The sequence below is a fragment of the Ruegeria sp. CE6 genome (genome assembly GCF_056537485.1).
The window spans coordinates 1,695,029-1,751,608 of the sequence record NZ_JBQFRR010000001.1 but is presented as its reverse complement, the minus strand read 5'-3'; the positions used below and the strand labels follow the sequence as shown (position 1 = coordinate 1,751,608).

Annotated in this window: 55 protein-coding genes (2 of these 55 only partly in view); 35 read left to right on the top strand and 20 right to left on the bottom strand. The window is 58.2% G+C overall.

Annotated elements, in window-relative coordinates; genetic code table 11:
• The 3 genes in view from ACR0DK_RS08410 to ACR0DK_RS08400 are tightly spaced (at most 19 nt apart) and all read left to right on the top strand, a layout consistent with a single transcriptional unit that may run on beyond the window.
• On the top strand, positions 1–1,088 hold the 3' portion of the coding sequence (locus ACR0DK_RS08410) for a Gfo/Idh/MocA family protein (RefSeq protein WP_170395018.1). Its footprint begins 16 nt before the window's first position; the window shows 1,088 of its 1,104 coding nt (coding positions 17–1,104); the start codon falls outside the window, past its left edge; its stop codon occupies positions 1,086–1,088.
• 19 nt (positions 1,089–1,107) lie between these two features.
• The gene (locus ACR0DK_RS08405) at positions 1,108–2,001 is read left to right on the top strand and encodes a sugar phosphate isomerase/epimerase family protein (RefSeq protein WP_170425992.1); all 894 of its coding nucleotides are present in this window, start codon (positions 1,108–1,110) and stop codon (positions 1,999–2,001) included.
• Positions 2,002–2,014: 13 nt separating this feature from the next.
• On the top strand, positions 2,015–3,148 hold the full coding sequence (locus ACR0DK_RS08400; protein WP_480735653.1) for a Gfo/Idh/MocA family protein: 1,134 nt from the start codon (positions 2,015–2,017) through the stop codon (positions 3,146–3,148).
• On the opposite strand, the gene ACR0DK_RS08395 is transcribed toward ACR0DK_RS08400, so the two are convergent.
• Positions 3,145–4,149: a LacI family DNA-binding transcriptional regulator gene (locus tag ACR0DK_RS08395; protein ID WP_170395012.1), complete on the bottom strand. Its 1,005-nt coding sequence runs from the start codon at positions 4,147–4,149 to the stop codon at positions 3,145–3,147. The genes ACR0DK_RS08400 and ACR0DK_RS08395 overlap by 4 nt on opposite strands.
• 187 nt (positions 4,150–4,336) lie before the next feature.
• Between ACR0DK_RS08395 and ACR0DK_RS08390 the strand changes: the two genes are divergently transcribed.
• From ACR0DK_RS08390 to ACR0DK_RS08380, 3 genes are all read left to right on the top strand, one after another.
• Positions 4,337–5,287 (top strand): sugar ABC transporter substrate-binding protein, encoded by a 951-nt coding sequence (locus ACR0DK_RS08390; protein ID WP_170395010.1) that lies wholly within the window; start codon positions 4,337–4,339, stop codon positions 5,285–5,287.
• An 87-nt stretch (positions 5,288–5,374) separates the two neighbouring features.
• Complete coding sequence (locus ACR0DK_RS08385) at positions 5,375–6,499, top strand: ABC transporter permease (protein WP_170395008.1); 1,125 nt, start codon at positions 5,375–5,377, stop codon at positions 6,497–6,499.
• Position 6,500: 1 nt separating this feature from the next.
• Positions 6,501–7,289, top strand: coding sequence for an ATP-binding cassette domain-containing protein (locus ACR0DK_RS08380; RefSeq protein ID WP_170395006.1), 789 nt, complete (start codon positions 6,501–6,503; stop codon positions 7,287–7,289).
• 36 nt (positions 7,290–7,325) lie between these two features.
• Here the strand turns inward: ACR0DK_RS08380 and ACR0DK_RS08375 are convergent, their stop codons facing one another.
• Genes ACR0DK_RS08375 through ACR0DK_RS08355 form a run of 5 tightly spaced genes read right to left on the bottom strand, consistent with a single transcriptional unit; the run spans position 7,326 to position 11,526 of the window.
• Positions 7,326–7,868, bottom strand: coding sequence for a DUF3833 domain-containing protein (locus ACR0DK_RS08375; protein ID WP_170514209.1), 543 nt, complete (start codon positions 7,866–7,868; stop codon positions 7,326–7,328).
• Positions 7,865–8,482, bottom strand: coding sequence for a DUF3833 domain-containing protein (locus tag ACR0DK_RS08370; RefSeq protein WP_170408586.1), 618 nt, complete (start codon positions 8,480–8,482; stop codon positions 7,865–7,867). Before ACR0DK_RS08370 ends, ACR0DK_RS08375 begins: the two co-directional genes overlap by 4 nt.
• Positions 8,479–9,702: an MFS transporter gene (locus ACR0DK_RS08365; protein WP_223117245.1), complete on the bottom strand. Its 1,224-nt coding sequence runs from the start codon at positions 9,700–9,702 to the stop codon at positions 8,479–8,481. Before ACR0DK_RS08365 ends, ACR0DK_RS08370 begins: the two co-directional genes overlap by 4 nt.
• Positions 9,702–10,241 carry a hypothetical protein gene (locus tag ACR0DK_RS08360; protein WP_170819159.1) on the bottom strand — a complete coding sequence of 180 codons (540 nt, stop codon included), beginning with the start codon at positions 10,239–10,241 and terminating at the stop codon, positions 9,702–9,704. Before ACR0DK_RS08360 ends, ACR0DK_RS08365 begins: the two co-directional genes overlap by 1 nt.
• A complete protein-coding gene (locus ACR0DK_RS08355) occupies positions 10,198–11,526 on the bottom strand; it encodes an NAD(P)/FAD-dependent oxidoreductase (protein ID WP_223117243.1) in 1,329 nt (442 codons plus the stop codon). Before ACR0DK_RS08355 ends, ACR0DK_RS08360 begins: the two co-directional genes overlap by 44 nt.
• A 185-nt stretch (positions 11,527–11,711) precedes the next feature.
• Between ACR0DK_RS08355 and ACR0DK_RS08350 the strand changes: the two genes are divergently transcribed.
• A complete protein-coding gene (locus ACR0DK_RS08350) occupies positions 11,712–12,437 on the top strand; it encodes an SDR family NAD(P)-dependent oxidoreductase (RefSeq protein WP_170515234.1) in 726 nt (241 codons plus the stop codon).
• 2 nt (positions 12,438–12,439) lie between these two features.
• On the opposite strand, the gene ACR0DK_RS08345 is transcribed toward ACR0DK_RS08350, so the two are convergent.
• Positions 12,440–12,727, bottom strand: coding sequence for an I78 family peptidase inhibitor (locus tag ACR0DK_RS08345; protein ID WP_170394986.1), 288 nt, complete (start codon positions 12,725–12,727; stop codon positions 12,440–12,442).
• Positions 12,728–12,856: 129 nt separating this feature from the next.
• Here ACR0DK_RS08345 and ACR0DK_RS08340 point away from each other — a divergent pair, with 129 nt between their 5' ends.
• Positions 12,857–13,969, top strand: a complete 1,113-nt coding sequence (locus tag ACR0DK_RS08340; RefSeq protein ID WP_170394983.1) for an S-(hydroxymethyl)glutathione dehydrogenase/class III alcohol dehydrogenase — start codon at positions 12,857–12,859, stop codon at positions 13,967–13,969.
• 54 nt (positions 13,970–14,023) lie between these two features.
• Here ACR0DK_RS08340 and ACR0DK_RS08335 read toward each other — a convergent pair whose 3' ends face one another.
• Positions 14,024–14,962 carry a DMT family transporter gene (locus tag ACR0DK_RS08335; protein ID WP_480735647.1) on the bottom strand — a complete coding sequence of 313 codons (939 nt, stop codon included), beginning with the start codon at positions 14,960–14,962 and terminating at the stop codon, positions 14,024–14,026.
• A 196-nt stretch (positions 14,963–15,158) separates the two neighbouring features.
• Between ACR0DK_RS08335 and ACR0DK_RS08330 the strand changes: the two genes are divergently transcribed.
• Positions 15,159–15,626 (top strand): DUF1203 domain-containing protein, encoded by a 468-nt coding sequence (locus tag ACR0DK_RS08330; protein WP_170394977.1) that lies wholly within the window; start codon positions 15,159–15,161, stop codon positions 15,624–15,626.
• Here the strand turns inward: ACR0DK_RS08330 and ACR0DK_RS08325 are convergent.
• Positions 15,623–16,615: an ABC transporter ATP-binding protein gene (locus tag ACR0DK_RS08325; protein WP_170395098.1), complete on the bottom strand. Its 993-nt coding sequence runs from the start codon at positions 16,613–16,615 to the stop codon at positions 15,623–15,625. The two genes, ACR0DK_RS08330 and ACR0DK_RS08325, sit on opposite strands and share 4 nt — an antisense overlap.
• A gap of 87 nt (positions 16,616–16,702) precedes the next feature.
• Here ACR0DK_RS08325 and ACR0DK_RS08320 point away from each other — a divergent pair, with 87 nt between their 5' ends.
• From ACR0DK_RS08320 to polA, 3 genes are all read left to right on the top strand, one after another.
• The gene (locus tag ACR0DK_RS08320) at positions 16,703–16,888 is read left to right on the top strand and encodes a zinc-finger domain-containing protein (protein ID WP_170394974.1); all 186 of its coding nucleotides are present in this window, start codon (positions 16,703–16,705) and stop codon (positions 16,886–16,888) included.
• A 44-nt stretch (positions 16,889–16,932) separates the two neighbouring features.
• A complete protein-coding gene (locus ACR0DK_RS08315; protein ID WP_170408578.1) occupies positions 16,933–17,595 on the top strand; it encodes a YrbL family protein in 663 nt (220 codons plus the stop codon).
• Between the two features lie 104 nt (positions 17,596–17,699).
• Positions 17,700–20,501 (top strand): DNA polymerase I, encoded by a 2,802-nt coding sequence (gene polA, locus ACR0DK_RS08310; protein WP_480735644.1) that lies wholly within the window; start codon positions 17,700–17,702, stop codon positions 20,499–20,501.
• Between the two features lie 45 nt (positions 20,502–20,546).
• Here polA and ACR0DK_RS08305 read toward each other — a convergent pair whose 3' ends face one another.
• On the bottom strand, positions 20,547–20,777 hold the full coding sequence (locus tag ACR0DK_RS08305; RefSeq protein WP_170408576.1) for a DUF2798 domain-containing protein: 231 nt from the start codon (positions 20,775–20,777) through the stop codon (positions 20,547–20,549).
• A 73-nt stretch (positions 20,778–20,850) separates the two neighbouring features.
• Entirely contained in the window at positions 20,851–21,606 is a 756-nt protein-coding gene (locus tag ACR0DK_RS08300; protein ID WP_480735641.1) for a hydroxypyruvate isomerase family protein, read from the bottom strand.
• Positions 21,607–21,785: 179 nt separating this feature from the next.
• Here ACR0DK_RS08300 and ACR0DK_RS08295 point away from each other — a divergent pair, with 179 nt between their 5' ends.
• Positions 21,786–22,793, top strand: a complete 1,008-nt coding sequence (locus ACR0DK_RS08295) for a DMT family transporter (protein ID WP_255611966.1) — start codon at positions 21,786–21,788, stop codon at positions 22,791–22,793.
• Here ACR0DK_RS08295 and ACR0DK_RS08290 read toward each other — a convergent pair.
• The gene (locus tag ACR0DK_RS08290; protein WP_255611964.1) at positions 22,718–23,296 is read right to left on the bottom strand and encodes a DUF1285 domain-containing protein; all 579 of its coding nucleotides are present in this window, start codon (positions 23,294–23,296) and stop codon (positions 22,718–22,720) included. The two genes, ACR0DK_RS08295 and ACR0DK_RS08290, sit on opposite strands and share 76 nt — an antisense overlap.
• Positions 23,297–23,360: 64 nt before the next feature.
• Between ACR0DK_RS08290 and ACR0DK_RS08285 the strand changes: the two genes are divergently transcribed.
• The 6 genes from ACR0DK_RS08285 to ACR0DK_RS08260 all read left to right on the top strand — a co-directional run bounded on the left by ACR0DK_RS08285 (position 23,361) and on the right by ACR0DK_RS08260 (position 32,790).
• Positions 23,361–24,368, top strand: a complete 1,008-nt coding sequence (locus ACR0DK_RS08285) for an AAA family ATPase (protein ID WP_170394959.1) — start codon at positions 23,361–23,363, stop codon at positions 24,366–24,368.
• The gene (locus ACR0DK_RS08280; protein WP_480735638.1) at positions 24,365–25,240 is read left to right on the top strand and encodes a DUF58 domain-containing protein; all 876 of its coding nucleotides are present in this window, start codon (positions 24,365–24,367) and stop codon (positions 25,238–25,240) included. Before ACR0DK_RS08285 ends, ACR0DK_RS08280 begins: the two co-directional genes overlap by 4 nt.
• Positions 25,237–27,999 (top strand): DUF4159 domain-containing protein, encoded by a 2,763-nt coding sequence (locus ACR0DK_RS08275; RefSeq protein WP_223117238.1) that lies wholly within the window; start codon positions 25,237–25,239, stop codon positions 27,997–27,999. The genes ACR0DK_RS08280 and ACR0DK_RS08275 overlap by 4 nt, the downstream gene beginning before the upstream one ends.
• A complete protein-coding gene (locus ACR0DK_RS08270; RefSeq protein ID WP_480735635.1) occupies positions 27,996–30,038 on the top strand; it encodes a hypothetical protein in 2,043 nt (680 codons plus the stop codon). The genes ACR0DK_RS08275 and ACR0DK_RS08270 overlap by 4 nt, the downstream gene beginning before the upstream one ends.
• Positions 30,039–30,105: 67 nt before the next feature.
• Entirely contained in the window at positions 30,106–32,319 is a 2,214-nt protein-coding gene (locus tag ACR0DK_RS08265; RefSeq protein ID WP_480735633.1) for a response regulator, read from the top strand.
• Positions 32,320–32,328: 9 nt separating this feature from the next.
• Positions 32,329–32,790: a VOC family protein gene (locus ACR0DK_RS08260; RefSeq protein WP_170394950.1), complete on the top strand. Its 462-nt coding sequence runs from the start codon at positions 32,329–32,331 to the stop codon at positions 32,788–32,790.
• Here the strand turns inward: ACR0DK_RS08260 and yaaA are convergent.
• From yaaA to ACR0DK_RS08245, 3 genes are all read right to left on the bottom strand, one after another.
• Positions 32,781–33,551 (bottom strand): peroxide stress protein YaaA, encoded by a 771-nt coding sequence (gene yaaA / locus ACR0DK_RS08255; protein WP_170426033.1) that lies wholly within the window; start codon positions 33,549–33,551, stop codon positions 32,781–32,783. The two genes, ACR0DK_RS08260 and yaaA, sit on opposite strands and share 10 nt — an antisense overlap.
• Before the next feature lie 33 nt (positions 33,552–33,584).
• On the bottom strand, positions 33,585–35,624 hold the full coding sequence (recQ, locus tag ACR0DK_RS08250; protein WP_480735630.1) for a DNA helicase RecQ: 2,040 nt from the start codon (positions 35,622–35,624) through the stop codon (positions 33,585–33,587).
• Between the two features lie 78 nt (positions 35,625–35,702).
• Positions 35,703–35,990 (bottom strand): YggT family protein, encoded by a 288-nt coding sequence (locus tag ACR0DK_RS08245; protein ID WP_170394943.1) that lies wholly within the window; start codon positions 35,988–35,990, stop codon positions 35,703–35,705.
• A 133-nt stretch (positions 35,991–36,123) separates the two neighbouring features.
• On the opposite strand from ACR0DK_RS08245, the gene ACR0DK_RS08240 reads away from it, so the two are divergent.
• From ACR0DK_RS08240 to smpB, 10 genes are all read left to right on the top strand, one after another.
• Positions 36,124–37,491 carry an MFS transporter gene (locus tag ACR0DK_RS08240; RefSeq protein ID WP_480735628.1) on the top strand — a complete coding sequence of 456 codons (1,368 nt, stop codon included), beginning with the start codon at positions 36,124–36,126 and terminating at the stop codon, positions 37,489–37,491.
• Entirely contained in the window at positions 37,488–38,351 is an 864-nt protein-coding gene (mepA, locus tag ACR0DK_RS08235; protein ID WP_170394937.1) for a penicillin-insensitive murein endopeptidase, read from the top strand. Before ACR0DK_RS08240 ends, mepA begins: the two co-directional genes overlap by 4 nt.
• Positions 38,324–39,208 carry an esterase-like activity of phytase family protein gene (locus tag ACR0DK_RS08230; protein ID WP_480735625.1) on the top strand — a complete coding sequence of 295 codons (885 nt, stop codon included), beginning with the start codon at positions 38,324–38,326 and terminating at the stop codon, positions 39,206–39,208. The genes mepA and ACR0DK_RS08230 overlap by 28 nt, the downstream gene beginning before the upstream one ends.
• A gap of 91 nt (positions 39,209–39,299) precedes the next feature.
• Positions 39,300–39,947 carry a queuosine precursor transporter gene (locus tag ACR0DK_RS08225; RefSeq protein WP_170394930.1) on the top strand — a complete coding sequence of 216 codons (648 nt, stop codon included), beginning with the start codon at positions 39,300–39,302 and terminating at the stop codon, positions 39,945–39,947.
• A 263-nt stretch (positions 39,948–40,210) separates the two neighbouring features.
• Positions 40,211–40,630: an alternative ribosome rescue aminoacyl-tRNA hydrolase ArfB gene (gene arfB, locus ACR0DK_RS08220; protein WP_170394928.1), complete on the top strand. Its 420-nt coding sequence runs from the start codon at positions 40,211–40,213 to the stop codon at positions 40,628–40,630.
• 60 nt (positions 40,631–40,690) lie between these two features.
• Complete coding sequence (locus tag ACR0DK_RS08215) at positions 40,691–41,437, top strand: SDR family oxidoreductase (protein WP_170613402.1); 747 nt, start codon at positions 40,691–40,693, stop codon at positions 41,435–41,437.
• A gap of 82 nt (positions 41,438–41,519) precedes the next feature.
• Positions 41,520–42,533, top strand: coding sequence for a P1 family peptidase (locus ACR0DK_RS08210; protein ID WP_480735707.1), 1,014 nt, complete (start codon positions 41,520–41,522; stop codon positions 42,531–42,533).
• 112 nt (positions 42,534–42,645) lie between these two features.
• Positions 42,646–43,059 carry a c-type cytochrome gene (locus ACR0DK_RS08205; protein ID WP_170394920.1) on the top strand — a complete coding sequence of 138 codons (414 nt, stop codon included), beginning with the start codon at positions 42,646–42,648 and terminating at the stop codon, positions 43,057–43,059.
• A gap of 144 nt (positions 43,060–43,203) precedes the next feature.
• Positions 43,204–43,746 (top strand): isopentenyl-diphosphate Delta-isomerase, encoded by a 543-nt coding sequence (idi, locus tag ACR0DK_RS08200; protein WP_170394917.1) that lies wholly within the window; start codon positions 43,204–43,206, stop codon positions 43,744–43,746.
• A gap of 44 nt (positions 43,747–43,790) precedes the next feature.
• A complete protein-coding gene (gene smpB, locus ACR0DK_RS08195; RefSeq protein ID WP_170394914.1) occupies positions 43,791–44,273 on the top strand; it encodes an SsrA-binding protein SmpB in 483 nt (160 codons plus the stop codon).
• On the opposite strand, the gene glpK is transcribed toward smpB, so the two are convergent.
• From glpK to panB, 3 genes are all read right to left on the bottom strand, one after another.
• Positions 44,270–45,748 carry a glycerol kinase GlpK gene (gene glpK / locus ACR0DK_RS08190; RefSeq protein ID WP_480735622.1) on the bottom strand — a complete coding sequence of 493 codons (1,479 nt, stop codon included), beginning with the start codon at positions 45,746–45,748 and terminating at the stop codon, positions 44,270–44,272. The genes smpB and glpK overlap by 4 nt on opposite strands.
• Positions 45,749–45,818: 70 nt before the next feature.
• Positions 45,819–46,670 (bottom strand): pantoate--beta-alanine ligase, encoded by an 852-nt coding sequence (gene panC / locus ACR0DK_RS08185; RefSeq protein ID WP_480735620.1) that lies wholly within the window; start codon positions 46,668–46,670, stop codon positions 45,819–45,821.
• Entirely contained in the window at positions 46,667–47,506 is an 840-nt protein-coding gene (gene panB / locus ACR0DK_RS08180; RefSeq protein ID WP_480735618.1) for a 3-methyl-2-oxobutanoate hydroxymethyltransferase, read from the bottom strand. The genes panC and panB overlap by 4 nt, the downstream gene beginning before the upstream one ends.
• Positions 47,507–47,677: 171 nt before the next feature.
• On the opposite strand from panB, the gene ACR0DK_RS08175 reads away from it, so the two are divergent.
• The 5 genes from ACR0DK_RS08175 (at position 47,678) to ACR0DK_RS08155 (ending at position 54,163) form a co-directional block, all read left to right on the top strand.
• A complete protein-coding gene (locus ACR0DK_RS08175; protein WP_480735616.1) occupies positions 47,678–49,165 on the top strand; it encodes an ABC transporter substrate-binding protein in 1,488 nt (495 codons plus the stop codon).
• Between the two features lie 155 nt (positions 49,166–49,320).
• A complete protein-coding gene (locus ACR0DK_RS08170) occupies positions 49,321–50,268 on the top strand; it encodes an ABC transporter permease (protein ID WP_480735614.1) in 948 nt (315 codons plus the stop codon).
• Complete coding sequence (locus ACR0DK_RS08165; RefSeq protein WP_480735612.1) at positions 50,265–51,080, top strand: ABC transporter permease; 816 nt, start codon at positions 50,265–50,267, stop codon at positions 51,078–51,080. The genes ACR0DK_RS08170 and ACR0DK_RS08165 overlap by 4 nt, the downstream gene beginning before the upstream one ends.
• A complete protein-coding gene (locus ACR0DK_RS08160) occupies positions 51,077–52,663 on the top strand; it encodes an ABC transporter ATP-binding protein (RefSeq protein ID WP_480735610.1) in 1,587 nt (528 codons plus the stop codon). Before ACR0DK_RS08165 ends, ACR0DK_RS08160 begins: the two co-directional genes overlap by 4 nt.
• 48 nt (positions 52,664–52,711) lie before the next feature.
• A complete protein-coding gene (locus ACR0DK_RS08155) occupies positions 52,712–54,163 on the top strand; it encodes an aldehyde dehydrogenase family protein (RefSeq protein ID WP_480735608.1) in 1,452 nt (483 codons plus the stop codon).
• Here the strand turns inward: ACR0DK_RS08155 and pncB are convergent.
• A complete protein-coding gene (gene pncB, locus ACR0DK_RS08150; RefSeq protein ID WP_480735606.1) occupies positions 54,160–55,452 on the bottom strand; it encodes a nicotinate phosphoribosyltransferase in 1,293 nt (430 codons plus the stop codon). The two genes, ACR0DK_RS08155 and pncB, sit on opposite strands and share 4 nt — an antisense overlap.
• A 164-nt stretch (positions 55,453–55,616) precedes the next feature.
• Between pncB and ACR0DK_RS08145 the strand changes: the two genes are divergently transcribed.
• Positions 55,617–56,147 carry a hypothetical protein gene (locus tag ACR0DK_RS08145; RefSeq protein ID WP_170514119.1) on the top strand — a complete coding sequence of 177 codons (531 nt, stop codon included), beginning with the start codon at positions 55,617–55,619 and terminating at the stop codon, positions 56,145–56,147.
• A gap of 3 nt (positions 56,148–56,150) precedes the next feature.
• On the opposite strand, the gene pncA is transcribed toward ACR0DK_RS08145, so the two are convergent.
• On the bottom strand, positions 56,151–56,580 hold the 3' portion of the coding sequence (gene pncA, locus ACR0DK_RS08140; RefSeq protein ID WP_170408552.1) for a bifunctional nicotinamidase/pyrazinamidase. The gene runs 164 nt beyond the window's last position; only the last 430 of its 594 coding nucleotides appear in the window; the start codon falls outside the window, past its right edge — the gene reads right to left on this strand; its stop codon occupies positions 56,151–56,153.

The following is a 56,580-nucleotide window of genomic DNA, read 5'->3' as shown; positions in this document are numbered from 1 at the left end:
TTGGCATTCTAGGCGGCGGATATATGGGCAAGGCTCATGCGGTCGCCATGTCCTCGGTTGGGGCAGTGTTCAACACGGCCTTGCGACCACGGTTAGAGATGGTGTGCGCCTCGTCACCGGAAAGCGCTGAGCGGTATCGTCAGGCCTATGGATTCGCGCGCTCGACGGATGACTGGCGTGTGTTGGTGAACGACCCGAAGGTCGAGGCCGTTGTGATCGCCACGCCTCCGGAAACACATCGCGAGATCGCTCAGGCAGCGTTTGCGCTGGGCAAACCTGTGCTGTGTGAAAAGCCTTTGGGCGCGTCGCTGGAGGATGGTGCGGCGATGTCAGCAGCGGCCGAGGCCTCGGGCTTGGCCAACATGGTTGGTTTCAACTATATCCGCACCCCGGCCAGCCAATACGCTCGCGCTCTGATAGCCGAAGGAGAGATCGGCGACATCACATGGTTTCGGGGTGAGCATACCGAAGATTTCTACGCGCACCCTCAAGCCCCGGCAACCTGGCGTACAACAGGAATGTCGAACGGAACGATGGGTGATCTTGCGCCTCATATGATCAATGCCGCACTGGCTTTGATCGGCCCGATTTCACGCGTGATGGCCGAGGTCGAAACCGTGCACAATAGCCGCCCGGGTGGCGAAGTTGACAATGACGACCACGCTCAGATGATGGTGCGGTTCGCGAACGGAGCAATGGGATCGATCTATATCAGTCGAATCGCGACGGGGCGCAAGATGGGCTATGCCTATGAGATCAGTGGCACCAAGGGTGCGATCCGCTTTGATCAGGAAGACCAGAACGTTTTGTGGCTCTACCGTATGGAGGGTCCCGAAGCTGAGCGTGGCTTTCGTAAGATCCTGACCGGCCCTGCGCACCCGGACTATGAGCCGTTCTGTCAAGGGCCGGGCCATGGCACGGGCTATCAGGATCAGATCATCATCGAGGCGCGAGATTTCCTGCGCGCGATCGAGACAGGTAAACCGGTCTGGCCGACCTTCCACGACGGGCATGAGGTCAACCGGGTCGTCGCTGCGGCATTGGCATCGTCAGCGGATGAAAGCTGGAAAAATATCGAAGATTTCTGAGCATCGGAGACAAGACAAGATGAGCATCAGAATTGGCAATGCGCCCTGTTCCTGGGGCGTGGAATTTGCGCAGGACCCGCGCAATCCGCATTGGAAAACCGTTCTCAGCGAATGCGCTGCGGCCGGGTATAAGGGTATCGAACTGGGCCCGGTGGGTTTCATGCCCGAAGACCCTGCGGTGCTGGCCGATGCGCTGGCCGAGCATGATCTTGAACTGATCGGCGGCGTTGTGTTCCGCAACTATCACGACCCCGACGCGTGGGAAGACGTGCTGGACGCCACCCACCGCACCGCTCGAGCATTGAAGGCGCATGGGGCGAAGCACATGGTGCTGATCGATGCGATCTCACCCCGCCGTGCGCCAACCGCTGGTCGCGCCGATGAGGCTGAGCAGATGGACAAGGCCGAGTGGACGGCGTTCCGGGATCGGATTTCGGAGAGCGCGCGGATCGGGTCCGAGGAATACGGGCTGACCGTTGGGATGCACGCTCATGCTGCGGGCTTTATGGACTTTGAACCTGAACTTATCCGTTTGCTGGACGAGGTCGATGAAAGCCTTCTTAAAATTTGCTTCGATACGGGGCATCACTCTTATGCCGGGTTCGATCCGGTCGGCTTCATGAAGCGCTACGTTGATCGGATCTCGTACATGCACTTCAAGGATATCTCTCCGACAGTGAAAGCGGATGTAATTGCCAATCGGACGGGCTTCTATGATGCTTGCGGGCAGGGGATTTTCTGCAATCTGGGTGAAGGCGACGTAGACTTTCCAACCGTTCGCCAGGTGCTGCTGGACGCAGGTTTCACAGGATGGTGCACGGTCGAGCAGGATTGCGACCCAACGCTCGACCCTGATCCTGTAGGGGACGCGCGGAAGAATCGTGAATACCTTGAATCAATTGGTTTCAGTTAAGGAGGTCCAGACCATGACCAAGCTGAAATGGGGCATGATCGGAGGCGGCGAAGGTAGCCAGATCGGACCGGCGCACCGGTTGGGGGCGCTGGCGGACGGGCATTTCCAATTCACCGCCGGAGCGCTGGATCACAGGCCTGACATTGGTCGCGAATACGCCCAACGATTGGGTATCGCGGCAGACCGAGCCTACGGCGACTGGACCGAGATGCTGGAAGGTGAGCGCGAGCGCGAGGATCGGATTGATCTGGTCACTGTAGCCACTCCAAATGCTACGCATTTCGAGATCACCAAAGCGTATCTTGAGGCCGGGTTCAACGTGCTGTGCGAAAAGCCCATGACCATGACGGTGGAAGAGGGCGAAGAGATTGTCAAAGTCGCCGAGAAATCAGGAAAGATTTGCGCGGTAAACTACTGTTACTCGGCTTATCCGATGGTGCGTCAGGCTCGCGCGATGGTGCGCGCAGGTGAGATCGGCAAAGTCCGTCTGGTCGTTACCAATTTCAGTCACGGCCATCACGGAGACGCCACCGATGCTGACAATCCACGCGTGCGCTGGCGCTATGATCCTGCGATGGCGGGTGTTTCCGGGCAGTTCGCTGATTGCGGTATCCACGCGATGCACATGGCCGGATTCATTGCGGATGATGAGGTTGAGACCCTGTCTGCAGATTTTGCTTCAACCATTGGCAGCCGTGAACTTGAAGATGATGCCATGGTCAACTTCCGCACGACAAAAGGCGCTGTTGGCCGGTTGTGGACCTCTTCGGTCGCCATCGGTCGGCAGCACGGGTTCGACATTCAGGTGTTCGGAGAAACCGGCGGTCTTCGATGGGCGTCGGAGCAGCCGAACCAGCTTATCTACACGCCTGTTGGTGGTCGCCTGCAGATCATAGAAAAAGGCGAAGGCGGGCTGCATGAAGACGCGCAACGACTCAGCCGGGTGGCGATTGCGCATCCCGAAGGGTTCCCGTTGGCGGTTGCGAATATCTATTGCGATCTCGCAGATGCTATTGCCGGGGAAACCCGCGACGGCTTGCCCAATGCGGCAGACGGCGTGCGGTCGATGGCGGCTGTGCATACAGCGGTCGAGTCGGCGAAACAGGGCAGCGCGTGGATGGATGCCCGGCCACCGATGTTTCGTTAACTCTCAGATACGGGGCGCAATGTGCCCCGTTCCACCACCGAACATGGGAATATCCGCGCCTCCGGATATCGGTCGGGTTCGTTCAGGGTTGCCACCATTAGCTCGATCGAGGAACTCACGATTTGCCGGATCGGCTGATGGATGGTGGTGAGATCAATATTCTCCCACCGTGCCATTTCCATGTCGTTCAGGCCGATGATGCCGATGTCTTCGGGCACCTTTAGGCCACTATCCAGAATTGCGGATAACACCCCGATGGACAACACGTCATCGCCGCAGAAATATGCATCAGCCCGCTCAGATTGCAGCAAGCGTAGCATTTCCTGACGACCTGCATCGAATGAGTAAGCCTCAGCAAACGAGCAGGTCACATCAATGCTAGGATGCCGGGCCATTTCTGACATGAATCCCGCATGGCGATCCTGAGTCGAGGTCGCCGCCTCGGGCCCGCCGAGAAAGGCTACTTTCGTATAACCACGCGCGACCAGCTCGCGGGCCGCCATGCGTCCGCATTCCACATTGTCGATCCCGACCACATGAACCTGCGGTGAAGAGGATGACCGGCCAAAGCTGTGCACCACTGGTACGCCAGCATCCCGAAACGCTTTTGCGAACCCGGGCGGCAAGGTCGACGACGCTACGACAACGCCATCGACCGAATATTGGCGCAGCATTCGTACCGAATTTTCGGGTTCAACCTCGTCGGTCAGATTCACCAGCAACGGGCGCAGGCCTCGGTCCTGCAGCCCCCGGGTAAAGAGGTCGAAAACTTCAAGAAATATCGGGTTGTGGAAGTTGTTCGAGACCAGCCCGATCAGCTTAGTTCGGCCTGTGGTCAGAGATGAAGCCAGTGCATTTGGGCTATATCCCAGCTCACGCGCGGCCTTCTCGACTTTTCGGCGCATCTTGTCGGAAACCGAGGCCCCATCGGTGAAAGTGCGCGACACCGCCGAGCGTGAAACGCCGGCGCGTTCTGCAACCTCTTTCAATGTGACAGCCATGATCCGTCTGACCTTCCTGCGTTTAGTGGCAGTCCTTTTACCTGTATTCTTTGGCAGATACAGTATGAAACACATCTGACACCGTTTGCAACCGGTTGCAAAATTTTGACAGATATGCTCTAACTCGAGTCGGAGAGGTGCGAAGGACTGCCTCAATCCGCGATAACATGAGTTTTGGGAGGACATCATGACTTCACTGACGAAGAAGTTGGCGCTGGCGGCGGCGGTAGCTGCGACGCCTCTGATCGCAGCCACGGGCGCTGCGGCGGAAGGTGAGAAATACATTCTGGTCAGCCACGCGCCAGACAGCGATAGCTGGTGGAACACGATCAAGAACGGCATCGCGCTGGCAGGCGACCAGATGGGTGTCGAAGTCGAATACCGCAATCCGCCCACTGGCGACCTTGCCGATATGGCGCGGATTATCGATCAGGCGGCTGCTTCGGGTCCGAACGGGATCATTACCACGTTGGCGGATTATGATGTGCTGAGCGGACCGATCAAATCAGCGGTCGATGCGGGCGTTGATGTCATCATCATGAACACTGGTACGCCGGATCAGGCCCGGGAAGTTGGTGCCCTGATGTATGTGGGGCAGCCCGAATATGATGCCGGATTTGCTGCAGGCCAGCGCGCCAAGGGTGACGGCATCGGCTCGTTCCTTTGTGTGAACCACTATATCGTTCAGCCCTCAAGCCAGGAACGTTGTCAGGGCTTTGCAGACGGCTTGGGCATTGAACTGGGGGATCAGATGATCGACGCCGGCCAGGACCCAGCCGAGATCAAGAACCGCGTGCTGGCCTATCTGTCGGCGAACCCGGATACTGATGCGGTTCTGACACTGGGCCCAACCTCGGCTGATCCGACAATTCTGGCGCTGGAAGAAAATGGTATGGCCGGTGACATCTATTTCGGCACCTTCGATCTGGGTGGTGAGATTGTCAAAGGCATCAAGTCTGGCGTGATCCAGTGGGGAATTGATCAGCAGCCCTTCCTGCAGGCTTACCTGCCGGTTGTTGTGATGACCAACTACCACCGCTATGGCGTTTTGCCGGGCAACAACATCAATTCGGGTCCCGGCTTCGTAACTGCTGATGGTCTGACCAAGATCGAAGAATTTGCTGGCGAGTACCGCTGATTCTTACAGCGCGGGCGCCCCGCCAAAGCGGCGCCCGCCAACAACTATCTGACGCAAAATCACTGCTTAACTCGGAGGGGCGTTCTAATGAGCGAGTCTGCTCAAAACACGGCTGTAACCGACGAACGGATTAAAGAAATATCGCCGCTGCGCAAGGCCTTGATCCGGCCTGAACTTGGCGGGATGGTCGGCACCGTTGCCGTCTTCACCTTCTTCCTTTTGTTCGCTTTTGACAGCGGCATGTTCAATGCACAGGGCATGATGAACTGGTCGGTTGTCTCGGCGCAGTTCATGATCATCGCCGTGGGTGCCTGCCTTCTGATGATCGCGGGTGAGTTTGACCTGTCAGTCGGATCGATGATCGGCTTTTCGGGCATGATGATCGCAATTTTTTCGGTCACGCTGGCGTGGCCGGTCTGGATGGCCATTATCGTCACGTTTGCGATGGCGGTGGCAATCGGCGCGCTGAACGGTTGGATCGTGATCCGGACTGGGCTGCCTAGCTTTATCGTAACGCTGGCCTTCCTGTTTATCTTGCGCGGCTTCACCATCTTCCTGCCGCAGGTGATCGAGCGTAAAACTATCATTGGCGGCGTAAAGGACGCGGCCGAAGGCGATTGGCTGGCGCCGATCTTTGGTGGTAAAATTTTGCAGGGATTGTTCCAATGGCTCGGGGATGCCGGGATCATCGCCGTATTCGAGCGTGGCACTCGCGCCGGTCAGCCAGTTGTGGATGGTATTCCAATGCTGATCGTTTGGGCGATCGCACTGATCATCTTTGGTCACGTGCTGCTCACCAAAACGCGGTTCGGCAACTGGATCTTCGCCTCGGGCGGGGATGCTGAGGCGGCGCGCAACTCGGGTGTGCCTGTGAACCGGGTCAAGATTCTGATGTTTATGTTCACGGCCTTCTGCGCCACTGTCTTCGCTGTCTGCCAGGTGATGGAGTTCGGATCGGCTGGTGCTGACCGGGGTCTGCTAAAAGAGTTCGAGGCGATCATCGCCGTGGTCATCGGCGGCGCGCTTCTGACCGGAGGATACGGCTCGGTACTGGGCGCGGCGCTGGGCGCGTTGATCTTTGGCGTGGTGCAACAGGGGTTGTTCTTTGCCGGTGTCGAAAGCTCGCTGTTCCGGGTCTTCCTTGGGGTGATCCTGCTGGGGGCTGTGATCCTCAACACCTATATTCGCCGCATCATCACGGGAGAGCGTTGATATGAATCCCGAACATGAACCCATCATCCAGATGAAAAACATCGAAAAGCACTTCGGCAGCGTGATCGCGCTGGCGGGTGTCTCGGTGGACGTGTTTCCCGGTGAATGTCACTGCCTTCTCGGCGACAACGGTGCGGGCAAGTCGACCTTCATCAAAACCATGTCGGGCGTGCACCAGCCCACCCACGGAGAAATCCTGTTCGAAGGCCACCCCATGCATTTCGCCGACCCGCGTGATGCCATCGAGGCCGGGATCGCAACCGTGCACCAGCATCTGGCCATGATCCCGTTGATGTCGGTCTCGCGCAACTTCTTCATGGGCAATGAGCCGGTAAAGAAGGTCGGACCTCTTCACTTCTTTGATCATGACTATGCCAACAAGGTCACGATGGAAGAGATGAAGAAAATGGGGATCAACCTGCGCGGCCCTGATCAGGCGGTGGGCACGCTGTCAGGTGGTGAACGCCAGACCGTCGCCATCGCGCGGGCGGTGCATTTCGGGGCGAAGGTTCTGATCTTGGATGAACCGACCTCGGCCCTTGGGGTGCGCCAAACAGCCAACGTTCTGGCGACCATCGACAAGGTGCGCAAGCAGGGGATCGCGGTGGTCTTTATTACTCATAACGTCCGCCATGCGTTGGCAGTGGGGGACCGGTTCACGGTACTCAACCGCGGTCAAACGCTGGGTACGGCGCAGCGTGGCCAGATCACCCCTGAAGAGCTGCAGGACCTGATGGCCGGTGGTCAGGAGATGGTCGAGCTTGAAGGCAGTCTGGGCGGAACCGTCTGATACTTTTTTGCCCCGCTGGCTGTGCTGGCGGGGTGACTACTTCTTCTCGAAGTACAATATGACTTCACCCAGCCTTACGCCAAAACGCGAAACATAGGCTCGGTTCAATAACCGGTCATCCGACAACAACCACATCCAGTCATCAAAATTGACACGCATGGTGCCGTCTTTGACGGGCAGGTCGATTTTGTACTTCCAGTTAAACGTATCGCCCCTTTCGACCCCACTGGCTGTGCCCAGCACACCGGGAGCGGTGCCGGTCCAGGTGTCATCGCCGGTCTTGGTCAGGGTCCAGATCCGTTGTTCGGTCGCACCATCGTCATAGACGAAATCTTCGACAAGCGTCAGAGTCTCTCCGTCCCATGTGCCGTCAATATCGACCTGGAAGCGACGCGGGACATTACCTAGTACATCCTGAAACTGACCATAAGCGACAGTCTTACCTTCGAAGAACTCTTCAAGGTTCAGCTGACGATCTGACAGAAACGATTTTGGTATACGCGGTTTGGCCGAGCATGCGGCGAGGATGGCCAACCCCGCGATCGCGATACCTGCAATAAGGGTACGGCGGGCGATCATTGCAAAACCCTCAGCTCAGAGTCTGTATCGTGGCCGTTTGCGCCATGCAGATGGGCGGATTTCACTTCAGGCGCAGGGCGCATCGTGGCGACCAGCTCGGCCACCTTGATCCCGAATTTTCGCATCTCGGACCGGTTCATGATTACACCGTTCTCCGTCAGATACATCCAGTCGGTCACATCCAGTGTATGCCCGCCCGCGTCCTCGGGCAGGATGATGCGATAGGTCAGCTTGACGGTTGAGCCCGAAATCACGCCTTTTCCCTCGCCGACAATATCGTCCGCTGTTGCGGTGAAAGTGTTGCCCGTGCCCAACGTCAGATGCCATTTGCGGGTCATCTGTTTGCCGTTGGAATAGGTGAAATACTCGGACAGCGTACCGGTGTTGCCGTCCCATTCGCCCACCATACGCGCGACAAAGCTGTTCGACATCTTGCCATTCGGGCCATAGATCAATCCTTCGGACAGGATTTCGCCATTCAGGTTCTTTTTGAGTGAAAACTCAGGTCCGGTTCCGCTGTAGTCGGAGGGTGATTGCGAGCGGAAACTGAGGAACCGGTTCTTCACAGCAAACAGCGCAAAAATCGCAAGCAGACAGATCAGGAGCGTTTTCATTTGGCAGAGACCTCTGTCGGGAGGGTCAGGACCATGCCAAACGCTCCGAGTTTCAAGATGCAGGGCAGCACCGCATAGGCGAGGGTGAGTGTATTCAAAGCCTCGGCAGAATTGGCCTGTCCAGGTGTAAAGCCGCTGCGTTCCAGTAGCGGCAGTGTGAAAAAGGCGGCCAGAGCTAGACCCAGCTTACCTGCGAAAGACCAGATGCCGAACGCAGCAGATGCGTTCAGCCCGGCCCGGGTCAGAACGACCGAGAACATTGCAGGCAGGACAACCATGTCCGCCCCAAGCGCCGCGCCGGATGCGAGGCATATGATGGCGAAACCAATGAGATTCCCAGGGGCTAGAAGAGCGGCCCCGACAAAGCCGAGAATGGCCAGCGGCATGGCGATCATCAGAGTCTGTTTCGGGCCAATCCGATTGCTGAGCCTGGCCCAGAACGGAACGCTGAGCCCGGCGCTGAGGAAGAACAGGATCAGCAATGGCCCCGCTTTGCCTGGCAGTTGCAGCCGATCTTCAACAAAGAACAGAAACAGGGTCGAGGTGATGGCGACGGGCAGGCTGTTGACCAACGCAAGGGCAAGCAGACGTAAAGCCCCAGCCTGTCCTAGGCCTGCAAAGGACAGCCCTTGACCGGTGATCGGCGTGCGTCGCCACATTGGCAGCGTAACAGCCAGAGTCACAACGCTCAGAAGCCCGAGAAACATTCCAAAGGCCGGATACCCTTGCGCGGCTGCGCCAAGCGCCACGAACACAGCGGGTGCTGCGGCTGCTATGATAACTCCGGTCAGTTGTCCACCTTCGCGGAAGGCGGCCAGTGTCATCAGTTCCTTCGCGCTAGCATGTTTCGCCAGCGTGGCGCTGCGGCCGTAAAGCAAGATGGTCCCAAGGCTGTAGGCCGAGAATAACAGGATCAGAATAGACACTAATGCGGCGATACTTACCGCTTCTGGCAAACCAAACAGCAATGGAAATCCAATTGCTAGACCCAGCGCAGCGGCGGCGGCAAATAACATCTGCCCACCGGGCCAGCGATCAATGGCCCAGCCAATCAGTGGATCTTGCACCAGGTCGACCAGCCGGATGACCAGCAGAATGGTGCCAATCACCCCCAGCCCGATACCGAGATTCACGGCGGCAAAGCGGGGCAGGTGGATGTAAAGCGGGATACCTGCTGCAGCAAGCATCAGCGCATAGAGGCTGACACGCGGGTACAGCATCACTGCCCCTTCAACTGCTGTGTGAACGAGGCGGATCGTGTATTGTTACCCAGAAAAATTGACATGAAGCTGCGTGTAATACCCGGATTTGTCAGGGTGCAGGTTTTGCTTCCGTTGCGCCAGAAGCTGACGCTGTTGGGGCCTTGCGCGATGGCCAGATAGCTATCGCCTTTGCTGACCGCCTGAAAACAGCCCTGCAATTGGGCTTCCGTCGGCGCAGAATTGCCTTGTCGGGCCATCTCTTCCAGTGTCGACTCGACCAGCGCTTTTTGTTTCAGGTTTTTTCGATAGGTCAATTGTAGGCCGAAATTCTCGTTCCAGCTGAATGCGGCACCGCCGGGCGTGTAAAGCTTGGCGTCATAGAGCGGCAGCCCCAGAAAACGGAATGTCCCGGTGCCGCGCAGCTTAGGGTCTTTGATTGCATCCGACAAAGGCGAAGCCGCCAATCCGCCGGGGACCATCAGCGCCAGTGACAGCAACGCAGCGCAACAGGTTCTATACGCTGGCCGAAACAGCGAGGTCCGTTTCAGGGATACCATTGTCAGCTCCGATGCTCTGCGGGATGGCGGTGAGGCGCTCGACAACATGCATTGCGCTAGCAATCCCGTCTTCGTGGAAACCATGCCGGTTATACGCCCCGGCAAACCAGGTTCGGTTCTGTCCCTGCATCTCGCGGATTTGCCCTTGCGCGCGCAGGGCGGCTTTGTCGAACACCGGATGGGCGAACTCGACCTCGTCATAGATTTTGTCCGCGGGAATCTCTGAGGCGGCGTTCAGGGTCACAAACAGCGGGTCACTGTCGGGGATATTCTGAAGCCGATTCATCCAATATGTGACCCCAACATTGCCCTTTTGCGATCGATAGGTCCAACTGGACCAGCAAGCACGCCGCCTGGGCATTTGGCGGGGATCACAGTGCAGGATAGCTTTGTTCGGTTGATATCTAATCGCGCCGAGCGCCGCTTTTTCCGCTTCGGTCGCTGCATCACCCAGAATGGCGAGGGACTGATCGGAGTGGGTGGCCAGGATGATCTCATCAAACAGATCAGCGTCGCCGCCGGCATGCACCGTGACACCCAGATCGTGCCGTTCGATCCGCTGAACGAGCGAGGCCACACGAATGTCGGCCCCCCGCGTACGCAGAGCGGCCTCGATCCGGCGGACATATTCGATGCTGCCGCCTTTCACGGTGTACCACTGGTGCTGATTGGCTCGGCCCGAGGCCAGTAACGCGTGATTGCGGAAGAACTGCACCAGCGAGCGGGCTGGGAACTGATCGACGAACTCGACCGGAGTTGACCAGATCGCGCCGCACATCGGCATCAGATAATTGTGCCGGAACCAGTGGCCGAGACGCAGTTGATCCACAAGCTCACCGATCGTGGTGTCGTCGTCCTGCGCGGCTTCGGGGGCCTCTTTGCCAAACCGCAGGATATCGGCGATCATCTTGTAATAGGCTGGACGCGCGAGGTTGCGTTTCTGCGCGGTCAAAGTGCGCAGATTGTTCAACCCATATTCGATGCGGCCATTGTCGATAGTTGCACCAAAGCTCATCTCACTTTTGGTGACCGGCACGTTCAGCTCATCAAACAGCCGGGTCAAATAGGGGTATGTGACATAGTTGAAGACGATGAAACCGGTATCTACCGGCTGATCTCCGTTCTTTCCGGCCATCACCGTGCGGGCGTGGCCGCCCAGTCGGGGCTCAGCCTCGAACAAGGTTATATCGTTGTCTTCGGAAAGGTAATAAGCTGCGGAGAGACCTGAAATGCCTGCGCCTATGACTGCGATTTTCTTGCGTACGCCCCGGGTTTCGTCGAACATTCCATCCTCGTTATTCGGTATTTACAACAAGATACGCAGGGAATGAGCCTTTGGATCAACCGCGTTAGAAGTTTTTTTCCGACGCGCTATTTAGTGTTATCTGGCCGAATGCTACGAGCGCTGGGCGTGATCCATTGCTGCTGTCAGAACGTATTCGACCTAGTAGTACGAAAAAAGACTTACGCATGAGCAGTTTTGACGGAAAAACCTATTGGATCATTGGCGCCAGCGAAGGGCTGGGCCGTTGCTTGGCCGAAAAGCTGAGCCGCGAAGGCGCACATCTGATCCTTTCTGCTCGCAATGCCGAGCGATTGGATGAAATCTGTGGCACCTTGCCTAATGCACGTGCTGTACCGATGGATGTGACTGATCTCGACACTGTGCGCCGCGCTGTGGTGGAGGCTGGCTCAATTGACGCGCTTGTCTACAACGCAGGCGCCTATGAGCCGATCAGTACGTCAGATTGGGACACCGATGCCGCCTTGGCGATCAGCGATGTGAACTATTCCGGTGCGCTTCGGGTGTTGGGTGAAACCGTCCCAGGATTTGTGGGCTCAGGCAGTGGTGATATCACGCTGATCGGGTCGCTTGCCGGGTATCATGGGCTTCCCAATGCGATCTCGTACGGGGCCAGCAAGGCTGCGCTGATCTCGCTGGCCGAGACCATGCGGCACGATCTGGCAGGGTCAGGCGTGACGGTGCGCATTGTCAATCCGGGGTTCATCAAGACCCGTCTGACCGACAAGAACAGTTTCAAAATGCCGATGCTGATGACACCCGAAGATGCGGCCGATCGCGTAGTGCGCGCCATGTCCCGTCGCCGGTTTCGAACCGATTTCCCGGCACCGTTCTCATGGGTTGTGCGCCTGATCGATTATTTGCCCGATATTCTGGTGTACCGGGGAAAGTGACCCTATCCGCAGGTAAGCCTCTGAATTGTGCCTGCGCCGTTCACATAAACGTTCAGCCGGTCGATGCGATAATCCTGCGTGGCAATATCATCCGGGCCCAGAACGCGCGACCGTTCAGGCAGTTGGGCTTGTATGGTTGAAACCGGCTCACCAATGGTGTTCGCAAACGGTTCTCCCTTGCAAAATGCAAGATCAACCGGTGCCTCCTCTAGTTCAAGCGCCGCGTCCTGCGGTGCAGAGGTCTCAGAACATGCGGTCAGAAGAATTAGGATCGGAAATAAACGGTACATTGGCGCAGGGCTTTCTGGTGATGTCGTTTCTGAAATATCAAAGATTTAGCCAACCTGTCATGAAAGCGCAGTTGAAAAAACCCTGTATTTGACGCAGGGTCGGGCAAAACAGACAGGGAGACAAGCACCATGCGTACCCGTGCCGCCGTCGCCGTTCAGGCAGGCAAACCTTTGGAAGTGATGGACGTAAACCTTGAAGGCCCCAAAGCGGGCGAGGTTCTGGTCGAGATCAAGGCGACAGGCATTTGCCATACCGATGAATTCACCCTGTCGGGCGCCGACCCTGAAGGCTTGTTTCCCGCCATTCTGGGCCATGAAGGCGCAGGTGTCGTGCTTGAGGTCGGCCCGGGTGTAACCAGCCTGAAACCCGGCGATCACGTCATCCCGCTTTACACGCCCGAGTGTCGTGAGTGCGAATACTGCCTGCATCCCAAGACCAACCTGTGCCAGGCAATTCGCGAAACCCAAGGCCAGGGCCTCATGCCGGATGGCACCTCGCGTTTTTCTACGTTGGATGGCGATCCGATCCTGCACTACATGGGCTGCTCGACCTTCTCGAACCACACGGTTCTGCCTGAAATCGCGCTCGCCAAAGTGCGTGAGGACGCGCCCTTTGACAAGATCTGCTATATCGGCTGCGGCGTGACCACCGGAATTGGCGCAGTGATCAACACTGCCAAGGTAGAAATTGGCAGCCGTGCCATCGTGTTCGGTTTGGGCGGTATCGGCCTGAACGTGATTCAGGGCCTGCGCCTGGCTGGCGCGGATCAGATCGTGGGCGTTGATTTGAATCCAGCCAAGGTGGAAATGGCGACCAAGTTCGGCATGACCGATTTCGTGAACCCCTCTGAGGTCGAAGGTGATCTGGTGCCGTATCTGGTCAACCTGACCAAGGGCGGCGCGGATTATACCTTTGACGCCACAGGCAATGTCGGCGTAATGCGCGCGGCGCTGGAATCGGCTCACAAAGGCTGGGGTGAATCGATTATTATCGGTGTGGCTCCTGCGGGTGCCGAAATCTCGACCCGACCGTTCCAACTGGTAACAGGCCGCTCATGGCGTGGCACCGCGTTTGGCGGAGCGCGTGGACGCACCGACGTCCCGAAAATCGTGGATTGGTACATGGACGGGAAGATCGAGATCGACCCCATGATTACCCACACCATGGGCCTGGATGACATCAACCACGGTTTCGACCTGATGCATAAGGGCGAGAGTATCCGATCAGTGGTCGTCTACTAAGGCTCTATAAGGGCTGAAATGGATTACACGGCGCGCTGCAATGCGCGCCGTTTCTTATTCTCCGGGCCTCGTCGCTCCAGTATCTGACCGGGGCGACCTGACGCGCAGCACAGGCGTATTAGCAGAGGTAGTGTTTGATCGGCTCTCACGCCAGACCACAAAGACGCCGGATGCAATGATGACGCTCGCACCAACCGCGACCCAGATATCCGGATGCTCGCCAAAGAAAATCACGCCGAAGATCGTGGCCCAGATGATCTGGCTGTATTGACTGGGCGCAATGACGCCGGCGGGGGCGGCGCGATAAGCAAGGATGATCAGGTGCTGTGCGATTACCGAGAACACCCCGACAAACGCCATCATCGCCAGATGCAGCAATGATGGTGGTTGATAGACTGCCGGTTGGGCGACGCTCATGACGGCGATGGCCAGCAGCATAGGATAAAGGATTAGGACGGCAGAGCGTTCTTCATTCCCGATTTTGCGGACAAGAACCGAAGCAAATGCGCTGCAGAAGGCTGCTGCCAGAGCCGCTAAATGGCCCGGGGTGATTTCGGTTGCGCCAGGGCGCAGGACGATCAGGACGCCGATCAGGCCGACGCCCACGGCCGCCCACCTTTGGGCACGGACCACCTCACCCAGAATCGGAATCGACAGAACAGTTACGATCAGCGGAAAGGAAAATAGCAGCGAATAGACTTCGGCCAGCGGCAGCACCGAAAAAGCGTAGAAGGCACAAGACATGGCCATGATCATCGTCGCTGATCGCAACAGCACCAACCACGGATGCCGCGGCAGGAAATTCCCAGTGGTCCGATCGGCCAGAATTGTTACTGCCATAGGGACAAAGGAAAACAGCGTCGCAAAGAAGATGATCTGCAAAACCGAATAGGTGCCACCCAGCACCTTGATCAGCACGTCATGCGTCGCGAAGACGGCAAAGCCTAAGAACGCAAAGGCAAGCCCACGAAGGGTGGAGTTCTGAGCGCTCATGACAAAAGCCTCAATCATAGATGGATCGTTTGGGGTGTTTGATGTTTGCTTAGACCCAAATTGGTCTGACGGGTAGCCCTTATTTTATCGCTAACATTCTTTTGCAAGCAGGGTTGCAGATTTTGCAATACGCAGGAAACGGGTCGAGTCCAAAACAAGCGATTGCCATGATCATCTCAAATCAAGGAGAAACATCATGCACGGAATTTCAGCCCTACCAACACAGCAGGTCCAGGCATATCGCGCCGGTGCGCCGGATGGATATGGAAACCCACCAGAGCGCGCGATTTCCAATGGGGCGGGCAACCCATGCCGTCATTGTTTGAAATACATACCGGAAGGCAAAGAGATGCTGGTGTTGGCGCACCGACCCTTCCCGGAAACGCAGCCTTATGCAGAGACTGGACCGATCTTCCTTTGTGCCGACCCCTGCGCACGCTATGAAAGTGAGGATGTGCTGCCCGAGGCGTTGACCGACTCGCCCAACTACCTGATCAAAGGGTATGGTCCGGACGACCGAATTGTCTATGGAACCGGGATCATCACCCCACAGGCGCAGTTGCATGAGGCGGCTGAAAAAATCTTCTCACGCGCTGAAGTCGCTTACATCCACATCCGATCTGCTCTGAACAACTGTTATCACGCACGGATCGATCGTGTCTAAAGCTTGACGCGGTGCATCCCCCGATGTGGTTGGTTCGGGTCGTTGACAGTTGCGTCGTCGACCCGACTGGAGGTCAACGCAAGGAACACATCCTCAAGATCAGCTTCTTCAGTGCGGACGTCCTGGATGCGAATATCGGCCTGACGTACAGATTCCAGCACCTGCTCGGCTGTAGTTAGGTTGCTGTGGTATTGCAGCACAAGGTCGCCGTTCTCACGTTGCGCTGCAATCACGTTATCCGCTACAGGCAGAGTCTGAATGGGGCTATCCGGCACGATCACCATGGTTCGGCTGTCCATGCGGCCCAGCAGATTGGCCGTGCTGTCTTGTGCGATCTTTTCGCCGTGATTGATAATGGCGATCTCGTCACACATCTCTTGCGCTTCTTCCAGATAGTGCGTGGTCAGGATGATGGTCATGCCCTGTTCGTTCAGCTTGCGCACATTGGCCCAAAGCATCTGTCGCAGTTCAATATCCACACCCGCCGTGGGTTCGTCGAGCACCAGAATCTTGGGATGGTGCACCAGCGCTTTGGCCAGCAGCAGACGCCGCCGCATTCCGCCCGAGAGCGTGCGCGCATAGGCCTCGGCCTTGTCGGCAAGGCCAACGAGGTCGAGGATCTCATCGCTTCGCCGATCAGACTTGGGAACACCGTACAGCCCGGCCTGAACTTCTAATGCGCCTCGAGGTGTAAAGAACGGATCAAGGTTCAATTCCTGAGGCATCACGCCGATGGCGGCGCGGGATTGGCGCGGGTTTTGATCCTGGTCGAAGCCCCAGATCGAGACGCTGCCAGACGTTTTGACCACCAGCCCCGCCAGAATGTTGATCAGGGTCGATTTGCCGGCTCCATTCGGGCCAAGCAGACCGAAAACGGACCCCTGCGGCACCGTCAGGTCGATCCCTTTCAAAGCCTGTTTCTCGGGCTGGCCCTTGCCGCCGCGATAGGTCTTGCGCAGTGATCTGATTGTGATTGCCGCATCGGACATGTGGCCCTTGCCCCCGGTTTGCTCATCGCCCATAAACGCACCTAATACATGCCCGCGAGGCCGACAACCAAAGAAGGATCGCCAGCCGTGACCATCGAAGCGCCGGAAACCAAGATTGTCGAAATTACCCGCGTCGCCTGCGATGGTGGCGAGGGTGCGCTGGGTCATCCGCGCGTCTGGCTGCAGATTCCCGAAGACACTGGTTGGGTCGAGTGCCCCTATTGCGATTGCAAATACGTGCTGCGTGGTGAGGACTCTGGTCAGGACGCGTAAGGGCGATCAGGACGGCAGGCGGTCGTAACTGGCGAGGATGGATAATGCTGTTCACAGCCAAAACGATTGACCTTTCCGACAGCCAGCCAATCGCGAACGGGACTGTGCGCAGTGTCTATGACTTTCCCGGTCATCCTGACCTTCTGATCAAAGTTTTTACCCGGTCCCAAGATCGTGTCTCGCACAGGCTTGGCAAGCGACTGGCATGGAAACTGTTCCCCGAGGCGCAGTATCGCAGCACGCTAAAAGAGCTGGAATGCGAGCTGCGGGTATCGCTGAAACTCGGGACAGAAATTGAGCGTTCACCCCTGTCCAGGATGTTGGGCGTGGTTCAGACGACGCATGGGGCGGGGGTTGTGGTTGAGCGCATTTCTGGCCTTGATGGCGGGCTTGCACCAAAGCTGTATGAAGTCTGCCGTAGTGGATTGGACGCCCCGGTTTTAGATGCGCTGAATGCATTCGTCGGGCAGATGTTTGACCTTCACATCGTCGCGCGCGACGTCAAAAGTTCGAATATTGTCTACGGGACAAGGGGCGCTGGTCCGGCCTGCTTCCTGATCGATGGATATGGTGAGCGGAACCTCATCCCACTGCGCAGCCTGTCCCAACGTCTGAATGATCGCTCGCTGAACAAACAGTTCTCGTTGATCGCGCAAAAAGCAGGTTTGGCTTGGAATGCGGATAAGCGCACCTTTTCGAATAGCTAAGGCCAGACCACGGGCAAATTAGGTCGCAACGAATTTGCCAGGCGGCCTCGTCTTTCGTGCAGCCCTTCTGTACAACTTGGCGCAACCCAGCGCAGGAGCCTCATATGACCACCACCCAATTCGGAAAAGGCTGCCATCTGCATCTGATTGATGGATCAGCCTTTATCTTCCGCGCCTATCACGCTTTACCGCCGTTGACGCGGAAATCGGATGGGCTACCAATTGGGGCCGTGTCGGGCTTTTGCAACATGCTGCAGAAATATGTCGAAGGGAACGCCGGGCCGGATGCGCCGACCCATGTTGCGGTGATCTTCGACAAGGGCTCGCATACGTTCCGTAATGACCTGTATGATCTCTACAAGGCCAACCGTGAAGCGATGCCCGAGGATTTGCGCCCGCAAATGCCGCTGACTCGCGAAGCCACCAAGGCGTTCAACATCGCCTGCAAAGAACTTGAAGGCTATGAAGCCGACGACATCATCGCGACCCTCGCCGTTCAGGCGCGTGAGGCCGGTGGGCGGGTGACCATCGTCAGTTCTGACAAAGACCTGATGCAGCTTGTGGGCGGCGGTGTCGAGATGCTGGATGCGATGAAGAACAAGCGGATCGATCGCGATGGGGTGGTTGAGAAGTTCGGCGTCGGGCCCGAGCGGGTTGTCGATGTGCAGGCTTTGGCCGGGGATTCGGTGGATAACGTACCGGGCGCTCCGGGCATTGGTGTGAAGACGGCGGCGCTGTTGATCAATGAATATGGCGATCTGGAAACCCTGCTGGATCGCGCTGAAGAGATCAAACAGCCCAAGCGCCGCCAGACTCTGATCGAAAAGCGCGACCAGATCGAGCTTTCGAAGAAACTTGTGCAATTGGATGAAAACACACCGTTGGATTTCACTCTGGATGACCTTGAGGTGAAGGATCCCGATGCTGAGACTTTGATGAAGTTTCTAGCAGAGATGGAATTTCGGACGCTCACCAAACGCATTGCTGACAAGCTGGGCGTTGAGTCCCCCGTCATCCCCGAGATATCCACGCCTGAGGCGGAGTCACAGGCCGAAGACGTCCCATTTGATGCATCGAAATACGAATGCGTGCGCGATGCTGCGGCATTGCAGAAAAGGATCGATCAGGCATACGAGCGCGGCTGGGTTGCGGTGGATACCGAGACCACTGGCCTGAATGAGATGATCGCCGATTTGGTCGGGATTTCGCTATGTGTCGAGGCGGGTGAGGCTTGTTACATCCCGTTGACTCACCGTGAAAGCGCGACCGATGATCTGTTCGGATCGGATGCGCTGGCCGATGGACAGATGCCGCTGGATGAGGCTCTAAACTTGCTGAAACCGATGTTTGAGGATCCGTCGATCCTGAAGATCGGACAGAACATGAAATACGATGCCAAGATCTTTAATCGATATGGCGTCGACGTTGCCCCCATCGACGACACGATGCTGATGTCCTACGCCATGCATGGCGGTGAGCATGGGCATGGCATGGATACGCTATCTGAACGCTATCTGAGCCATACGCCGATTCCCATCAAACCTCTGCTTGGCTCGGGCAAGTCTGCAATCACTTTCGACAAGGTGCCGATTGACGAGGCCACGGCCTACGCTGCCGAGGATGCGGACATCACCCTTCGCCTGTGGAAATTGTTCAAGCCGCAGTTGCATCAGGTGCAGGTGACGACGGTGTATGAAACACTTGAACGTCCATTGGTGCCGGTCCTCAAAGAAATGGAGATGCATGGCATCAAGGTCGATCGCGATGTTCTCAGCCGAATGTCAAATGCATTTGCGCAGAAAATGGCCGGATTAGAGGCTGAAATCCACGAATTGGCGGGTGAGAACTTTAACGTCGGTTCGCCAGCACAACTGGGTGAAATCCTGTTCGACAAAATGGGGCTTGAGGGCGGCAAGAAGGGCAAGACCGGTAAGTACTCGACCGGAGCGGACATTCTTGAGGACCTTGCAACGGAACATGAACTGCCGCGCCGGGTGCTGGACTGGCGGCAACTCTCCAAGCTGAAATCGACCTATACGGACGCGCTGCAGACCCATATCAATCCTGATACGGGCCGGGTGCATACGTCATATTCGATTACGGGGGCGAATACGGGCCGTTTGGCCTCGACCGATCCGAACCTGCAAAACATTCCGGTGCGGACTGAGGAAGGTCGGCGCATACGTGAGGCGTTCATTGCCGAGCCGGGCAATGTGCTGGTCAGCCTTGATTACAGCCAGATTGAGCTACGGATTCTGGCCCATATCGCCGATATTCCGACCCTGAAACAGGCGTTTGCGGATGGTTTGGACATTCACGCAATGACGGCGTCCGAGATGTTTGATGTACCGTTGGACGAGATGACGCCGGATATCCGTCGTCAGGCCAAGGCGATCAACTTTGGTGTGATCTACGGCATTTCGGGCTTTGGGCTGGCGCGCAATCTGCGCATTCCCCGGGCGGATGCGCAGGGTTTCATCGATCGCTATTTCGAACGTTTCCCCGGCATCCGGCGCTATATGGACGACACGATCGCGTTTGCCAAAGAGAATGGCTATGTCCAGACCCTGTTCGGCCGGAAAATCCATACACCCGAGATCAATGCCAAGGGGCCGCATGCCGGGTTCTCGCGTCGTGCTGCGATCAATGCTCCGATCCAAGGGACGGCAGCAGATGTGATCCGGCGCGCGATGGTGAGGATGCCGGATGCGATCAACGGCTTGCCCGCCAAGATGCTGTTGCAGGTGCATGACGAGTTGCTGTTCGAAGTGGCTGAAGAGGCTGTGGATCAAACCATTTCGGTCGCGCGCGCGGTGATGGAAGGGGCAGCAGATCCGGCAGTGAAGCTGGATATTAAGCTGGTCGCGGATGCCGGACAAGGCGCGAACTGGGCCGAGGCCCATTAGGGGCGGCGCTGCTCATCAAGCCCTGCGGGCCCTCTTTGCAGCGGGTCAGGCTTCTGGCCTGACCAGGCGGGCGATCAGGCGTTTTACGAAAGGGCCCAGCGTCAGGATGACGGTAAAGGCGATAGGCCAGCAAAAGGCCCAAGAGGCCATCCAGTCTCCGAGTGTTGAAGGGCTGAAGCCGATAGCTTTGAGCGTGGCTATGCCGGTGACGACGCAGGACATCAGGCCGGACATGATCAAGGCGAACAGGGCATTGGCATAGCGGGCAGATATCATGCGAGGCATCCTTGGCGTGTCGATGCCCTCAATTGCGCCATTTCAGTCTGAAAATCCAGCGTTCATGCAGGGTTTAATACTGTAGCCAAGCCAGTGAGTCCTCAGTCCGCCGAGTTGAGGAGTTGTATTCGGCGCTGACCCAGCCGCTGTAATCCGACTGGTCCATCGCAGCAAACAACGCGGCAAAGTCCATTGTACCCAGCCCGGGTTCCGAGCGATCCGGCGCAGCCCCGATCTGTGCATGGACAATACGGGGCTGAAAACGGTGCCAAATCGCCAGCGCGTCGCCGTGGATCATCTGCGCATGAAAACTGTCATATTGTAGGCCGACATTTGCGCGGTCGACGCGGTCCAGCACTTCGGCGGCCAGATCATAATTGTTCAGGAAGTAACCGGGTTGCGATACGGGGTTGAGCGGTTCGATTGTAAACCGCTGTGCCGGCGCAAGATCTGCCGCCCATTTCAGGTTCTCGACAAAACAACGCAGGGCCTCGGGGCCGGAAGCGTATCCGGCCATAACGTGAATCATCTCTGGCCGCAGCACATCCGCGTAGCGCAGAACGCGCCGGATATCGGACTTAAACCTGTCAGAGCTGCCGGGCATGGCGGCGTAACCCGGTTCACCGCCGGTATAATTCGGGGGCGGGGCGTTGATCAGCACCAGATCAAGCCCGCTGGACAGCAGCGCGCGGCGGGTCTCTTTGGCCGCGAGGTCGTAGGGGAAGAGAATTTCAACAGCCGTAAACCCGGCCTGCGCGGCGGCTTGAAACCGGTCGAGATAGGGCAGTTCTGCAAACAGCAGTGAAAGATTGGCGGCAAATCTGGGCATCGGGCATCCGGTGTCGAACTTTGCAGAGCCTAGCGATCACGACGGCCACGTGAAAGAGACTGAAAACGACAGATTGTCGAAAATCGGCCAGATAAAGGCTTTCGAATCAGGGACCATCAGGCTCGAGCGGTATCCCGTTGCGAGGGCCGCGCCAACAATAAGGTCTGATCACGATGGCCATGAGCCCTGAACCCGCGCGCGGGACCGCTATAGCTGTATCTGACGGTCGACAGACCGCGTTCACCGGAAATACGCTGGCGGTGGCTTCGATGCTGACGTGGGCGGCGGGTTTCCCGGCGGCTGAGATCCTATTGCAAAGCTGGCCACCTATCGCCCTGTTCGCAGCACGGATGTCTCTTGCGGTGTTGGTCATGGTACCAATCTGGCTGATTCTGGACGGACCGGCTCAGGTATTGCGCGCCCGTTGGGGCCATGCCCTCATGGTCGGCGGTTTGGGGCTAGGGTCGGGGATGTTCCTGATCCTTGTGGCGCAGAAGCTGACCGACCCAGTTACCGTTGCCATTATCGCCTCGTGTGCGCCTTTGATTGCTACGATCATGGAGCTTGTGGCGGGAACGCGGCGATTGCGCTGGAGCTTTGCGCTGGGATTGGTGATTTCAATCATTGGCGGCCTGATTGCCACCAGCGCGGTGGCACCGGCACAATTAGGACTGGGCGCGATGTGCGCAGTGGTGTCTACCGCGCTGTTCTGTTGGGCCAGCATGGCCACTGCGCGCGACTTCCCCGAGCTTAGCCAGTTGGGCCGTAGCACCATTACATTGGTCGGAGGATTGTCGACCGCAGCCATTCTAGTACCGTTAGCCGGATTGCTGGGGCTAGAGGTCATGCCTACACGCCCCGTAGATGTGGCGCAGATGGGTATGTTGGTGTTCTACGCACTGTTCTCACTGGGCCTGAGCCAATTTTTCTTCATAGCATCAGTGGGAAAACTGGGGGTCGCCCTGGCGTCATTCCACATCAATATCGCGCCATTTTATGTGATGGTGATCATGATGGCGCTGGGCGAGGACTGGAACTGGACCCGCGCGCTGGGCGCGTCGCTGGTGGCGCTTGCGGTCGTGCTGGCGCAGGACCGCAAACCGCGACCGGTTCAATCCTCTAGCACATCAGATGCGATCAGTGGGAAAAACTGGCCGTCCGACCAGACACCAAACCAACCGTCGTGATGTCTGGCGATCTCGACCAACCGGTAAAAGCTCTTGCGATCAATGCGCGCCTCAAGATTCGCGCGCACCAATATGTAGGGTGAGGGCTCATCAGTTTCCGTATTTAGGACAATGCGGATCGGGTGATCGGGCCCGGCGATGGCTGTATCGCCCACTTGCGTCGTAAAAGTCAGACGTTGGGCTTCGCCTTGTCCCTCATGCTCAAAATCAACGGCAACAAACGGCGCATCCTCGACGGTGATTCCCACCTTTTCAGCGGGAGTGACGAGAAAGTACCTACCCTCTTCTTTCTTAAGAATTGAGGAAAATAGCTTAACAAGCTCGACCCTGTTGATCGGTGACCCTAGATAACTCCAAGTGCCATCTTTGGCGATCCGAATGTCCAGATCGCCACAAAACGGAGGATTCCATAGGTGAACGGGCGGCAAACCCCGCGTTTTGGCCGCTTTGACCGAAGCCGCCAGACCGTCAGGTGAAGGGGTCACGGGTTTTTGTCCGCTCATTGCTTTTGCCATTTCCTCTCAGCGCGATACACTTCAATCATAACAGTCCACGGAAGGGAACCTCATGTCCGAACCTGCCGACCTCGTGTCCGAGATCGAAGCGCTGGAAAACAAGCTGCAAGAGGCCAAATCCTCGATCACCCGCCGCTTTATCGGGCAGGAGAAGGTCGTGGACCTGACCCTGACCGCGCTTTTGTGCGGCGGTCACGCGCTGCTGATCGGTCTGCCGGGGCTGGGCAAGACGCGGTTGGTCGAGACGCTTTCGACCGTGATGGGCCTGCATGGCAACCGCATCCAGTTCACGCCGGACCTGATGCCTGCTGATATTCTGGGCTCGGAAGTGCTGGATACTGCCGAAGATGGCAGCCGCCATTTCCGGTTCATCTCCGGCCCGATTTTCTGTGAGTTGCTGATGGCGGATGAGATCAACCGTGCCAGTCCCCGGACCCAATCGGCGCTGTTGCAGGCGATGCAAGAGCGTACGGTGACAGTCGCGGGCGAAGACCGCGAATTGGGCGTACCGTTCCATGTGCTGGCAACGCAGAACCCGATTGAGCAGGAAGGGACCTATCCATTGCCCGAAGCTCAACTGGACCGGTTTCTAGTGCAGGTCGACGTGGAATATCCGGATCGCCAGACCGAGCGAGATATTCTGCTGGCTACCACGGGGGTCGAGGAAGCCGAGGCGCATCAGATTTTCACCAAAGAGGAATTGCTGGCCGCACAGGTTCTGTTGCGCCGGATGCCTGTAGGAGAGTCGGTTGTCGAACTGATCCTCGATCTGGTCCGCGCCTTCCGCCCGGATGAGGCAGGTGTGTCAGAGCGAGTGAAGGAAACTGTTGCCTGGGGTCCCGGACCGCGCGCTGCGCAGGCTCTGATGATGACCGTGCGCGCAAATGCGATGCTGGAAGGCCGTTTGGCCCCCAATGCCGAGGATGTTCTGACCATGGCCCGTCCGGTTCTCAGCCACCGTATGGCGTTGAACTTCGCGGCGCGGGCACGTGGTGACAGCCTCTCTGACCTGATTGAGTCCACCGCTACTGGGCTGGTCCGAACAGAGGCCGCGGCGTGAGCGCCGCCCAGACCCTTCGCGAACGCTCCGAGGTCGAAGCGTCCCGGTTGCCGCCGTTATTGGCGCGTGCCGAGCATCTGGCCGGAACCGTGTTATTGGGCGATCACGGGCGGAGACGCTCGGGTCTGGGGGATGATTTCTGGCAGTACCGCCCTGCGCAGATTGGCGACAGTCGCCGGTTGATCGACCATCGCCGTTCGGCCCGTGGTGATCAGCAGTTTGTACGTGAGCGCGAATGGCAGATTGCACAGTCGATCATGCTTTGGGTCGATCAGGGCGCGTCGATGCGGTTTGCTTCGGACAAGAACTTGCCGACCAAGGCCGATCGTGCGCGCCTGCTGGGGCTGTCGACCGCTATCTTGCTTGTGCGTGGCGGCGAGCGCGTTGGTCTGACTGGCACGACGCTGCCCCCGCGCAGGGGGAATGCTCAGATCATTCGGCTGGCCCAAGCCTGGTCTGAAGATGCGCAAACCGATTACGCGCCACCCGAACACCGCGCCATGATCCCGCATGCGCGTGCGGTGTTTATCTCGGATTTTCTTGGGCCGCTGGACGAGGTCGAGCTGGCCCTTACCAAAGCCGCTGACCGGGGCGTGCGCGGCGTGTTGCTGCAGGTTCTGGACCCCAGCGAGGAGTCCTTTCCCTATTCGGGACGTACCATTTTTGAAAGTGTTGGTGGCACCGCTCGACATGAAACCTTGAAGGCCGCAGACCTGCGTGATCGTTATCTGGATCGCCTTGCGCAGCGTAAGGACGCGCTGACGCAGCTTTGTCGTGCGACCGGATGGCAGATGGGGCTCCATCACACCGGTGACATTGCTCAATCGGCTCTGTTGTGGCTTTATCGCGCCTTAGATGGGGGTGCGCAATGACGGTTCTTGCAGGCATCGGCTTTACCGCGCCATGGGTGCTGCTGGGCCTTTTGACCCTGCCGATCCTGTGGCTGATCCTGCGCGCTGTTCCGCCTGCGCCGATCCGCCGACTGTTCCCTGCGGTTACCTTGTTGCTGGGCCTTAAGGATGATGAAAGCGTTTCGGACCGTACACCATGGTGGTTGCTGCTACTGCGGATGCTGGCAGCCGCAGCGATCATCATCGGGCTGGCAGGGCCGGTGTTGAACCCCTCACGCGATGAGACCGGATCCGGGCCGCTTCTGCTGGTGCTGGATGCAAGCTGGGGGGGCGCGACACGTTGGTCCTCGACACTTGATCAGATTGATGCGCAATTGACGGAAGCCGGGCGGGCGGGTCGTCCTGTGTCGATCTTGCGTCTGACTGAGCCTGAGGCACCTGTGTTTCAGGCCGCCGAGGCGTGGCGTGGGCGTCTGCCGGGCCTTACACCGATGCCGTGGCAACCAACCCAAGCGCAGATTGACCAAACTCTGATCGCGTTGGGACAGGTTGAAGGTGGCTTCGACACCCATTGGTTCAGCGACCGTCTGTCCTATGTCGGCCATGATCGTTTGACTTCTGCCCTTCAGGCGCGTGGGGACGTGATTGTCTACCAATCCACTGCACCCGTTACCGCGATCTTGCCCGCCACCTATCAGGACGGCGCAATCCGACTCAGCGTACAGCGCGCTAATCCAGGACCAGAGGAAAGAGTCACCGTTCTGGCGCAAGGGCGCGACCCGGCAGGAGCAATGCGGGTGCTGCAATCGACCAATCTTGAGTTCGAAAACGGCTCAACGCAGGCGGAAATTGATCTTGCGCTTCCATCGGAACTGCGCGCACGCATTACACGGTTCGAGATTCAAGGCCAGCGCTCTGCCGGTGCCATTACACTGACAGATGACAGCCTGCGTCGGCGCGAAGTGGCATTGATCGCAGGTACCCTGAACCGCGAAGGGTTAGAGTTACTGTCGCCGCTTCACTACCTGACACAGGTACTGATTCCGACCGCTGATTTTGTCGAAGGCGGCCTGGCCGAGGTTCTCCCCGCGAACCCGGATGTGATCGTATTGGCGGATGTGGCCAAGCTGTCCGAGTCGGAACAGGCTGAAGTCGTCGAATGGGTTGAACAGGGCGGCCTGCTGCTGCGCTTTGCCGGCCCACGCATGGCCGCCAGCGATCTGGGGCGCGATACTGAGGATGCACTGTTGCCGGTTCGACTTCGTAGCGGTGGCCGCTCGGTCGGCGGCGCCATGAGCTGGGGTGAAGCGAAGGGGCTTGCTCCGTTCACTGAAAACTCGCCGTTCTATGGGTTGGAGATTCCTGCGGACGTCTCTGTGACCACTCAGGTCATGGCACAACCAGATCCTAATTTGGCGGACCGGGTCATTGCATCACTGTCGGATGGCACACCATTGGTGACCCGAAAACCGCTGGGGCTGGGGCAGGTGGTTCTGTTCCATGTCACGGCTGATGCGGAATGGTCCAGCCTTCCGCTGTCCGGGCTGTTTGTCGAAATGCTCGACCGGCTTGCCGTTGCCTCTGCTGCCAAATCGCGTCAAGAGGCTCAGATGCAGGGCACCGTATGGGAGCCGATTCAAATAATGGATGGCTTCGGTGTTTTGACTGACGCAGGAACGCTGCCCGGTGTCGATGGAGTCGAACTGGTTTCTGGGCAAATCGGGCCGGACCTGCGCCCGGGGCTTTATGAAAACGGCAAGCAGAAACTGGCGCGGAATGTTCTTGCCGAGGATGCTGTACTATCCCCGGTGATCTGGCCGTCTGACGTCCCAATCCGGGGTCAGGAGATCAGCAATGAGACTCCGTTGGAAGGGCTGTTGCTTGGCCTTGCACTGTTGTTGCTGACAATCGATGTGATTGCGTCTTTGGCGTTGTCGGGGCGCTTGGCCAAGGCAACCCCTGTTGCATTTGCGCTTGCTGCCCTGTTCCTTGCCCCTGAGGTGCGGGCACAGACCCCTGAAGACACCGATTTTGCATTGAACGCGACGCATGAGCTTGTGCTGGCGCATGTACTTACCGGGAATGCTCAGGTCGACGATATCGCGCTGGCCGGGCTGCGCGGGTTGGTGCAGACGCTGCATTTTCGCACTTCGGTCGAACCCGCCGATCCGATTGGCATCGACCTTGAACGTGATGAGCTTGCATTCTTTCCGCTGCTCTATTGGCCTGTTACTCCGGACCAGCCACAGCCCTCGGTTGAAGCCTATGCAAAGCTGAACGCCTATCTGCGTTCGGGCGGGATGATTTTATTTGATACGCGCGACGCCGATATCGCCGGTTTCGGGGCGTCCAGCCCCAATGGGCGCAAGCTGCAACAACTGGCCGCCCCGTTGAATATCCCCTCATTAGAGCCTGTCCCGCGTGATCATGTCCTGACCCGCGCCTTTTATCTGCTGCAGGATTTCCCCGGACGATATTCTGGCACCGAGGTCTGGGTCGAGGCCGCGCCACCCGATGCCGAGCAGATCGAAGGAATGCCCTTCCGAAACCTCAACGATAACGTGACCCCGGTGGTGATCGGCGGTAATGACTGGGCCGGGGCCTGGGCGGTGGATCGCAACGGTCAGTCCCTATTGCCCGTGGGTCGCGGTTATGCCGGAGAACGACAGCGCGAGTTGGCCAATCGGTTTGGGGTTAATCTGGTAATGCATGTGCTGACCGGGAATTACAAATCCGATCAGGTTCACGTGCCCGCGCTTTTAGACAGGTTGGGACAATGACCGGAACCGTCATCTTTGACCCGCTAATCCCGTTGCCGTTTCTGGCAGCCGTGGCATTGATTGCCATGTCAGGTGTGGTTCTGGCGCTTTGGCGCGGTCTGTCGGGCTGGGCCCTGCGCGGCTTGGCGGCCCTGGTCATCCTCGGGGCGCTTAGCGGTCCTGTTTATCAGGTCGAAGATCGCGCGCCGCTTACCGACATCGTGTTGATGATCGAAGATGAAAGCGCCAGTCAAACCCTATCGGATCGTGCCGAACAGACTGCTCAGGCTGCCAACGACCTCGTGACCGAGATCGAAGCGCGAGACAATACCGAGCTGCGCCGCATCCAGGTTGGTGACGGCGATGGTGACGAGGGCACGCAGGTCATGGCTGCGCTGAACGCGGCACTGGCCGAAGAACCCCGTGCGCGGATTGCGGGCATTATCGTGGTGTCAGACGGCATCGTTCATGATGCAGACCTGGCACCCGACCTGCCTGCTCCAATGCATCTGTTACAGACTGGGCGCGAAGGCGATTGGGATCGGCGCCTGATCGTGCGTAACGCCCCAGCCTTCGCCATTATCGGTGAACCCGTGACCCTGACCCTGCGCGTCGAAGACACTGGGGCTGCGCCTGCCGGAGTTGCAAACGCTCCGCTTGAGATTTCCGTCGATGGAGGTGAACCCGAGCAGTTCACCATTCCAATCGGTCTGGACGTCGAGCTCCCGATCACGCTGCCGCATGGTGGTCGGAACGTCATCCAGTTCACGGTCCCGCAGGCCGAGGGCGAACTGACCGACCGCAACAACACGGCTCTGATCCAGATGAACGGTGTGCGGGATCGCCTGCGTGTTCTGCTGGTATCGGGCGAGCCGCATCCGGGCGGGCGTACTTGGCGCAACCTGCTGAAATCTGACAGCTCGGTTGATTTGGTCCATTTTACCATCCTCCGGCCGCCGGAAAAACAGGATGGCGTACCGGTGGATGAGCTCTCACTGATTGCCTTCCCAACGCGAGAGTTGTTTCTGGAGAAGATCAATGATTTCGACCTGATCATCTTTGACCGCTACAAACGGCGCGGCATCCTGCCTGCGATCTATCTGGATAATGTTGGCGACTATATCGTCAATGGTGGCGCGGTGCTGGTCGCTGCTGGCCCTGATTTTGCCACGGCGGACAGCCTGTACCGATCCCCTCTTGGGCCGGTCCTGCCCGCAAAACCCAGTGCGCGGGTTTACGAGGAACGGTACGTGCCCATGGTCACCGATCTGGGCCAGCGTCATCCGGTTACTGCTGATCTGGGCGATGCTGAGACTTGGGGTGCTTGGCTGCGCCAGATCGATGTCAGCCAGCTATCCGGCAATATGCTCATGACCGGCGTGGATGATCGTCCGTTGCTGCTGTTGGATCGCGTGGGTGAAGGCCGTGTAGCGCTGATGGCATCAGACCACGCCTGGCTATGGAGCCGCGGCTTTGAGGGCGGTGGCCCGCAGTTGGAACTACTCCGCAGGCTGGCGCATTGGATGATGAAAGAACCCGAGCTTGAGGAAGAGGCGCTGTGGGCCGAAGCGAACGGCCAGTCCATGCGCATTATCCGTCAAACGCTGGAGGATGAGGTTGGCCCAGTCACCGTCACCCTCCCCAACGGCGACACCTTGGAGATTACGCTAAACGAAGTCTCGCCCGGTCGGTTCGAGGCGCAGTACTTCGGCCCTGAAATTGGCCTGTACCGTCTGGAAGAGGGTGCGCATTCCGCCGTGATCGGTCTTGGTCCTGCTGCACCAAAGGAATTCGAGCGCACGATCGCGACCGATGAGATTCTAAGCCCCGTTCTGGCCAGCCTGCGCGGAGGAACGATCCGGTTGGAAGAGGGTCTGCCCTCAATCCGGAATGTCCGTGCGGGCCGGCCGGCAGCAGGTCGGGGCTGGATCGGTCTGACCCCGCGCGACGCCTATGAAACCCGCGATGTTACACAGGCCGGGTTGCTTCCACCCTGGCTGGTGCTGTTGCTGGCCGGTGGGTTCCTCTTGGCCGGTTGGTTGCGTGAGGGACGTCGCTAACGCTGCTTAAGCACTTTTTCATGCTCTACCGCGATGCTCTGAGCAGATTATCGCGGGAAAACTTTACATGAGTCTTGCTGAGAAACTGGCGCAGGAACGGCGCGCACGACTGGCGGCCGAGCGGTTGTTGCATCTGAAACAGGCCGAGTTGTCTGCTGCCAACCGCAAATTGGGACGTCATGCTATCGCATTGACACGTCAGATCGATGAGACTCAGGCCGAGGTTGCGACGGTTCGCGATGAAAACGAAAAGGTCAAATCCGATCTGACCGTAGCCAATGCCAAGATCGAAGTGGCTGAACGCCGCCTGTGGCACTCGATCCAGACCATCCCTGACGGGTTTGCCTTTTTCGACGGCAACAACACACTGATCGGTGCCAACGCCGCTTACCTAAGCGTTTTCGATGGGCTGGAAGAGGTCGCGCCGGGGATCAGCTACACGCGTATTCTCGAAGTTCTGACCCATGAAGGGATCGTGGACATCGGCGCGGAAAATATCGCGGACTGGCAGGCGCGCATGCTTGCACGCTGGGTGCAACCGCACCCCGAACCCGAGGTGATCCAGTTGTGGAACGGCCAGTATATCCGGCTGATTGATCAGCGGGGCCACGGCGGTGACGTGCTGAGCCTTGCGTTGAACATCACAGCCTCGGTCCGGCATGAGGCCGAGCTGAACGCCGCGCGTGAACGGGCCGAGGCCGCAAACCGCGCCAAATCCGCCTTTCTGGCCAATATGAGTCATGAGATTCGCACGCCGATGAACGGGATCGTCGGCATGACCGAACTGCTGACCGAAACCCCGATGAACGAAGAACAAAGGCTCTATGTAAGCACAATTCGCAATTCGGGCGAGGCTTTGCTGGTCATCATCAACGATGTTCTCGACTATTCCAAGATCGAGGCCGACAAGTTGACGCTGCACCCCGAACAGTTCGATTTGGAGCGCTGTATCCTTGAGGTCGCGATGCTGTTGCAACCCAGCGTACGCGACAAGGGCCTGACCTTGCTAGTGGACTATGACCTGTTCCTGCCGACGCTTTTTGTGGGTGATCCGGGGCGGATTCGGCAGATTCTGACCAACCTTGTCGGCAATGCAGTGAAGTTTACCGCGCAGGGCCATGTCCTTATCCGGGTGACCGGTGTTCCTGACGCGACAACTGAAACCTGCGACATCCACGTGGCCATCGAGGATACGGGTATCGGAATCAAAGCCGACAAGGTCCCGCACATCTTTGGTGAATTCAATCAGGTTGAGGATGCTCAGAACCGCCAATTCGAAGGCACGGGTTTGGGGCTGGCAATCACCAAGCGGCTGATCTCGATGATGGGCGGTGCCGTCTGGGTCGAAAGTGACGCGGGCAAAGGATCTTGCTTTGGTTTCCGTATCACACTGCCCACGGCTGAGGGTCCGCAGCCCGTTCCGCCTGATCTGGCGGGGCAGTTGGGCCGGGTTCTGGTGGTCGAGGATATGGCCGTCAACCGCGCCATTTTGACCAAGCAACTGAGCCGCCTTGGGTCTCAGGCGCTCACATGTTCAACAGGGGCTGAAGCGCTTTCTGCAATGGACAAAACTATTGATCTGGTGCTGTGCGATCACGATCTGCCGGACATGGACGGTCTGGAACTCGCCACAACACTGCGCGACAAAGGATGGGGTGATCTGCCAATTGTGGTGATGTCGGCCAATCCGGGTGTGATTCATGCCGACCCGGCCCATCGCCTGATTGACGGCGTGTTGCAAAAGCCCATTCCTCGCGCCGAGCTGTATTCACGGCTGATGGCGCTGGGTGCTCCTGTATTCAAGTCGGATCGCAGTGACGATCGCGTCGCTGATCCCGAGACTCATGCGCGAGTTCCGCAGAATCAGAGGCTGATGCGGGTTCTGGCAGCCGAGGACAATCGAACCAATCAACTGATCCTGCAAAAGATGACCAAAGCTCTGAATATCGATTTGAAATTCGTCTCCAATGGGTTGGAAGCGATCGAAACCTTCGCCAGTTTCGACCCGGACCTGATTTTCATGGATATCTCGATGCCCAAGATGGATGGGAAAGAGGCGACGGGTGAAATCCGGCGGCGCGAGATCGGAACGGATCGACATGTTCCCATAGTGGCCCTGACGGCCCATGCCATGACAGGGGATGATCAGGGCATACTGGCAGCCGGGCTTGATCATTACATGACCAAACCGTTGCACAAGAAACTGATCCACAAGATGATACTGGAACATCGTCCAGCCGATGCCCAATTGGTCGGTGCAGAAGGTGAAAGTACGGAATAGGATCGATTTATGTCAGATGAGCGCGGTTTTCGCCCCCGGGGATTGGGTGAGATTGCAATTCGCTGCGCCGATATGGCGGCAATGGTGTATTTCTATGAGAAGGTGATCGGGTTGCAGCGATTGCAAGGCGACCATAACAGCGCCATCACCTTTTTTCGGATTGCCGAAGGGTTTGGTGGACATACACAGGTGCTGGCCCTGTTTCACCAGTCTGTTGGCTCTGAGCGTGGATCGGGCCAGACTGGCGCGGCAGTGCCAGTAACAGGGGGCGCCTCGGCCCTGCACCATATCGCGCTGTCGCTGCCCTTTGTCGAACAAGATGCTGTCATGCGCTGGTACGACCAGATCGACCAGCCTTATCGGGTCGAGCATTTTGGCTGGATCGGCTGGCGCGGTATCTTCACCCAAGACCCCGAAGGGAACACCGTTGAGCTTGTAGCCTACGACTCTTCACTGCTCGATCAGGCCTGATAGGGGCGAACAAACACAGGTTTGTAGTCGTCAGACAGATCTGCCCTGTATTCATAACCACCGCTGTCGAAATCCAACAGGCCAATGGGATCGGTCAGGCGGTGCTGGATGATGTAGCGTGCCATCGCACCGCGCGCTTTCTTGGCGAAGAAGCTGACGATCTTGGGGGTGCCGCCCTTGTCCTCCATGAAGACCGGGGTCACAACGGGCAGCTTCAGTGCCTTCAGGTCGACCGCGCCGAAGTATTCCTGACTGGCGCAGTTCACCAGAACCTTGCTGTCAGTTTCGGCGGCCTGCGCGTTCAGCACCTTGCTTAGCTGATCGCGCCAATATTCGTACAGGTTTTTTCCGCGTCTGGTTTTCAGTTTACTACCCATCTCAAGCCGGTAGGCCTGTATGGCATCCAGCGGGCGCAATACGCCATAAAGCCCGGACAGAATGCGCAGGTGATCCTGTGCCCAGGCCATTTCGTCGGCATCCAGCGATGCGGCTTCAAGCCCTTGATAGGTATCGCCCGCAAACGCCAGTGCGGCAGGGCGCGTCGTCTCCGCATCGGGCGCGTCCGAGAACATACGATACCGGTCGCGGTTCAGGCGGGCCAGATCATCGCTCAGGTCCATCAGTTTTTTCAGATCGCCCAATGTCAGATTGCGTGCTGTCTTCGACAAGCGGATCGCGTCATCCTGAAAATCGGGTTGTGTCACTTCGACGTTTCGTTCAGCCCAATCCAGCCGCTTGGCCGGGGAAATCACTACCAGCATATCCGTCCTCGTTTCTCGCCTGCTCAGGCGTATCTAGCCCGCCTGTTGCAGCACGTCCAGAAACGCCGCGCCAAACCTTTCGTGACGACGGTCACCCAGAACCTGCTCCATCGCTCGTGGATCATCCGGGTGCAGTTGCGCCACTTTCGCCAGTTGCGAGGCCGTACAGCTTAGCGGTTTGTCGATCCCGTCGGGGCCACGCGACAATTGCGATTGAACCTCAAGCAACTGATCGTAAATGTCGCCCTGATTGCGGCCGGCAAGCTTGCGCCGCGCCGGGTGCAATTCTTCTACCGCGCCGGTCAGCACCTCAAGGAAAGTGGAACCATAGCGCTCCAGTTTCTTTGACCCAATACCGCTGATCCGCGCCATGTCGTCCAGATTTGCAGGTCGGGTTTCTGCCATCTCAATTAGGGTGCGATCAGGAAAAATAACATAAGCCGGGACCCGAGCGGCCTCGGCCAGTGCGCGCCGCTTGGCCTTGAGCGCCGAGAGCAGCGGCGCGTCTTCCTCGGACACCATCGCTTTGACAGCGGGTCGTCGGGTGGCTTTGCGGATGGTATCCTTGCGCAGATCGATCAACGCCTCACCTTTCAGGATGGGTTTGGCGGTTTCTGTCATACGCAGCGCGCCGTGGCGTTCAGGGTCGGGGCGCACCAAATCATGGCCCATCATCTGCCTGAAGATCGCTTGCCATTGCGTGCGCGACCAGTCCTTGCCGATGCCGTAGGTGGACAGATTGTCGTGTCGCCGTGCGCGAATTTTATCGGTCTCGTTGGCAAGCAGAATGTCGATCAGATGACCTGCGCCGAACCATTCCTCGGTGCGTAGCATGGCGGACAGAGCCATGCGGACGGGCGTTGTGCCGTCGAAGACTTCGGGCGGGTTGTCGCAGAGATCGCACTTGCCGCAGGGTTCAGCCTGTTCCCCAAAATACCCCAGCAAGGTCTGGCGGCGGCATTTCAGTGCTTCGGCCAATCCCAGCAGCGCGTTAAGACGCGCATGATCCGCCATGCGCCGTTCAGGTGGGGCCAGTCCTTCGTCGATCTGTGAGCGTCGTAGTCGGATATCGTCAGGCCCGAACAGGGTCAGGGTCTCGGCTGGTCCACCATCGCGTCCGGCGCGACCGATTTCTTGATAATAGGCCTCGATCGATTTCGGCAAATCCGCATGGGCGACCCAGCGGATGTCCGGCTTGTCGATACCCATGCCAAAGGCGACCGTAGCGACGACAATCAGCCCGTCCTCGCGCGCAAAGCGAGCTTCCACGATGCGGCGATCCTCGGCCTCCATCCCGCCGTGATAGTGGCAGGCCGTGTGACCTTCGGCGCGCAGGGCTTGCGCCAGCACCTCGGTCTTGTTGCGGGTCCCGCAATAGACGATGCCGGATTGGGTTTTACGCGCGGCAGCGAAATCGAGGATCTGTTTGCGCGGTCCATCCTTGGCGGCAAAAGCCAGATGGATATTGGGCCTGTCGAACCCCCGCAGGAACTTGCGCGGCTCAACACCGTCGAACAGTTTTTCGACGATCTCGTCCTGCGTTTCCGCATCCGCTGTCGCGGTGAACGCGGCGAGGGGAACATTCAAAGCGCGCCGCAGCTTTCCGATCCGCAGATAATCAGGGCGGAAATCGTGGCCCCATTGGCTGACACAATGGGCCTCATCCACCGCGATCAGATTGACGTTGATCCTGCGCAGCATCCCCAGCGCCGACCCGGCGGCCAGACGCTCGGGCGCCATATACAGAAGCTTGAGCCGCCCAGCCTCTAATGCGTCCCACACCGCATCAGTTTCTTCGGGGGTGTTGCCCGAGGTGAGCGCGCCCGCCTCGACACCGGCTTCCTGCAGCCCACGCACCTGATCGCGCATCAAGGCGATCAGCGGAGAGATCACAACAGTCACGCCGTCTCGCAGCAACGCAGGTAATTGGAAACATAAGGACTTGCCCCCACCAGTGGGCATGATCGCCAGCACGTTTTCACCTGCGGTCACGGCGTCGACGATCTCTTCCTGACCGGGGCGGAAGTCGTCGAATCCGAAAACGTCTCGCAACAAGGGTGCGGAGTCGAACATGCGACGGAGGGTCCTGTTTTATGGTTTATCTGCTCTTAAGACAGGACCATCACATACTAAGATTCGGTGAACAAGAGGTCAGTAGAAATAGACCGCGTTGTTGATCAGGATGATCCGCAACGCATAGACTCCGATCAGCACCACCAGAGGGGTCAGATCCAGACCGCCCATGGCGGGCAGAATGCGGCGAATGGGGCCGTAGATCGGCTCTAACAAACGGTTCAGTCCGTACCAGATTTGCGCCACCAGTTGCTGGTGCAGGTTCAGCACCTGGAAGTTGATCAGCCAGCTCATGATCACATGGGCAAGGATGATGAACCAGACAATGTCCAGGATCAGCAGAAGGATTTGGATCAGCGACAGCATGGGCACTCCGTTCGTCAATTGTCCTGAGACCTAAGCGTCACAGCCGCAAAGAGCAAGTGCGCCCCAACAGAACGCTTGCGAATTGACCCAAAGCCCCGTCTTATGATCGCAACAATAATAATATGGGGCAGAGATGGCGGAGATTTCCAAGCGTAAGCGCATCTGGGGCTGGTGGTTTTTCGACTGGGCCAGCCAGCCGTTCCATACACTGCTGGTGACCTTTGTCTTTGGCCCCTATTTCGCCGGGGTGGCGGCTCAATACTATGCGAATACCGGATTAGACACCGATGCTGCGGCGGCGCTGGCGCAGACCGTCTGGGCGAATTGCCTGACCATAACTGGGCTGATCATCGCGTTCGGAGCGCCCCTGTTGGGCGCGATGGCGGATGTTTCGGGTCGGCGCATCCCGTGGATTCTCGGGTTTTCGGTGATGTACGCGGTGGGGTCTGCCGCGTTGTGGTACACGATGCCCGATGGCTCGAACATGTGGTTGATGCTGTCGGCTTTTGGTCTGGGCTTTGTGGGCGCAGAATATGCACTGATCTTCATCAACTCTCAGCTGCCCGATCTGGGTGACGATAGAGAAGTGGGCGAGATTTCAGGTTCGGGCTTCGCCTTCGGCTATTTCGGAGGCCTGCTGTCGCTGGCCATCATGCTGGCGCTGTTTGTTGAACAGCCCAACGGCAAGACCTTGATTGGTATGGATCCGTTGTTCGGGCTGGATGCGGCAACGCGTGAAGGGACGCGGTTTGTCGGCCCCTTCACCGCTGGATGGTTCGTGTTGTTCATGGTGCCGTATTTCCTGTGGGTTCGGGATGATCCTGAGACCAACAAACAGGGTAGCGTGGGTGAGGCGCTGCGCTTGCTGGGCAAGTCCGTGGCGGCGCTGCGTCACCGGGTCAGTCTGGCGACCTATCTGGGGTCGTCGATGTTCTATCGCGACGCGTTGAACGGGCTATACAGTTTCGGAGGCGTCTACGCGCGGCTGGTGCTTGAATGGGACCTGATAAAAATCGGCGTATTTGGGATCGTCAGCGTTCTGGCCTCGGCCATCTTTGCATGGATCGGCGGCAAGATGGATTGCAAATACGGCCCTAAACCGGTGATATTGGTTGCGATTTGGGTTCTGATCTTTGTCTGCGTAACGGTTGTGTCGATGGATCGAACACAGATCTACGGAATTTCATTACCCGTAGGCTCGGGCCTGCCGGACATGGCGTTCTTCGGGTGCGGAGTTCTGATCGGCGGCATGGGAGGTATTCTGCAATCCGCCAGCCGTTCAATGATGGTACGCCATTCTGATCCCGCCACCCCGGTCGAGAGTTTTGGGCTGTACGGGCTTTCGGGTCGGGCGACCGCCTTTGCAGCGCCGCTATTGATCGGAATAGCAACAGCAGCAACCGGTAGTGCAAGACTGGGGGTGTCACCGATCATTCTGTTGTTTATTCTGGGCCTAGTCCTGATGCGCTGGGTGAAACCGGAAGGGGATCAGAGCAGATGATTTTACTACGTTTTTTGGCCGTTCTGGCCGCAATAGCACTGGCAGGCGTGGCTACGGCACAGCCCTTGGCCAAACAGTTATTCGGAGCCCAGAAGGTTGGGTCGCAGCAAAAATCTGCCGCATTCGGCAGTTATTCGCGCGGGTGCGCCGCCGGGTCGGTGCAACTCCCTGAAACCGGGCCAACTTGGCAAGCCATGCGCCTGTCGCGCAATCGCAATTGGGGGCATCCTCAGGCGATCGACTATGTGCAGGATCTCAGCCGGTTTGCCGCGAAACAACCGGGGTGGAATGGTCTCTATATCGGGGATATCAGCCAACCGCGGGGTGGGCCGATGACCTCGGGCCATCGTTCGCACCAGTTGGGTTTGGATATCGATATCTGGATGCTGCCGGGCGATAACATGCGCCTAAGCCGCAAAGCACGCGAGAATATCTCGTCTATATCCTTGCGCCGCGCGAACGGCGCGTATGTAAACGGCAACTGGACCAAGCAGCACCATGCGGTATTGCGCGAAGCCGCCAAGGACAAGCGCGTTGCCCGGATCTTCGTATTCCCGGGTGCAAAGGTGCAGATGTGCAATGACGAGAAGGGCAACAAAGCCTATCTGCGCAAGATCCGGCCATGGTGGGGACATCACTATCATTTCCACGTGCGGCTGAAATGCCCGAAAGGATCGAAAGGCTGTGTAAATCAGGACCCGCCACCCAAGGGTGATGGTTGCGCCGAGGCGCAGCAATGGGTGCGCAATATTCTGAACCCACCGCCACCTGATCCAAATGCGCCGCCGCCCAAGAAACGTCGTGAATATCGAATGGCGGACCTTCCCCAGCAATGCGCCGCAGTCTTGCAATCCAACTGATTGTTGCAACGCTGTTGGCCAGTGCCGTTTCGGCAGTTGGTACCAGCCCGGCAACGCTTCTAGCCCGATTTGACTGGAACAACAGTGCCGGTTGGTTTGGCGGGTTCTCGGCCCTTCATTTGTCGGAAAACGGCCGGCAAATGATCGTGCTCGGCGACCGGTCGAGGCTTGTGACCGCGCGGATCAACCGGGATGGAGACCAAATCAGGAATATCCAGATACTGAGATACGGACCCATCTTCTCGAGCAAAGGGCGCAGCCTGAGCGGTCGGGCAGGGGATTCCGAAGGGATCGCTGTCGCTCCGGATGGGAGCCTATATATCTCGTTCGAAGGTGTGCACCGAGTGGTCCATTATTCCACACCGGGGGCCAAAGCCAAGGTATTGCCCCGCCCGGAGGCTTTTCATGATTTAGAGCGCAATGGCTCGTTCGAAGCATTGGCGATCGATGATCGGGGCAGGCTTTACACCCTGACCGAGAAATCCCGCACCGCAGACGGTAAAATCCTCGTCTATCGGTGGGATGGCCACCACTGGACAAGGCCGTTTGTTTTGCCGCCGAGTGGAAGGTTCCTGCCGGTTGCGGCAGATTTTGGGCCCGATGGGCGTTTGTATGTGTTAGAGCGCGCGGTGTCATTTTTCGGCTTCCACTCGCGACTGCGGCGCTGGGTGATCGCAGATGATGCACCCGTGTCACAAGAGATTCTGTTCGAAACCAGCACCGGGACGCATGACAATCTCGAGGGCCTTTCTGTCTGGCGCGATGTGCAGGGGCGGCTGCGCGCAACGATGATTTCCGACGACAACTTCTTCTTTCTGCAACGCACTGAATTGGTCGAATACTTGCTGCCTGATTGACAGGCGGCAGACAAAGGTCTAAACGCACGGCCTGCCTCGGGATGAGCCTGGGGCCAAGTCGCCGCTACCTTGTCAAAACGGGCATCTGAAAATGCAACGCAGCTTTATTCCCGGCATCCTTGCCATGGCCTCGATCGTCGTGGCCTCAAACATCCTGGTCCAGTTCCTGATCCTTGACGGCCTGTTGACCTGGGGTGCCTTCACCTATCCGTTGGCCTTTCTGGTCACCGACATCATGAACCGCGTCTACGGCGTGGGTCCGGCCCGCAAGGTCGTATTCGCCGGATTTGTCACCGGTATCATCTGCTCGCTGATCGGCAGCCAGATCATGCTGCAGGGTGACGGCTTCACCTATGCCGCCGTGCCGCTGCGCATCGCAGTCGCTTCGGGCACCGCCTTCCTGATCGCGCAATTGACCGACGTCACTGTGTTCAACTCACTGCGTGGTGGCCGCTGGTGGCGCGCGCCGCTGGTGTCGACACTGGTCGGTTCAGCGCTGGACACCGCGATCTTCTTTACGCTGGCGTTCTCGGCCTCGGTTACCGTCTTTGGTGCCAATGCAGACGCTGCGATCAACTGGGCGTGGGAGCCTGTGCCCTTCATGCTGTCCGGCCCGATGGCCCCGCTGTGGGTGACGCTGGCCTTCGCTGACTGGCTGGTGAAACTGTCGCTGGCACTAATCGCCCTGATTCCGTTCAAGGTGATCGTCGCCCGTCTGACCGCTGCACAGCCTGCGTAAAAAAGTTCTTTGAGATTGGCACAACTTGTGTCACGCTCCTTGTTAACCGCAACAGATAGAAAAGGAGGTGATCCAGTGTCGAGAAAGAGATTGGAGAGAGGTGTTGGAACAACCGGGGGGATCGCCTGTTAAGGCAGCCCTTGGCGGAGCGCTCGCTCCGGCTGGTCGATTGATCTAACCGACCCAACCTCCTGAACTTTCGAAGGGCCGTCCCGCCGGGGCGGCCCTTTTTGTTTTCAACTGCGCCCTGTAAGGTCCGATCCATGTTGCGCATCACCGACGATATCGCCCTGCAAGACTGGGAAATGACCGAAAGCTTCGTGCGGTCCTCTGGTCCGGGTGGGCAGAACGTCAACAAGGTCTCCACCGCCGTTGAGCTGCGGTTCGAGGCCGCGCGCTCACCCTCCTTGCCTGATCCGGTCAAGACACGTCTGAAACGGCTGGCCGGACGTCGCTGGACCAAGGACGGCGCCATCATCATTCAATGTGAAGAAACACGCTCTCAGGCCCGCAACCGCGACATCGCGCGCGCCCGGTTGGCTGAACTGATCACGCGGGCTTTGGTCAATCCCAAGCGCAGGATCGCGACCAAACCCACTTATGGTTCGGTCAAGCGAAGGCTTGCTGCTAAGAAAGCCCGCGCGGATGTCAAAGCCCTGCGAGGCAAAGTGTCCGAAGATTGATCTGGCAGTTTCGCTGCACGTTGCTACTCTGCCGGTGCAAGACGCAGGGGAGGTAAAGCCATGAGGCTTGAGGGAAAAACCGCCATCGTAACCGGCGGCGCATCCGGGTTCGGCGCTGGGATTGCGCAAAAGTTCCTGACCGAAGGCGCCCGCGTGATGATCGCAGATATCAATGGCGAAGCGGCTTCCGACATGGCGTCCGCGGAGGGCACGAATGCCATCGCACAGCACGTTGATGTCTCGGATGCGGCATCGGTTCAGGCCATGGCACATGCGGTATCGGAAGAATTCGGAAAACTTGATATTCTGGTGAATAATGCGGGCGTGACGCACCTGCCGGCCCCACTTGAGGACGTCGATGACGATGAATTCGACCGCGTCTTCGCCGTGAACATGAAATCCGTCTACCTGACCGCGCGCGCCTTTGTTCCGCAGATGAAGATACGCGGCGCGGGGACGATCCTGAACGTGGCCTCAACGGCAGGCCTGTCGCCGCGCCCTAATCTGAACTGGTACAACGCCTCCAAAGGCTGGATGATCACCGCGACCAAGACGATGGCCGTCGAACTTGCCCCCTCGGGCCTGCGCGTTAACGCGATCTGCCCGGTGGCGGGTGAAACCCCGCTGCTGAAATCCTTCATGGGTGAAGACACCCCGGAAATCCGCGCCAAATTCCTGTCGACGATCCCGCTTGGTCGCTTCTCAACCCCCGAAGACATGGCAAACGCCGCCTGTTTCCTCTGCTCGGACGAGGCCAGCATGATCACCGGCACAGCCCTGGAAGTGGACGGAGGCCGATGCATTTGATCCGCCCTTCATCTGGCCATAAATATCTCCGCCGGAGGCAGTGCGCCCCAGCGCGCTTTCCGGCCCAGTGCGCGAGACGAAAATGAACCCCGGACCCAGAAACCTGATCACTGATGTCGCTGGCCTCATGGTTGGCAATGCGCACGATGATACGCTTAAATCAGGCACAACTGTCCTGACGGCGGACGACCCGTTCACAGCTTCGGTTCATGTGATGGGCGGCGCCCCCGGCACGCGTGAGACCGACCTTCTGGCGGTCGACAAAACTGTTGATCGGGTCGACGCGATTGCCTTGTCCGGCGGCTCGGCCTTTGGACTGGATGCGTGCTCGGGCGTTTCAGACGCATTGCGCGCTCAGGGGCGCGGATTTCAGGTCGGTTCGGCCGTCGTGCCCATCGTGCCGGGCGCGATTCTGTTCGATCTACTCAATGGTGGAGATAAGAACTGGACCGAAAATCCTTATCGCGATCTGGGGAAGTCTGCGTATCTCACCGCCTCACCAGAATTTGAACTGGGCTCGGTGGGGGCTGGTACCGGCGCATTGGCCGCGATGCACAAGGGTGGCTTAGGCTCGGCTTCGTTAAAGCTTGAGGGTGGCGTAACCGTCGGTGCGCTGGTTGCGGCCAATCCGCTTGGCAGCGTAACCACACCGGGTGATCGGCATTTTTGGGCTGCGCCGTTTGAGATCGATGACGAGTTCGGTGGATTGGGGCCAGACCCGGCCTCGGGCCTTGGTTCCTCTCTTGTCAGCCGCAAGGCGCAAATGATGCATTCTGCTCCGCCAGATCGCACAAACACCACGATTGCTATAGTTGCAACTGATGCAGCGCTGACCAAACCGCAATGCCAGCGTCTGGCGGTAGCAGCCCATGACGGCATCGCCCGCGCCATTGTGCCTGCGCACACGCCTGGCGATGGGGATCTGGTATTCGGTCTCAGCACCTGCGCGCGCACGGTTGGCCCCGAGGCGATGGCGATGATCGGCCATGCGGCCTCGATCTGTCTTGCGCGCGCGATTGCACGGGCTATCTATCTGGCTTCCCCCCGCGCTGGCGACCTGCTGCCCTGCTGGTCGCAGTTACATGACTTCGGTTAAGTACGACACCGATCGCCTGTGACACAGTGCCGTCGCGCGGCAATCTGCGCGTTGACTCTCTGCTGTGCCAGCGATCCATTCGGTGCAGCCAATTCATATCGGAGCAAAAGCTATGAATCGTATCCTTGCCACCGCAATTGCCGGTCTGCTGGCCCTTCCTGTCTATGCAGAAGGTGATGCCGAAGCGGGTAAGAAGACCTTCAACAAATGCAAATCCTGTCACATGATTGCTGACCCTGCGGGTGAAGTTATCGTTAAGGGCGGTAAGACGGGTCCGAACCTGTACGGAATCGCAGGCCGCACCGCCGGCACTGAAGAAGGCTTCAGATACGGCGATAGCATCGTGGCCGCGGGCGAAAATGGGCTGGTCTGGGATGAAGAGACTTTCGTGGCCTACGCCCAAGACCCCAAAGCATTCTTGAAAGACTATTTGGGGGAAACCTCGGCCAAGTCGAAAATGACCTTCAAGCTGAAGAAAGGCGCCGAAGACGTTTACGCCTATATCGTGAGCGTTTCGGGAGAGTAACTCCGCCAACAGGTTTACAGATGAACTTCGAAATGCCGCAGCCCCTGCGGCCTTTCGTGCGATTGATTGACATTGTAATCAGCGCCACTTTGGGGAAAACCGGTAAGGCCATGTGCACCGGAGATCGCCAACAGGAGACGACAGATGGGAATCTTGATCCCGGCTTGGGTTGAGGGCGAACTGACACCCGTCGACAAGCTGGAGGCGCATGAAAAGGGGCTGCGACACAAGGCTGTGTCCGTGTTTGCCGTGCGCGGGACCGAGATATTGCTGCAACGCCGGGCGATGGGCAAATACCACACGCCGGGTCTATGGGCGAATACCTGTTGTACGCACCCGGATTGGGACGAAAGCGCTTCGCATTGTGCCGTCCGGCGCCTGCGCGAAGAATTGGGCATCACCGGGCTCTATCCCGAATACCGGCATCGATTAGAGTATCATGCCGATGTCGGCAACGGAATGGTCGAGAACGAGGTGGTCGATGTCTTTCTGGCCCATGTGCGTGGAGCCTTGAAAATCGAGCCTAACCCGGAAGAAGTGATGGATATCCGCTGGGTCGATTACCACGATCTGCTGGCCGAGGTGAAACGGCATCCCGACCGTTTTACCCCGTGGCTCAAGATTTATCTGCACAATCACGCTGACACGATATTTGGACCTGACCTGATAATCTCGGCCAATTCATAACCCTGCCTTGCAAGGCGGACGCAAGCGGCATACATCAACGCGCCATGGCCAAGCAGAAGCAGAACACTGACCCGAATTACAAAGTGATCGCCGAAAACCGGCGTGCGCGCTTCGATTATGCGATCGAAGACGATCTCGAATGCGGTATTGTCCTGGAAGGGTCCGAGGTCAAATCCCTGCGTGCCGGTGGGTCGAACATTGCTGAAAGCTATGCGTCGGTTGATGACGGAGAGCTATGGCTGATCAACAGCTATATCGCGCCCTATGAGCAGGCCAAGGTCTTCAAACATGAAGAACGCCGCCGCCGTAAACTGCTGGTGTCACGCAAGGAACTGTCGAACCTGTGGAACGCGACCCAACGCAAAGGCATGACGCTGGTGCCGCTGGTGCTTTATTTTAATCACAAGGGTCGGGCGAAGCTGAAGATCGGCATCGCCAAAGGTAAGAAGCTGCACGACAAGCGCGAAACGCAGGCCAAGCGCGACTGGTCACGGCAGAAACAGCGCTTGATGAAGGACCACAGTTAGAACGCCATGGCCGCCTGAACCGCGCGTTGCCAGCGTGCATAGGCCGCGTCTCGGTCAGCTACGGGTTTTGCAGGCTCAAACCGCCGGTCCAGATCCCAGGTTTCGGCGAATCCGGCCTGATCCGGGTAGACACCCGCTTTCATGCCCGCCAGCCATGCGGCACCAAGCGCGGTGGTTTCCTGCATCACCGGGCGGTCGACCGGGGCGCCCAGAATGTCGGAAAGCCCCTGCATGGCCCAGTCCGAGGCACTCATTCCGCCGTCGACGCGCAGGATCACGTCAGTCTCTGCGCCCCAATCGCCCTGCATGGCGTGCCACAGGTCGCGGGTCTGGAACGCGATGCTTTCCAGCGTGGCGCGCGTGATTTCGGCGCGGCCTGAATTGCGAGTCAGGCCAAAGATTGCGCCCCGGCAATCGGGTTTCCAATAAGGCGCGCCCAGCCCAGTAAAGGCAGGGACGAGAACAACGTGCTGGTTCGGATCAGCTTTGGCGGCCAGTTCACCGCTTTGCGGTGCAGTTTCGATGATTTGCAACGCATCGCGCAGCCATTGCACCGCCGCACCGGCAATGAAAATCGAGCCTTCAAGCGCATAGGTTTTCTGCCCGTCCAACTGATAGGCAATTGTCGTTAGCAGCCGGTTTTTCGATTCAACTGGCTGCGTACCGGTGTTGAGTAGTGCGAAACAGCCCGTGCCATAGGTGGATTTCATCATGCCCGGCTGGAAACAGGCCTGTCCGATGGTGGCAGCTTGCTGATCCCCCGCCACGCCGAGAATTGGAATATTACCGCTAAACAGGGAGGTCGATCCGAAGTCTGCGGCGCAATCGCACACGTCGGGCAACAAAGCTTGGGGGATGTCCAGCAAGTCGCAGATCTCGGTACTCCATTCCCCTTTGTGAATATCGAATAGCAATGTGCGGGCCGCATTGGTGGCGTCGGTGGCGTGCACGCGCCCTTCTGTCAGTCGCCAGATCAGGAAGGTATCGATTGTGCCGAACAGCAGCTCTCCGGCGGCGGCACGGTCGCGTGCGCCGGGGACGGTATCAAGCAACCATTTGACCTTGGTGCCTGAAAAATAAGGATCTAGCAGCAGACCGGTCTGGGCAGTTACGTCATCCTCGCATCCCGCTTTGCGAAGACGCTCGCAAATCTCAGCGGTGCGACGGTCCTGCCAGACGATTGCGTTGTGAATGGGGGCCCCAGTGGCGCGATCCCAGATGACAGTGGTTTCGCGTTGGTTGGTAATCCCGATGCCAGCGATCTGTGCCGCGGATACACCTGTCGTTTGCATCACTTCACGGCAAACCGTCAGAACGCTGTCCCATATCTCCTCGGCATCATGCTCAACCCAGCCTTCCTGTGGGAAATGCTGTGTAAACTCGTGCTGCGCAGTGCCGACGCGCTGCATTTGCGCGTCGAACAGGATTGCACGAGACGATGTGGTGCCCTGATCGATTGCCAGAATATAGGTCATTCCTGCGCCCCTCCCGCTTTGGTTTTGCAGGACTTTAGCGCAAACACAACCAAACGTGCCAGAGGGGAAATCAGACCGGAGACACCGGTAGATTGTCGATCAGCCGCACGCCGTCGACCAAGGCTGCCGCAAACAGTCGTGCGGGTCGTTTGGCATGGGTCATAGGCTCCAGCGTTTCAGCGCAGCGTAGTTGCAGATACTCCACTTCGTTGAAGCCGGCGGCCAAAAGATCGGCCTGTGCCTGAGAAGCCAAAGCTTCGATTTCTTCGCCGTTTTCCAGCGCCTGAACAACTGCACGCATGATACGATGTTTTTCGGCTGCGATGGCCAGACCATCCTCGGATAGCCTTTGATTGCGCGAAGACATTGCGAGGCCCGAAGGTTCACGCACCGTGGGGCAACCAATCACCTCGATAGGGATATCGAGGTCGCGGGCCATCCGGCGGACGATCATAAGCTGCTGATAGTCTTTTTCCCCGAAATAGGCTCGATCCGCTTGCGTTTGCAGGAACAGCTTGGCGACAACTGTTGCCACACCATCGAAATGACCCGGGCGGAATTCTCCCTCCATCGCGTCGGTCAGACCCGAGACCGAGACTGTGGTGGCGAAGCCATCTGGGTAAATCTCATCCGGGTCGGGCGTGTAGATCGCATCGACGTTGTAAGGCGTGAGTTTTTTTGCGTCTTCTTGTTCGGTGCGCGGATAGTTGGCGAGGTCTTCGGGGTTGTTGAACTGCTTGGGGTTTACAAAGATCGTCACGATCACCCGGTCGCAAGCCGTCTTCGCGGCTTCGGCCAGCGACAGATGCCCCTGGTGCAGCGCACCCATGGTGGGGACAACTCCGATCACCTCACCATTCAGATGCCAATCACGAGTCAGCGCACGCAAGTCTGCCAGTCGACGCAGAATAGGCGCGGTCATGACTTGGGTCCTTTGACGGGTACGGCATCGGCAAAGACATGTTCGTCTGCCGGGAAGCTTCGCGCACGAACCTCGGCTGCGTATTCAGCAATGGCGGCTTCGGCCAGCGGGCCAAGATCAGCATAGCGTTTGACGAATTTCGGTTTGAAGGCGGAGAAAAAGCCAAGCATATCGTCCACCACCAGAATTTGCCCGTCGCACCCGGCCGAGGCACCAATGCCGATTGTGGGGATCGCAATCTCAGCGGTAATCCGGTTGGCCAAACCCTGCGGAACTTTCTCTAACACGACCGAAAACGCGCCTGCTTCGGCGACGGCCTGGGCGTCGGCCAATACGGCATCGGCCTGTTCGTCGCGCCCTTGTACCTTATAGCCACCCAAAGTGTTTATCGACTGCGGTGTCAGTCCAATATGTGCCATCACCGGGATCCCGCGTTTGACCAGAAACCGGATGGTTTCAGCCATCTCGACCCCACCTTCCAGCTTAACCGCCCCAGCTCCTGTTTCCGACATCAGCCGGGCTGCGTTGCGGAATGCCTGAGCCGGGTCATGCTCGTAGCTGGCGAAAGGCATGTCGATCACCATCATTGCCTTGTCCAGACCACGGGCAACGGCCTGGCCGTGCATGATCATCATCTCCATCGTCACACCAAGGGTCGACGTCAACCCATGCAACACCATGCCGACACTGTCACCGACCAGAACGAAGTCACAATGCGCATCCATCAACTGCGCCATCGGTGTTGTGTAGGCGGTCAACGAGACCAGAGGATCAGTACCTTTCCGGGCGCGGATATCCTCGGCGTTCGGGGCTTTCTTGCGGGCGGTGGCGCTCATGCTCGCTCCTCGCAGGGTTCATGTTGCAGCGCGGCATAGCAGATGCGGCAGGCGCAAAGAAACCCCGGTTGCGCCAACAATTCCTTGATTGACCTCGGGTTTGCGAGGACATTGGTCGCAGATCGGCCCGAAAAAAGCAGGGCTAGCCAATTTCAGTGGGGAGAGATTTTCATGACAAAGCAGCGCTTTCGCTCGTTCGCGTCGGCCCTGGTCCTTGGCGCGGGCCTGTTTGCCACGCAGGCCATGGCCAAATCTGACATCACCATCGCCATGCAGCTTGAGCCACCGCATCTGGACCCGACCAGCGCTGCGGCGCAGGCTATCGATTCGGTTGTCTACACCAATATCTTCGAAGGCCTGACCCGGTTCATGGGGGATGGCTCGGTGGTGCCGGGGCTGGCCGAAAGCTGGGAAATCTCGGATGACGGTACCGTTTACACATTCAAGCTGCGCGACGGTGTGACATTTCACGATGGCACAACGATGGATGCCGATGACGTCAAGTTTACCCTTGATCGCGCCACGGCAGAAGACAGCGCCAACGCGCAGAAGGCTTTGTTTGCGGGCATTAAAAGTGTCGAGGTGGTGGACCCCCTGACCGTTCAGGTGACGTTGAATGAGCCAAACGGGAACTTCCTTTTCAATCTCGCCTGGGGTGACGCGGTGATCGTTGCGCCCGAAAGCATCGAGAATATCAAGACCAACCCGGTTGGCACGGGGGCCTTCACCTTCTCTGACTGGCTGCAGGGTGACAGCATCATCCTGAATCGCAACCCCGACTATTGGGGCGAACAGCCCGCGTTAGAGACCGCAACGTTTAAGTTTATCTCGGATCCGACCGCCGCCTTTGCCGCCATGATGGCCGAGGATGTAGACGTGTTCGACAACTTCCCCGCACCCGAGAATCTGCCGCAATTCGAGGCTGATCCGCGCTTTCAGGTTCTTGTCGGCTCGACCGAGGGGGAAACCATTCTGTCGACCAACAACAAACAAGCCCCGTTTGATGACATATTGGTCCGACAGGCATTGGCCCACGCGATTGACAGGCAGGCCATCATTGATGGGGCTATGTTCGGCTATGGCACACCCATCGGTACGCATTTTGCTCCGCATAACCCGGCTTACGTCGATCTGACCGGCAATTCGGCCTATGACCCGGAAAAAGCCAAGGCGCTGCTGGCCGAGGCCGGGTATCCCGATGGGTTCGAGACCACGCTGCACTTGCCGCCGCCTTCCTACGCCCGACGCGGGGGTGAAATCATCGCTGCCCAACTGGCCGATATTGGCATCACCGCCGAGATCATCAATGTGGAATGGGCGCAGTGGCTGGAAAGCGTGTTCAAGGGCAAGGAGTTTGGCCTGACCATCGTCAGCCATACCGAGCCGATGGATATCGGTATTTATGCCCGGCCCGACTATTACTTCCAATATGACAGCACCGACTTTCAGGCATTGATGGACACGCTGAATTCGACCACGGACCCTGATGAGCGCACACGTTTGCTGGGTGAGGCACAGCGCTTGATTTCGACCGATTACGTCAACGGGTACCTGTTTCAACTTGCCAAGCTTGGCGTGGCCAAGGCCGGTGTTGAGGGGCTATGGGAAAACGCACCCACGGCAGCGATCGATCTGACCGGGATCAGTTGGTCCGAATAGAAGAACAGAGTTGGACCGGGGCGATGGCCAGCGCCCCGGCGCGAACTGTTGCACCATGAAACCCACAAGGATTCTGGTTTGGCGGGTTTCTTTTTGTCTATCTTCTCGTGCCTTAGGCGCTGGACCCACACGGGATGTGACCCTAACGTTTCCAAATGCTCCGCTACGCCCTCAAACGTCTGCTGTCGCTGATCCTGAGCCTGGCCGTCGCCTCGGTTGTCATCTTTGCAGTGATCGAGGTCGCGCCCGGTGATCCGGCGTCGTTCATGCTGGGCGTGAACGCGCAGGCCGATACATTGACTGCGCTGAGAGCTGAACTGGGCCTCGATGTCTCGAAGATCGAGCGGTACTTCAACTGGGTCGGCGGGATGCTGGTTGGGGATTTTGGTACGTCCTACACCTATCGCACACCCGTGTCGCAGATGATTGCAGATCGATTGTGGGTGTCATTGCCGCTGGCTTTGTACGCGCTGACCCTGTCCACGCTGATTGCTTTCCCCGCCGGTATCTACGCAGCCTCACGGCGCGGCAAACCGGGTGATCTGACCGTGATGGCTGCGACTCAGCTTGGTATCGCGGTGCCAAATTTCTGGTTCGCGATGATGCTGGTGTTGGTCTTTGCCATCAATTTGCGCTGGTTCAATGCTGGCGGTTTCGCGGGTTGGGAGAACGGCATTTGGACCGGTCTACATTCGCTGACCCTTCCAGCCATAGCATTGGCCCTGCCGCAAGCGGCGATCCTTGCGCGGGTTATGCGCTCGGCTCTGTTGGATATTCTGGCCGAGGATTTTATGCGCACCGCCCGTGCCAAAGGCCTTTCGCGGCGACAGGCGTTGTGGCGACACGGTGTACGGAACGCTCTGATCCCGGTGCTGACAATCATCGGGCTGCAATTTTCCTTCCTGCTGGCCGGCTCGATCATCATCGAGCAGGTATTTTATCTGCCCGGCCTCGGGCGGCTGGTGTTTCAGGCGATCTCGGCGCGTGATCTGATCGTGGTGGAATCGGTTGTCATGCTGCTGGTCTTCGCCGTTATCATGGTGAACTTTCTGGTCGATCTGGCCTATGCCGCCGTCGATCCAAGACTAAGGAGCAGGACATGAGCCGCAACCTGATCCTTGGTGCTGCACTGTCTTCGCTGGTACTTCTGGCGGCGCTCCTGTCGTATGTTTGGACGCCATATGACCACGCCGCGCTGGACATCCCGGCCAAGCTGCAACCGCCAAACGCACAACACTGGTTTGGCACGGATCATTTCGGGCGCGACATGTTCTCGATGATCATGGTCGGCGCGCGCACATCGATTGCGGTGGCGTTGGTGGCCGTCGGGATCGGAATGGCGCTGGGCGTGCCCTTGGGCCTGACTGCCGCCGCGCGCAAAGGGTCTTGGCTGGACGAGGTCATCATGCGTGGCAACGATCTGGTCTTTGCCTTCCCGTCTCTGGTTATCGCCATTCTGATCACCGCCGTCTTTGGCGCAGGGGCAATAAATGCGATCATCGCCATCGGTATCTTTAACATCCCTGTCTTCGCCCGCATTACCCGGGGCGCAGCGTTGTCCTTATGGGAGCGCGAGTTCATCCTCGCCGCCCGCGTATCCGGCAAAGGCGCGGCGCGGATATCGGCCGAACATATCCTGCCCAACGTCGCCAATCTGTTGATCGTTCAGGGCACCATCCAGTTCTCGCTGGGCATTCTGGCCGAGGCCGGGCTGTCTTATGTCGGCCTTGGTGCACAACCCCCCACGCCCAGCTGGGGCAGAATGCTGGCCGACGCGCAGACAATGGTCAGCTTTGCCCCGCATTTGGCTCTGATTCCGGGTCTGGCGATTATCGTGACCGTGCTGGGTTTGAACCTGCTTGGGGATGGCTTGCGCGATTGGTTGGACCCTCGGATACGGGTGGCTCGCGCATGAGCCTGCTACAGATCAAGGACCTTTCGCTAAGCATTCATGGCACGCCGATCCTGAAACAGATTAACCTGTCGATAGCGCCGGGGCAGATCGTGGCCGTTACGGGCGAAAGTGGATCGGGCAAATCCATGACCGCCCTTGCCGTAATGCAGTTGCTGCCGAACGGGGCCAAAGCAGATGGGGTGTTGCAGCTTGAAGGTCAAAACCTGCTGAGCCAGCCCGAAGCTGAGATGTGCGTTCTGCGAGGCGCTGCGATCGGAATGGTGTTCCAAGAGCCGATGACCGCCCTGAATCCGGTGAAAACCATCGGCGATCAGGTGATGGAGACGATCCTGATCCACAAAGCCATGCCCCCCGTCCAAGCGCGCGCACGGGCCGAAGAGGTTCTGGCTCGTGTCGGATTGCCCACCGACCGGTTCCCTATGACACGCTTTCCGCACGAGCTGTCGGGTGGACAGCGTCAGCGTGTGGTGATCGCCATGGCGATTGCGCTCCGCCCCCGGCTGCTGATCGCGGACGAGCCAACAACGGCGCTTGATGTGACCACGCAGGCGCAAATCCTTGATCTGCTTAAAGGGCTCGTGTCGGAGTATGGCATGGGTCTGCTGATGATCACGCATGATTTGGCGGTGGTTGCAGACATGGCGGATCAGATTGTGGTCATGCGGCATGGGGAGGTTGTTGAAACGGGCGCAACAGATCATCTCCTGCGCCATATGCAGCACCCTTACACCCGTATGCTGTTCGAAGCTTCGGGGCATCAAGTCAACCTGCCGACCTCTCCTGCACCGCGAGCGTTGCTTGAGATCGAGAACGTGGTGCGGGACTACCGTCTGCCCCGAACGCGCCTGTTTGCCACGCCCGGTCATCATCGGGCCGTCGATCAGGTCAGCTTTACCCTGAATCGGGGGGAGCGTTTAGGGCTGGTTGGAGAGTCCGGTTGTGGAAAATCGACCCTAACACGAGCTATTTTGGGCTTGGAGGAGGTGCAGCAAGGCCGAATTTCCCTTGATGGTCAGCCTGTTTTCACCGGCCACAAACCCAATCTGGCAGTGCGACGCAAGATGCAGGTGGTGTTTCAGGACCCTTATGGCAGCTTCAATCCCCGCCATCGGGTCGCGCGCCTGATCACCGAGCCATTTCATTTGCTGGACACCCCGCCAACCGGTTCTGAACGGCAGGATCGCGTCGCTGAGATGCTTACCGCCGTTGGCCTAAGCCCCGATGATGCGGGCCGCTACATTCACGAATTCTCGGGTGGGCAGCGGCAACGTATCGCTATTGCGCGCGCTCTGATTATTCGACCCGAGTTGATCTTGTTTGATGAGGCTGTCTCGGCGCTGGATGTCTCGGTCCGCGCCCAAGTTCTCGACCTGCTGGCCGAGCTTTGTGCGGCTTACGATCTGACTTACCTGTTCATCAGCCATGACCTGAGCGTGGTTCGAACCATCACCGACCGTGTGTTGGTGATGCAGGCCGGCAAGATTGTGGAACAGGGTGAAACCGAGCAAGTCTTCACAGAGCCTCAGCATCCTTACACAAGAACTCTGATCAATGCGGCACCGAAATTGCCGGAGACTGGATGAGGCGCTGCATGAAAAACGCTTGTATAGAGCCTGATATTGGAGCTTTCGATGACTAACCCCCTCTGGTTCGATCCCAACCTTTGCCTGATCGGCGGAGAATGGAAAATGCCCGCGTCAGGTCAAACCTTTCCGCTGGTGAATCCCTCGGACGGTTCCGAAATCTGCCAGATCGCTCGAGGTGGCGAAACCGATATCGACGCTGCGGTGCAGGCCGCCCGATCCGCGTGCGATGGCGATTGGGGTCGCATGACGGCCCTGGAGCGAGGGCGTATTCTCACCCGACTGGGGCAACTTGTTCTGGACCGAGTGGATGATCTGGCACAGCTAGAGGCGATGGATGTCGGCAAACCGCTGACCCAAGCGCGGGCAGATGCGGTAGCATTGGCGCGGTATTGCGAATTTTATGGTGGCGCTGCGGATAAAGTGATGGGCGAGACCATTCCCTATCTGGATGGCTATACCGTCTACACGTTGCGCGAGCCGCACGGTGTGACCGGCCACATCGTGCCGTGGAATTATCCGATGCAGATCATTGGCCGTTCTGTCGGGGCGGCGCTGGCAATGGGTAACGCCTGTGTTCTGAAACCGGCGGAAGAGGCCTGCCTGACCGCACTGGCCTTCGCGCATCTGGCGATACAGGCGGGCCTTCCGCTTGGTGCCCTGAATGTGGTGCCTGGCCTGGGGGCTGAGGCGGGCGCGGCCCTGTCGGCACACCCGGGTGTGGATCACATTTCATTCACCGGTTCGGTCGCGACAGGCGCGTTGGTTCAGCAGGCGGCGGGACGAAACGTTGTTCCGGTGACACTGGAACTGGGCGGCAAGTCGCCGCAACTGGTTTTCGAAGACGCCGATCTGGATGCCGCGCTGCCGTATCTGGTGAATGCGGGTATACAGAATGCGGGCCAGACCTGCTCGGCCTCGTCGCGCATTCTGGTGCAGCGCGGTGTATATGATGCGGTGAAATCCCGTATGGCGACTGCCTATCAAGAACTCACCGTTGGACCGGCGGTCCAGGATTTGCGCGTCGGTCCGCTGATCTCAACACGGCAAAAAGAAATCGTGACCGGTTTCCTTCACCAAGGCTCGGACTTGGCGATTGCCGCCGAGGGCCAGATTGCGGCTGGCGCACCCGAATCCGGCGCATATGTCCGGCCCACATTGTTCTCGGATGTGCCGCCCGATCATGCCTTGGCGCGGGATGAGATCTTTGGCCCCGTACAGGTTCTGATCCCGTTTGACACCGAGGAACAGGCTCTAACCATAGCAAATAGCACCGAATATGGCCTTGTTGCCAGCGTCTGGACTCGAGATGGTGGGCGGCAGATGCGGCTGGCCAAGGGTTTGCGTTCGGGGCAGGTGTTCATTAACAACTACGGCGCGGGCGGAGGTGTCGAGCTGCCTTTTGGCGGCGTTGGAAAATCCGGCCATGGCCGCGAAAAAGGGTTCGAGGCGCTTTATGGGTTCTCGCAGCTTAAGACGGTTGCGGCCTACCACGGCTAAACGATCACTTCGATCGGCTCCTGCGCTCCAACGCCAAAGACGCGCTTGTACCGCTCAATCTGCTCGGCGGGTCCCATCGCCTTTTCTGGGTTGTCAGATAGTTTGACCGTCGGGTAGCCATTGGCCGAGACCGCCTTGCAGACTAGCGAAAAGGGGGCCAATGCGTCATTCGGTACAAGTTCGCGGAAGTCATTGGTCAGCAACGTACCCCAGCCGAACGAGACATTGGTTTGATCCGCGAACTGAGCGTGCAATTCGCGTATCTTGTCCACATCTAACCCGTCCGAGAAAATAACCCGCTTCTGCGTCGGGTCTTCGCCGCGTGATTTCCACCAGTCTATTGCGATTTTTGCACCCGTTGCGGGGTCGCCGCTGTCAACGCGAATGCCGGTCCAGCCTGCCAGCCAGTCAGGCGCGCGGTCCAGAAACCCTTTGGTGCCATACGTGTCGGGCAGAATGATCCGCAGATTTCCATCATGTTCCTCGTGCCAGTCGCTAAGGACGTCATAGGGCGCCTGCGCAAGCGCGGCGTCGTCTTCGGCGAGCGCAGAATACACCATAGGTAGTTCATGTGCGTTGGTGCCAATAGCCTCAACTTCGCGTCGCATTGCGATCAGACAGTTAGACGTTCCGGTAAAGGACGAGCCCAAACCTTCAATCATGGCCTGCACACACCAGTCCTGCCAAAGGAAGGAATGCCGCCGCCGCGTGCCGAAATCCGCGATCCCAAGCCCCTCAATATTGCGAAGCTGGGCTATCTTTTCCCATACGCGTGTCATTGCACGGGCATAGAGCACCTGTAGTTCGAACCGGCGCATATCGTTCAGAACCGCGCGTGAGCGTAATTCCATCAGTACGGCCAGCGCCGGGATCTCCCATAGCATGACCTCGTGCCACTTACCCTCAAAGGTCAGCTCATACTGATCACCCTTACGTTCCAGATGGTAAGGGGGCAGGCGCAGGTTCTCGAACCATTCCATGAAATCCGGGCGGAACATCTGACGCTTGCCGTAGAATGTATTGCCCCGCAACCACGTGCTTTCCCCACGACTCAGACTTAGCGAGCGGATGTGATCCAACTGCTCGCGCAGCTCGCCTTCATCGATCAAACGGGCCAATGGCACGTGATTCGACCGGTTGATCAGCGAAAACACCACATCGGTTTGGGGCTTATTTCGAAACACTGACTGGCACATCAGCAGTTTGTAGAAATCTGTGTCGATCAATGACCGGATAATCGGGTCAATCTTCCATTTATGATTGTAGACCCGCGTCGCGATATCGACCATGGGGACCTCCTGCAATTTCCGTTGTTAGATCAATCGGAGCACGAAATGGCAAGAGTCGCGGAATTGGGAACAATGCCCACGACAGAACACATTACGGGCTTATTGTGGGTTTCCTTCACGCTTTAGTGAGGGGTGGGGATGGAACTGAAGGTTGAAGTTAGTGAATGAGTCTCGAGTACGATTTTGACATTGTTGCAATAGCTCCGGATGAGGTTGATCCTGAGCATGGGCAAACATCGATAACTGGGCGGCCCCCGGTGCGGGCGCGGTTCAGGGATATCAAGACGGCAGACGCTTTGCGCGCTGCATCGCCCAAGATTCGCAGAATATTTCTGGAATCAGGATTTAGCCTGGACGAGTCGGATGGGCATCTTGCCCGAGGTTATTTTCGGCCAGAAGAGGCTGAAGATCGCCTCCTGATCCTAAAGCGGCTTTTTGCGAATATCCGGAATATGGGTGTCCAGGGAGAGTATAGTGGTGAGTTCGATTTCCATCACTTCTTGGGCCATATCAGGACCGCAAAGCCCGGGACCGTGAACCGGAAAATGCCCGAGCGACCATTGCAAGCGCCACGCCCAAGACCAGTGCGTCCAAAGCGTCGCACGGTTTCTGGGCGTATCGGTTTCGCGTTAGGTCTTGCCGTGATCCTGTTTGTGTTTCTGAAACTGCTGGCCGAGCATGGTGCCGCGCTTTGATCCTCAGGCCAGTGTCACACCTGCTGCGCGCATGGCCTGTTCTGCGACAGCCAAAGATCCGTCCATATCAATGGCGCGGCACAAGTTGCTTAAGACAGTGACATCAAACCCCAGCTGTGCCGCATCTACCGCCGAATAATGCACGCAGAAATCTGTCGCCAAACCGACCATGGTCAGCTGCGTGATCCCGCGCGTCTCAAGATAGCCTTTTAGACCAGTGGGCGTGGAATGGTCGTTTTCGAAGAACGCGCTATAGCTATCGATAGCGCTGCGAAATCCCTTGCGGATGATCAGATCGCCATCTGTTCGCAAATCCGGATGGAAGTTCGCGCCTGCGCTGCTCTGAACACAGTGATCGGGCCACAAGACCTGAGGGCCATAAGGCATGTCGATCATCTCGAACGGCGCTTTGCCAGTATGAGAACTGGCGAAT

Coding starts and splice junctions, on each gene's coding strand:
- ACR0DK_RS08330 (WP_170394977.1), top strand. CDS start 15,159: ATGCACGGAATTTCAGCCCTACCAACACAGCAGGTCCAGGCATATCGC.
- ACR0DK_RS08385 (WP_170395008.1), top strand. CDS start 5,375: ATGAGCGAGTCTGCTCAAAACACGGCTGTAACCGACGAACGGATTAAA.
- ACR0DK_RS08230 (WP_480735625.1), top strand. CDS start 38,324: ATGCGCCGCAGTCTTGCAATCCAACTGATTGTTGCAACGCTGTTGGCC.
- yaaA (WP_170426033.1), bottom strand. CDS start 33,551: ATGCTGGTAGTGATTTCCCCGGCCAAGCGGCTGGATTGGGCTGAACGA.
- ACR0DK_RS08400 (WP_480735653.1), top strand. CDS start 2,015: ATGACCAAGCTGAAATGGGGCATGATCGGAGGCGGCGAAGGTAGCCAG.
- ACR0DK_RS08355 (WP_223117243.1), bottom strand. CDS start 11,526: ATGTTCGACGAAACCCGGGGCGTACGCAAGAAAATCGCAGTCATAGGC.
- ACR0DK_RS08305 (WP_170408576.1), bottom strand. CDS start 20,777: ATGATATCTGCCCGCTATGCCAATGCCCTGTTCGCCTTGATCATGTCC.
- arfB (WP_170394928.1), top strand. CDS start 40,211: ATGTTGCGCATCACCGACGATATCGCCCTGCAAGACTGGGAAATGACC.
- ACR0DK_RS08205 (WP_170394920.1), top strand. CDS start 42,646: ATGAATCGTATCCTTGCCACCGCAATTGCCGGTCTGCTGGCCCTTCCT.
- ACR0DK_RS08295 (WP_255611966.1), top strand. CDS start 21,786: ATGAGCCCTGAACCCGCGCGCGGGACCGCTATAGCTGTATCTGACGGT.
- ACR0DK_RS08345 (WP_170394986.1), bottom strand. CDS start 12,727: ATGTACCGTTTATTTCCGATCCTAATTCTTCTGACCGCATGTTCTGAG.
- ACR0DK_RS08165 (WP_480735612.1), top strand. CDS start 50,265: ATGAGCCGCAACCTGATCCTTGGTGCTGCACTGTCTTCGCTGGTACTT.
- ACR0DK_RS08315 (WP_170408578.1), top strand. CDS start 16,933: ATGCTGTTCACAGCCAAAACGATTGACCTTTCCGACAGCCAGCCAATC.
- ACR0DK_RS08300 (WP_480735641.1), bottom strand. CDS start 21,606: ATGCCCAGATTTGCCGCCAATCTTTCACTGCTGTTTGCAGAACTGCCC.
- ACR0DK_RS08260 (WP_170394950.1), top strand. CDS start 32,329: ATGTCAGATGAGCGCGGTTTTCGCCCCCGGGGATTGGGTGAGATTGCA.
- ACR0DK_RS08390 (WP_170395010.1), top strand. CDS start 4,337: ATGACTTCACTGACGAAGAAGTTGGCGCTGGCGGCGGCGGTAGCTGCG.
- ACR0DK_RS08160 (WP_480735610.1), top strand. CDS start 51,077: ATGAGCCTGCTACAGATCAAGGACCTTTCGCTAAGCATTCATGGCACG.
- ACR0DK_RS08405 (WP_170425992.1), top strand. CDS start 1,108: ATGAGCATCAGAATTGGCAATGCGCCCTGTTCCTGGGGCGTGGAATTT.
- ACR0DK_RS08275 (WP_223117238.1), top strand. CDS start 25,237: ATGACGGTTCTTGCAGGCATCGGCTTTACCGCGCCATGGGTGCTGCTG.
- polA (WP_480735644.1), top strand. CDS start 17,700: ATGACCACCACCCAATTCGGAAAAGGCTGCCATCTGCATCTGATTGAT.
- panB (WP_480735618.1), bottom strand. CDS start 47,506: ATGAGCGCCACCGCCCGCAAGAAAGCCCCGAACGCCGAGGATATCCGC.
- recQ (WP_480735630.1), bottom strand. CDS start 35,624: ATGTTCGACTCCGCACCCTTGTTGCGAGACGTTTTCGGATTCGACGAC.
- ACR0DK_RS08340 (WP_170394983.1), top strand. CDS start 12,857: ATGCGTACCCGTGCCGCCGTCGCCGTTCAGGCAGGCAAACCTTTGGAA.
- mepA (WP_170394937.1), top strand. CDS start 37,488: ATGATTTTACTACGTTTTTTGGCCGTTCTGGCCGCAATAGCACTGGCA.
- ACR0DK_RS08265 (WP_480735633.1), top strand. CDS start 30,106: ATGAGTCTTGCTGAGAAACTGGCGCAGGAACGGCGCGCACGACTGGCG.
- ACR0DK_RS08360 (WP_170819159.1), bottom strand. CDS start 10,241: ATGGTATCCCTGAAACGGACCTCGCTGTTTCGGCCAGCGTATAGAACC.
- ACR0DK_RS08245 (WP_170394943.1), bottom strand. CDS start 35,990: ATGCTGTCGCTGATCCAAATCCTTCTGCTGATCCTGGACATTGTCTGG.
- ACR0DK_RS08225 (WP_170394930.1), top strand. CDS start 39,300: ATGCAACGCAGCTTTATTCCCGGCATCCTTGCCATGGCCTCGATCGTC.
- ACR0DK_RS08155 (WP_480735608.1), top strand. CDS start 52,712: ATGACTAACCCCCTCTGGTTCGATCCCAACCTTTGCCTGATCGGCGGA.
- pncB (WP_480735606.1), bottom strand. CDS start 55,452: ATGGTCGATATCGCGACGCGGGTCTACAATCATAAATGGAAGATTGAC.
- ACR0DK_RS08285 (WP_170394959.1), top strand. CDS start 23,361: ATGTCCGAACCTGCCGACCTCGTGTCCGAGATCGAAGCGCTGGAAAAC.
- ACR0DK_RS08215 (WP_170613402.1), top strand. CDS start 40,691: ATGAGGCTTGAGGGAAAAACCGCCATCGTAACCGGCGGCGCATCCGGG.
- ACR0DK_RS08170 (WP_480735614.1), top strand. CDS start 49,321: ATGCTCCGCTACGCCCTCAAACGTCTGCTGTCGCTGATCCTGAGCCTG.
- ACR0DK_RS08325 (WP_170395098.1), bottom strand. CDS start 16,615: ATGTCCGATGCGGCAATCACAATCAGATCACTGCGCAAGACCTATCGC.
- ACR0DK_RS08290 (WP_255611964.1), bottom strand. CDS start 23,296: ATGAGCGGACAAAAACCCGTGACCCCTTCACCTGACGGTCTGGCGGCT.
- ACR0DK_RS08375 (WP_170514209.1), bottom strand. CDS start 7,868: ATGATCGCCCGCCGTACCCTTATTGCAGGTATCGCGATCGCGGGGTTG.
- smpB (WP_170394914.1), top strand. CDS start 43,791: ATGGCCAAGCAGAAGCAGAACACTGACCCGAATTACAAAGTGATCGCC.
- ACR0DK_RS08145 (WP_170514119.1), top strand. CDS start 55,617: ATGAGTCTCGAGTACGATTTTGACATTGTTGCAATAGCTCCGGATGAG.
- idi (WP_170394917.1), top strand. CDS start 43,204: ATGGGAATCTTGATCCCGGCTTGGGTTGAGGGCGAACTGACACCCGTC.
- panC (WP_480735620.1), bottom strand. CDS start 46,670: ATGACCGCGCCTATTCTGCGTCGACTGGCAGACTTGCGTGCGCTGACT.
- ACR0DK_RS08240 (WP_480735628.1), top strand. CDS start 36,124: ATGGCGGAGATTTCCAAGCGTAAGCGCATCTGGGGCTGGTGGTTTTTC.
- ACR0DK_RS08380 (WP_170395006.1), top strand. CDS start 6,501: ATGAATCCCGAACATGAACCCATCATCCAGATGAAAAACATCGAAAAG.
- ACR0DK_RS08335 (WP_480735647.1), bottom strand. CDS start 14,962: ATGAGCGCTCAGAACTCCACCCTTCGTGGGCTTGCCTTTGCGTTCTTA.
- ACR0DK_RS08350 (WP_170515234.1), top strand. CDS start 11,712: ATGAGCAGTTTTGACGGAAAAACCTATTGGATCATTGGCGCCAGCGAA.
- glpK (WP_480735622.1), bottom strand. CDS start 45,748: ATGACCTATATTCTGGCAATCGATCAGGGCACCACATCGTCTCGTGCA.
- ACR0DK_RS08365 (WP_223117245.1), bottom strand. CDS start 9,702: ATGCTGTACCCGCGTGTCAGCCTCTATGCGCTGATGCTTGCTGCAGCA.
- ACR0DK_RS08175 (WP_480735616.1), top strand. CDS start 47,678: ATGACAAAGCAGCGCTTTCGCTCGTTCGCGTCGGCCCTGGTCCTTGGC.
- ACR0DK_RS08210 (WP_480735707.1), top strand. CDS start 41,520: ATGAACCCCGGACCCAGAAACCTGATCACTGATGTCGCTGGCCTCATG.
- ACR0DK_RS08395 (WP_170395012.1), bottom strand. CDS start 4,149: ATGGCTGTCACATTGAAAGAGGTTGCAGAACGCGCCGGCGTTTCACGC.
- ACR0DK_RS08270 (WP_480735635.1), top strand. CDS start 27,996: ATGACCGGAACCGTCATCTTTGACCCGCTAATCCCGTTGCCGTTTCTG.
- ACR0DK_RS08370 (WP_170408586.1), bottom strand. CDS start 8,482: ATGAAAACGCTCCTGATCTGTCTGCTTGCGATTTTTGCGCTGTTTGCT.